General features: G+C 67.6%; 48 protein-coding genes, 1 tRNA gene and 2 pseudogenes (1 of these 51 running past the window's edge). 29 read left to right on the plus strand and 22 right to left on the minus strand.

Annotated elements, in window-relative coordinates:
* Positions 1-106 (minus strand): annotated as a pseudogene (locus tag IU449_RS29590) (ABC transporter ATP-binding protein); the annotation flags it as partial.
* A 455-nt stretch (positions 107-561) separates the two neighbouring features.
* Between IU449_RS29590 and IU449_RS00005 the strand changes: the two are divergent.
* Both IU449_RS00005 and IU449_RS00010 read left to right on the plus strand, forming a co-directional pair.
* Positions 562-1719: a PucR family transcriptional regulator gene (locus tag IU449_RS00005; protein WP_194999920.1), complete on the plus strand. Its 1158-nt coding sequence runs from the start codon at positions 562-564 to the stop codon at positions 1717-1719.
* 193 nt (positions 1720-1912) lie between these two features.
* A complete protein-coding gene (locus tag IU449_RS00010) occupies positions 1913-3061 on the plus strand; it encodes a mechanosensitive ion channel family protein (RefSeq protein ID WP_194999921.1) in 1149 nt (382 codons plus the stop codon).
* Positions 3062-3343: 282 nt separating this feature from the next.
* Here IU449_RS00010 and IU449_RS00015 read toward each other — a convergent pair whose 3' ends face one another.
* Positions 3344-3805: a hypothetical protein gene (locus IU449_RS00015; RefSeq protein WP_194999922.1), complete on the minus strand. Its 462-nt coding sequence runs from the start codon at positions 3803-3805 to the stop codon at positions 3344-3346.
* 319 nt (positions 3806-4124) lie between these two features.
* Here IU449_RS00015 and IU449_RS00020 point away from each other — a divergent pair, with 319 nt between their 5' ends.
* The 14 genes from IU449_RS00020 to IU449_RS00085 all read left to right on the plus strand — a co-directional run bounded on the left by IU449_RS00020 (position 4125) and on the right by IU449_RS00085 (position 17408).
* Positions 4125-5348: an aspartate aminotransferase family protein gene (locus tag IU449_RS00020; RefSeq protein WP_324188020.1), complete on the plus strand. Its 1224-nt coding sequence runs from the start codon at positions 4125-4127 to the stop codon at positions 5346-5348.
* A gap of 68 nt (positions 5349-5416) precedes the next feature.
* Positions 5417-6463: an SDR family oxidoreductase gene (locus tag IU449_RS00025; RefSeq protein ID WP_194999924.1), complete on the plus strand. Its 1047-nt coding sequence runs from the start codon at positions 5417-5419 to the stop codon at positions 6461-6463.
* On the plus strand, positions 6463-6924 hold the full coding sequence (locus tag IU449_RS00030) for an SRPBCC family protein (protein WP_194999925.1): 462 nt from the start codon (positions 6463-6465) through the stop codon (positions 6922-6924). The genes IU449_RS00025 and IU449_RS00030 overlap by 1 nt, the downstream gene beginning before the upstream one ends.
* Positions 6921-8522 (plus strand): class I adenylate-forming enzyme family protein, encoded by a 1602-nt coding sequence (locus IU449_RS00035; RefSeq protein WP_194999926.1) that lies wholly within the window; start codon positions 6921-6923, stop codon positions 8520-8522. Before IU449_RS00030 ends, IU449_RS00035 begins: the two co-directional genes overlap by 4 nt.
* Positions 8522-8791 (plus strand): acyl carrier protein, encoded by a 270-nt coding sequence (locus tag IU449_RS00040; protein ID WP_194999927.1) that lies wholly within the window; start codon positions 8522-8524, stop codon positions 8789-8791. The genes IU449_RS00035 and IU449_RS00040 overlap by 1 nt, the downstream gene beginning before the upstream one ends.
* Entirely contained in the window at positions 8775-9470 is a 696-nt protein-coding gene (locus tag IU449_RS29595; protein WP_194999928.1) for a dihydrodipicolinate reductase C-terminal domain-containing protein, read from the plus strand. The genes IU449_RS00040 and IU449_RS29595 overlap by 17 nt, the downstream gene beginning before the upstream one ends.
* Positions 9467-10567 carry an acyl-CoA dehydrogenase family protein gene (locus tag IU449_RS00050; protein WP_194999929.1) on the plus strand — a complete coding sequence of 367 codons (1101 nt, stop codon included), beginning with the start codon at positions 9467-9469 and terminating at the stop codon, positions 10565-10567. Before IU449_RS29595 ends, IU449_RS00050 begins: the two co-directional genes overlap by 4 nt.
* Before the next feature lie 14 nt (positions 10568-10581).
* Entirely contained in the window at positions 10582-11295 is a 714-nt protein-coding gene (locus IU449_RS00055) for a class II aldolase/adducin family protein (protein WP_194999930.1), read from the plus strand.
* Between the two features lies 1 nt (position 11296).
* Entirely contained in the window at positions 11297-12514 is a 1218-nt protein-coding gene (locus IU449_RS00060) for a hypothetical protein (RefSeq protein ID WP_194999931.1), read from the plus strand.
* A gap of 22 nt (positions 12515-12536) precedes the next feature.
* Positions 12537-13148: a hypothetical protein gene (locus tag IU449_RS00065; RefSeq protein WP_194999932.1), complete on the plus strand. Its 612-nt coding sequence runs from the start codon at positions 12537-12539 to the stop codon at positions 13146-13148.
* The gene (locus tag IU449_RS00070) at positions 13145-15343 is read left to right on the plus strand and encodes an MMPL family transporter (protein ID WP_194999933.1); all 2199 of its coding nucleotides are present in this window, start codon (positions 13145-13147) and stop codon (positions 15341-15343) included. The genes IU449_RS00065 and IU449_RS00070 overlap by 4 nt, the downstream gene beginning before the upstream one ends.
* 107 nt (positions 15344-15450) lie before the next feature.
* The gene (locus IU449_RS00075; protein WP_194999934.1) at positions 15451-16191 is read left to right on the plus strand and encodes an oxygenase MpaB family protein; all 741 of its coding nucleotides are present in this window, start codon (positions 15451-15453) and stop codon (positions 16189-16191) included.
* Positions 16192-16593: 402 nt separating this feature from the next.
* Positions 16594-17256 (plus strand): PAS and ANTAR domain-containing protein, encoded by a 663-nt coding sequence (locus IU449_RS00080; protein WP_324188021.1) that lies wholly within the window; start codon positions 16594-16596, stop codon positions 17254-17256.
* Between the two features lie 78 nt (positions 17257-17334).
* A tRNA-Pro gene (locus IU449_RS00085) sits at positions 17335-17408 on the plus strand.
* Between the two features lie 42 nt (positions 17409-17450).
* Here the strand turns inward: IU449_RS00085 and IU449_RS00090 are convergent.
* The 10 genes from IU449_RS00090 to IU449_RS00135 are packed head-to-tail and all read right to left on the minus strand — an operon-like array spanning position 17451 to position 24404.
* On the minus strand, positions 17451-18656 hold the full coding sequence (locus IU449_RS00090) for a tyrosine-type recombinase/integrase (protein ID WP_194999936.1): 1206 nt from the start codon (positions 18654-18656) through the stop codon (positions 17451-17453).
* Positions 18656-18868 (minus strand): helix-turn-helix transcriptional regulator, encoded by a 213-nt coding sequence (locus IU449_RS00095; protein WP_194999937.1) that lies wholly within the window; start codon positions 18866-18868, stop codon positions 18656-18658. Before IU449_RS00095 ends, IU449_RS00090 begins: the two co-directional genes overlap by 1 nt.
* 11 nt (positions 18869-18879) lie before the next feature.
* Entirely contained in the window at positions 18880-20601 is a 1722-nt protein-coding gene (locus IU449_RS00100; protein WP_228803580.1) for a helitron helicase-like domain-containing protein, read from the minus strand.
* Positions 20598-21239, minus strand: a complete 642-nt coding sequence (locus IU449_RS00105) for a hypothetical protein (RefSeq protein WP_194999938.1) — start codon at positions 21237-21239, stop codon at positions 20598-20600. The genes IU449_RS00100 and IU449_RS00105 overlap by 4 nt, the downstream gene beginning before the upstream one ends.
* Positions 21236-21442, minus strand: coding sequence for a hypothetical protein (locus IU449_RS00110; RefSeq protein ID WP_194999939.1), 207 nt, complete (start codon positions 21440-21442; stop codon positions 21236-21238). The genes IU449_RS00105 and IU449_RS00110 overlap by 4 nt, the downstream gene beginning before the upstream one ends.
* Before the next feature lie 14 nt (positions 21443-21456).
* A complete protein-coding gene (locus tag IU449_RS00115; RefSeq protein ID WP_194999940.1) occupies positions 21457-21687 on the minus strand; it encodes a hypothetical protein in 231 nt (76 codons plus the stop codon).
* Positions 21684-23003, minus strand: a complete 1320-nt coding sequence (locus IU449_RS00120) for an FtsK/SpoIIIE domain-containing protein (protein WP_194999941.1) — start codon at positions 23001-23003, stop codon at positions 21684-21686. The genes IU449_RS00115 and IU449_RS00120 overlap by 4 nt, the downstream gene beginning before the upstream one ends.
* Positions 23003-23275 (minus strand): hypothetical protein, encoded by a 273-nt coding sequence (locus IU449_RS00125; RefSeq protein ID WP_194999942.1) that lies wholly within the window; start codon positions 23273-23275, stop codon positions 23003-23005. The genes IU449_RS00120 and IU449_RS00125 overlap by 1 nt, the downstream gene beginning before the upstream one ends.
* Before the next feature lie 2 nt (positions 23276-23277).
* The gene (locus tag IU449_RS29400) at positions 23278-23964 is read right to left on the minus strand and encodes a DUF2637 domain-containing protein (protein WP_267468252.1); all 687 of its coding nucleotides are present in this window, start codon (positions 23962-23964) and stop codon (positions 23278-23280) included.
* A 2-nt stretch (positions 23965-23966) separates the two neighbouring features.
* On the minus strand, positions 23967-24404 hold the full coding sequence (locus tag IU449_RS00135) for a hypothetical protein (protein WP_194999943.1): 438 nt from the start codon (positions 24402-24404) through the stop codon (positions 23967-23969).
* 123 nt (positions 24405-24527) lie between these two features.
* On the opposite strand from IU449_RS00135, the gene IU449_RS00140 reads away from it, so the two are divergent.
* Together IU449_RS00140 and IU449_RS00145 are read left to right on the plus strand one after the other, a co-directional pair.
* Positions 24528-25313 carry a helix-turn-helix domain-containing protein gene (locus IU449_RS00140; RefSeq protein WP_228803582.1) on the plus strand — a complete coding sequence of 262 codons (786 nt, stop codon included), beginning with the start codon at positions 24528-24530 and terminating at the stop codon, positions 25311-25313.
* Positions 25310-25777, plus strand: coding sequence for an NUDIX hydrolase (locus tag IU449_RS00145; protein ID WP_194999944.1), 468 nt, complete (start codon positions 25310-25312; stop codon positions 25775-25777). Before IU449_RS00140 ends, IU449_RS00145 begins: the two co-directional genes overlap by 4 nt.
* Here the strand turns inward: IU449_RS00145 and IU449_RS00150 are convergent.
* Positions 25765-26304, minus strand: a complete 540-nt coding sequence (locus IU449_RS00150) for an HD domain-containing protein (RefSeq protein WP_194999945.1) — start codon at positions 26302-26304, stop codon at positions 25765-25767. The genes IU449_RS00145 and IU449_RS00150 overlap by 13 nt on opposite strands.
* A gap of 440 nt (positions 26305-26744) precedes the next feature.
* Here IU449_RS00150 and IU449_RS00155 point away from each other — a divergent pair, with 440 nt between their 5' ends.
* Positions 26745-28232, plus strand: a complete 1488-nt coding sequence (locus IU449_RS00155) for a Fic family protein (RefSeq protein WP_194999946.1) — start codon at positions 26745-26747, stop codon at positions 28230-28232.
* Between the two features lie 423 nt (positions 28233-28655).
* On the opposite strand, the gene IU449_RS00160 is transcribed toward IU449_RS00155, so the two are convergent.
* From IU449_RS00160 to IU449_RS00175, 4 genes are all read right to left on the minus strand, one after another.
* The gene (locus IU449_RS00160; protein ID WP_194999947.1) at positions 28656-28898 is read right to left on the minus strand and encodes a hypothetical protein; all 243 of its coding nucleotides are present in this window, start codon (positions 28896-28898) and stop codon (positions 28656-28658) included.
* Between the two features lie 382 nt (positions 28899-29280).
* Positions 29281-30249, minus strand: a complete 969-nt coding sequence (locus IU449_RS00165; protein ID WP_194999948.1) for an HNH endonuclease — start codon at positions 30247-30249, stop codon at positions 29281-29283.
* Between the two features lie 322 nt (positions 30250-30571).
* Positions 30572-30919, minus strand: a complete 348-nt coding sequence (locus IU449_RS00170) for a hypothetical protein (RefSeq protein ID WP_194999949.1) — start codon at positions 30917-30919, stop codon at positions 30572-30574.
* Positions 30920-31003: 84 nt separating this feature from the next.
* Positions 31004-31306 (minus strand): hypothetical protein, encoded by a 303-nt coding sequence (locus IU449_RS00175; RefSeq protein ID WP_194999950.1) that lies wholly within the window; start codon positions 31304-31306, stop codon positions 31004-31006.
* Positions 31307-31366: 60 nt separating this feature from the next.
* Here IU449_RS00175 and IU449_RS28755 point away from each other — a divergent pair.
* Positions 31367-32007, plus strand: a pseudogene (locus tag IU449_RS28755) (IS3 family transposase); the annotation flags it as partial.
* A 196-nt stretch (positions 32008-32203) separates the two neighbouring features.
* On the opposite strand, the gene IU449_RS00185 reads toward IU449_RS28755, so the two are convergent.
* A complete protein-coding gene (locus IU449_RS00185) occupies positions 32204-32794 on the minus strand; it encodes a hypothetical protein (protein ID WP_195002206.1) in 591 nt (196 codons plus the stop codon).
* Between the two features lie 251 nt (positions 32795-33045).
* Here IU449_RS00185 and IU449_RS00190 point away from each other — a divergent pair, with 251 nt between their 5' ends.
* From IU449_RS00190 to IU449_RS00205, 4 genes are all read left to right on the plus strand, one after another.
* Positions 33046-33729, plus strand: coding sequence for a cutinase family protein (locus tag IU449_RS00190; protein WP_194999952.1), 684 nt, complete (start codon positions 33046-33048; stop codon positions 33727-33729).
* A 666-nt stretch (positions 33730-34395) separates the two neighbouring features.
* Positions 34396-36858 carry an FHA domain-containing protein gene (locus IU449_RS00195; protein ID WP_194999953.1) on the plus strand — a complete coding sequence of 821 codons (2463 nt, stop codon included), beginning with the start codon at positions 34396-34398 and terminating at the stop codon, positions 36856-36858.
* A 215-nt stretch (positions 36859-37073) separates the two neighbouring features.
* Complete coding sequence (locus IU449_RS00200) at positions 37074-38486, plus strand: wax ester/triacylglycerol synthase family O-acyltransferase (RefSeq protein ID WP_194999954.1); 1413 nt, start codon at positions 37074-37076, stop codon at positions 38484-38486.
* Between the two features lie 139 nt (positions 38487-38625).
* Entirely contained in the window at positions 38626-40524 is a 1899-nt protein-coding gene (locus tag IU449_RS00205; RefSeq protein ID WP_194999955.1) for an adenosylcobalamin-dependent ribonucleoside-diphosphate reductase, read from the plus strand.
* A gap of 77 nt (positions 40525-40601) precedes the next feature.
* Here the strand turns inward: IU449_RS00205 and IU449_RS00210 are convergent, their stop codons facing one another.
* The gene (locus IU449_RS00210; protein WP_194999956.1) at positions 40602-41930 is read right to left on the minus strand and encodes a phosphoribosyltransferase family protein; all 1329 of its coding nucleotides are present in this window, start codon (positions 41928-41930) and stop codon (positions 40602-40604) included.
* 291 nt (positions 41931-42221) lie between these two features.
* Between IU449_RS00210 and IU449_RS00215 the strand changes: the two genes are divergently transcribed.
* Positions 42222-43082 carry an SPFH domain-containing protein gene (locus IU449_RS00215; protein ID WP_416382144.1) on the plus strand — a complete coding sequence of 287 codons (861 nt, stop codon included), beginning with the start codon at positions 42222-42224 and terminating at the stop codon, positions 43080-43082.
* On the plus strand, positions 43079-44035 hold the full coding sequence (locus IU449_RS00220; protein ID WP_324188022.1) for an alpha/beta hydrolase: 957 nt from the start codon (positions 43079-43081) through the stop codon (positions 44033-44035). The genes IU449_RS00215 and IU449_RS00220 overlap by 4 nt, the downstream gene beginning before the upstream one ends.
* Before the next feature lie 229 nt (positions 44036-44264).
* Here IU449_RS00220 and IU449_RS00225 read toward each other — a convergent pair whose 3' ends face one another.
* The 3 genes from IU449_RS00225 to IU449_RS00235 form a co-directional block, all read right to left on the minus strand.
* Complete coding sequence (locus tag IU449_RS00225; RefSeq protein WP_228803584.1) at positions 44265-45176, minus strand: ribose-phosphate diphosphokinase; 912 nt, start codon at positions 45174-45176, stop codon at positions 44265-44267.
* Positions 45173-46528, minus strand: coding sequence for a phosphoribosyltransferase (locus IU449_RS00230; protein WP_194999958.1), 1356 nt, complete (start codon positions 46526-46528; stop codon positions 45173-45175). The genes IU449_RS00225 and IU449_RS00230 overlap by 4 nt, the downstream gene beginning before the upstream one ends.
* A 113-nt stretch (positions 46529-46641) precedes the next feature.
* Positions 46642-49440 (minus strand): AMP-binding protein, encoded by a 2799-nt coding sequence (locus IU449_RS00235; protein WP_194999959.1) that lies wholly within the window; start codon positions 49438-49440, stop codon positions 46642-46644.
* A gap of 648 nt (positions 49441-50088) precedes the next feature.
* Here IU449_RS00235 and IU449_RS00240 point away from each other — a divergent pair.
* The 3 genes from IU449_RS00240 to IU449_RS00250 form a co-directional block, all read left to right on the plus strand.
* Positions 50089-52431 carry an MMPL family transporter gene (locus tag IU449_RS00240; protein WP_194999960.1) on the plus strand — a complete coding sequence of 781 codons (2343 nt, stop codon included), beginning with the start codon at positions 50089-50091 and terminating at the stop codon, positions 52429-52431.
* A 512-nt stretch (positions 52432-52943) separates the two neighbouring features.
* Positions 52944-53558 (plus strand): LmbU family transcriptional regulator, encoded by a 615-nt coding sequence (locus tag IU449_RS00245; protein WP_194999961.1) that lies wholly within the window; start codon positions 52944-52946, stop codon positions 53556-53558.
* Positions 53559-53890: 332 nt separating this feature from the next.
* Positions 53891-57671, plus strand: the start of a protein-coding gene (locus IU449_RS00250) for a type I polyketide synthase (protein WP_194999962.1). Its footprint extends 6491 nt past the window's final position; only the first 3781 of its 10272 coding nucleotides appear in the window; the start codon lies at positions 53891-53893; its stop codon lies beyond the right edge, outside the window.

The raw sequence follows: 57671 nt of genomic DNA on the forward strand, positions 1-57671 counted from the left end.
GCAGGGCACTCACCTCACCGGCGGGCAGCGTGATCGAGACATCCTGCCAAATACGCTGCGAACCGAAGGACTTCGTCACGCCCTCTGTTCTGACCTCGACGCCCACGCAAACCTCCACAATTCTCGGTGAGCCTCCGCGATGCGATCCGGTGCTGCGCGTCAACGGCCCTCGCAGACAAGTTACTGCAAGTTCTTGGCTGGGGGAATCGGGTGCTACCAACACGCCGCCATTCGACGCGCCGACGGCGTGGCACTCGATTTCGAGTGGAATCCCTGTTCACTTGTGTAGCTCATGTCGTCGGCGGAACGGCCGCGCGCCCGGTGTGGATGCCTGGGCGTCCGGACTGAGCGGTCTCGGCGCGTGATCGGTCGGATCCGGAATCATGGGGCCGTTGTACCGCCTGGAATGCTGGCGTACCGTTGATATTCATTCTCGACGACGATGATGGACGGGGTGGGCGGATGACCACAGCCGCTAGGGGTCGGGGCGCCGATCCGGTGCCCGGCGACGAACGTGTTCGCAGCGTACGTGGAATCGGCACGGCGCCACGATCGGGAAGAATGAATGGTCACTTTTCGACCGGCGGGTCGAGTTCGTCAGCGGAACCCCCGCCGGGCGGGGACACGCCTCTGGCCCGCGCCTGCCGCGATCTGGCCGGCGCCGCACTGGCCGATGCCGACCCCACGGGCCCGACGGCCCGCTTGCTGGAGGCCGCCGCCGCGTGCGCGCGCGAAGGAGTGGCGCTGGGCATGGTGCACCGGGCCGTCTTCGACAATGTCCGGCGCGAATTCGAGCGATTGCGCACCCCGGCCACGCTGCCGGGAGCCGATCGGCGGCTGTGGGAGACGCTCGAGAACATCACTGTCGCGGTCTCGGCGGGCTACCTCGACGAGGCGCGCACCGTCGGCGCCCAGCACAACAGCGCCTTGGACACGGTCACCGCATCGCTACTCGGCGGCATCGCCGACCCCGCCGAGGCCGAGGAGTGCGGAATCGAACTCGCCGCCTCGTATTCGGTACTCGCCGTCGCACTGCCTCTGCCCGCATCTCGCGCCGATGCCGATGCAGTGCAACCACTCCGGCCGGGGCAAGCGCTCACCGCCGCATCCGAGGGCACGCGCGAATCCGGTGCCAGGCAGATGCTGCGCAGGGTGCGCGCGACCCTGGCCGAGCGCGGCGGCCCGAATGCGCTGTCCCTGCTCGGCCGTGACGGCGGAACGATTCTCGTGCCCACCTCGACCTCGGTCCGTCTCGATGTGGCTCGTCTGGTCGACCTGCTCTCCGACGCCGCGGGCGCCCCGATCGCCGCGACCGTGGTGACCGCCGCACCGCGCACCGAACTGCCCGGTGCCGCCGAGTGCGCGCACGAACTGCTCGACATGGTGCGCCGATTGCGCATGGCCCCGGGCCTCTACCGCATGGCCGATCTGGCCCTCGAATACCAGATCACCCGTCCCGGGCCGGGTCTGGACCATCTCGGCACGGTCCTCGATCCCCTCGACGCCCAGCCCAAACTGCTGGAAACTCTGCGCTGTCACATCGCCAACGGACTCAATCGTCAGCGCACCGCGCGCATGCTCGACCTGCACACCAACGGCCTGGACTACCGCCTGCGCCGCATCGGCAGGCTGACCGGTCACGACCCCGGCGACGCGCGCGGAATCTGTTACCTGCGTGCGGCATTGGTCGCCCGCAGCTACCGTGAACAGCAACGATAGGCGCGCGACGCGGCGGGTGTGATTCCCCACAGCCGGGCAGGTGTCATCGGCGTGGTGTCGCGGGTACGCCTCATCGAAGGACAGCTGAACGACACAGCCCGGCTGACGCGACCGGTCCTGGCGCACGCCGACGGTTGCTGTGCATGCCTCGACGTCGCCGCGGCCGGGCGACGACGGACAAGGAGCGCCCCCGTTGGAGCAAGTACTACGTCCATTGATCGTCTTCGCCGCGACCCTCGCGGTCACCGTCTGTATCGGCCTGCTGATGGGCAGGCTGCTGCGTTTCAGTGCGCGCAGACGACCCCGCTCGAGACTGCCGCTGCTGCTGCGCCGGGTGCAGCTGCCGTTGCAGATCTTCCTCGGCGCGGTCGCGTTGCACACCACGTATCCGCTGGCCGAGTTGAATCTGCGCCAGGACGCCGTGATTCGCAATCTGATCGCGACGGCCGCGATCCTGGCCGCCATCTGGCTGGTCGTGCGCAGTGTCGACGTGGCCGCGGAGAACATGCTGCACTCCTATGCCGACCGGACCCACGAAGTGGCGAAGGTGCGCCAGCTACGCACCCAGCTCGGCCTGGTGCGCCGGATCGTCACCGCCGTCCTGGCGGTCAGCACCGCGGCGGTCGCCATCCTGCTGCTCGTTCCGAGTCTGCGCACCCTGGGCACCTCGCTGCTCGCCTCGGCAGGGGTGATCGGCATCATCGCCGGTGTAGCGGCCCAGTCGACCTTGAGCAATCTGATCGCCGGCCTGCAGATCGCCTTCGGTGATTCGGTGAAGATCGGCGACACCGTGGTCGTCGAGGGGGAGTGGGGCACCGTCGAAGAGCTCAGCCTCGCCTTCCTCACCGTGCGCATCTGGGACGACCGCAGGCTGACCATGCCCGTGTCGTACTTCAACAGCCAGCCCTACGAGAACTGGTCCCGCGGCGGTTCGCAGATCACCGGCACGGTCTTCCTGCATCTGGACCACAGTGCGCCGGTGGCGTTGCTGCGCGAACACCTCGGCGAGTTCTTGAAGGAGCGCGCGGACTGGGACGGTCGCAGCTGCGGCTTGGTGGTCACCGACAGCACGCCCACCGCGATCGTGGTCCGGGCGACCATGACCGCAGCCGACGCCGACGACGTGTGGACGCTGCGCTGCGCGGTCCGCGAGGAACTGCTGGGCTGGCTGTGGCGCGAACACCCCTACGCGCTACCGAAGATCCCCACCGCGATCACGGCCGGATCCGGCGTTCCCGGCCAGGTCGCCGACCGGGACGAGCGCACGGAACGCGAGGACTCCGCCCGCACGGACGCTCGGCACGGGCACCTGGTGTCGTCGAACGGTCGCGTGCACGGCTGATGCCGCACGCCCGACCGGCGCGCGAGGCGGGTGCATCGTCGGCGGTCGCACGAATGGCTCCGCCCAGCGGTGCGCCCCGTCGACAGCGGCGCCGTCGGCGTCGAAGCACATGCCGTGACGGCCCAGCGTTCATGACGGCCCAGCGTTCATGACAGCCCAGCACTCATGACAACCCACGTTCACGACAACCCAGCGGATCACGGCGGACCAGACCTCGAGGACGAACGAGTGGGGCCGCCCGTCCATTCGGACGGGCGGCCCCACTCGCGTCTGCGGGGAGGATCAGTTGAAGCCGAGCAGTGCCGAGGACAACTCGGTGACGTCGAGCGCCTCCAGCGCCTGCTGACGCACGTCCGGGCAGGTCTGCGTGGTCACCGTGTCGACGATGGTCTTGTCGCGGATCACATCGTCGTTGAGGCCTTCGTTGCGGGCGGCCCAGTTCTGCACAGTGCCGTTGAAGGTCACTTTCGCCAAGGTCGGGCCCTGGTCACGCCAGTTGTCGAGGTCGGACTGGATCATGTCGCAGAGCTGCTGTGCGGCTTCGGGGGAGATCACCGGTGTTTCGGTCTCGGTGGTGTCGGTCTCGGTCTCGGTCTCGGTCTCCGGCGTGGTGACCTCCACCGAGACCGACGGCGTGGTGGTGGTGGTGTCGGTGCCGTTGTCGTCGGCACAGCCGGTGAGCGCCGCGCCCGTCACCAGCGCGCCCGCGGCCAGCAGCGTGACGTACTTGCGATCGAGTCTCATCAGTATTTCTCCTCCGGGTCGGGTACGGCGGCAATACCCGACGTGCCGGAGTCGAATCCGTGGTGAGCCGGACGAGTGCCGGTGCCCGCGAACGGGACAGGTGAGTGCTGGAAGTTTACTGTGACGCCCGGTTGTGTGCGAAGCCACAGCGGACTACAACGGGGCAGCTCCCGGCCTTTATGGTCGATTGTCCATGACCGTGGGGCCTTCAGTCGGGTTGACGCCCTGAGAAAATCATCCCTAATGTTTCTCATGTTCTCAGGGGAGTATCGAACATTCTGATCTTTGGCGCGGAAAGTGTTGCATGACAACGGAATTCGTGGTTCTTGAACAAACCAGGCAGCATCTCGGCAAGGCCAGGGCGCAGCTGGGAAGCCTGCTCGGCGGGCTGGTGGAGCATCGCTCCGAAGGGGCGCGACTGTGGACTACCGACGGTCGTGAGTTCCTCAACTGTGGCGGCTACGGCGTGTTCCTGCTCGGCGCGCGTCACCCGGCAGTGCTCGAGGCGGTCGCCGCGCAGCTCGGCCGTCATCCGGTCGGCACCCGCGGCCTGCTCGAAGCCTCCGCCGCGAACGCCGCGGCCGCACTGGCCGAGATCGCACCGGCCGGACTCACCAAGGTGTACTTCGCGGGCGCGGGGACCGAAGCCACCGAAGCGGCCCTGAAAATGGCTGCTGTCCAGGGGCGTACCCGGCTGATCGGCGCCGAGGGCGGCTACCACGGCAAGACCCTGGGCGCGCTGTCGCTGACGGCCAACGACACCTATCAGGACCCGTTCCGCGGCGTGCTGCACGGCGCGACCCGCGTCCCCTACGGTGACCCCGACGCCCTCGACGCGGCGCTCGGCGCCGACGGATCCGACGCGTGCGTGGTACTCGAGCCCATCCAGGGCGAAGGTGGTGTGCGCATCCCGCCGGTGGGCTATCTGAGCCGCGTCCAGCAACTGTGCCGCGAACGCGGTGCCATGCTGGTGCTCGACGAGATCATGACCGGCCTCGGCCGCACCGGAACCTGGTGGCGCGGCGAGACCGAGCAGATCACCCCCGACGTTCTGCTGGTGGGCAAGAGCCTCGGCGGCGGCGTCCTCCCGGTCTCGGCGGCCGTCGCGACCGAGCAGGCCTACGCCGCCTTCGACGCCGACCTCTGCCTGCACACCTCCACCTTCTCCGGCGCGCCGCTCGGCATGGCGGCCGCCGCGGCGACGATCGACGTGTTGCGCCAGGAAAATCTGGTCGAGGCGTCCGCCCGCCTCGGTGCGCGCCTGCTCGCCGGGCTCACCGAGATCCGTGATCGCACCTGCCCCCGCCAGATCGTCGAGATTCGTGGCGCCGGAACGCTTTTCGGCCTCGAGTTCGCCGACGGCGGCCTGGCGGGAGAGTTCCTGATCGAGATGATCGACGCGCGCGTGATCATCAACCATTCGCTGAACGCGGGCCCCGTCCTGCGTCTGACCCCACCGGCCAACCTGCGGCCATCCGACGAGGCATGGCTGCTGGAGGCCTTCGAGAAGGCCTGCGTGCGCCTGGCGGCCCACGCGATCTGACCCGTGATCCGACAGCTGTGATCCGACTGCCGTGATCCAGTTGCCGTGTCTGACCTGTAGGAGACAATGTGAAGATCTTCGTCACCGGCGGCGCCGGTGTCGTCGGCGTACCGCTGATCGAGATGCTCGGCGCCCGGCACGAGGTCATCGCCCTCACCCACACCCGTCTCGTCCCCGGCGCCGAGGTGGTGCACGGCGACATCACCGCTCCCGGTCTCGGTCTGGACACCGAGGACACCGCGCGTGTCCTCGACGGACTCGACCTGGTGGTGCACTGCGCGGCCAGCGTCGATTTCGCCGCCGGGCCGGACGCCCTGCACGCGATCAACGTCACCGGCACCCAGCGCGTGCTCGATCTGGCCGCCGCGGCGGGCGCCCGGCTGGTGCACGTGAGCACCGCGTTCGTCGAGTTGGAACCGCCCGAGGACATCACCGGCGGCCATGCCACGCTGCTGCCCGGCCAGTACCTCGCCGCCAAGCGTCTCGGTGAGTCCGAGGTGCGCGCCAGCGGTCTGGCCCACACCATCGTCCGCCCTTCCGCCATCGGCGGCCGTGCCCGCACCGGAGAGATCACCGAATACCAAGGCGTGCACAGCCTCTCGCGTGCGATGGTGCGTGGGTCGGTGCCGCTGTTCCTGTGCGCGGCCTCCGCGCGCTACGACCTCGTGCCCTGTGACGTGGTGGCCGCCGTCATCGCCGCCGTCGCCGAGTATCCCGATGCCCCCGCGACCGCCTGGGCCACCGTGGGCCCGCACTCGGTCACCGCCGACCGGCTGCTCGAGATCCTCGATGAGACCTTCGACGAACACGGCCTGCCCCGGCGCGGCCCGCGTCGCGCCGATCCCGAAGTCTTCGAGCGGCTTCTGAAGCCCGCCTTCTTCGACGAGCTGGGGGCGTCGGACAAGACCAAGATGGCCAACCTGATGACCACGCTGGCCTCGCTGTTCCAGCCCGAGCCGATGCCCAGCTCGCTGGGCGAGATTCCCGGTGCGCCGCAGGCATATTCGGCCACCGACGCGGAAGAGGTCATACGCACCACCTTCCGTACCGTGATCGCCCGTGAGGGCATGGCGCAGGCCCCGGCCGCGCCCGAACGCAACGAGGTGATGGTCTGATGGCCGAACGTTCTGTGGCAATCCGCGCTCAGGTGGGCGACGTCGACCCCGACGTGGCTTTCGCCCGCCTGCGCGACTTCCCCTCCTACGCTGAGCACGTCGACGTGGTGCGTGGCATCAGTCTCGGTGTCGACGCACAGGGCAACCAGGTCAGCAGTTGGTCGGTGTGGTTCCGCAGCGGTCTGCTGGAGTGGACCGAGCGCGATGTGGTCGACGAGGCGAGCCGCATCCTCTCCTTCGAACAGGTCACCGGCGATCTGGCACGCTTCGACGGCGCCTGGCGGGTGGCCCTGAGCGACGCAGGTGTGACCGTCAGCTTCGACGCTGTCGTCGACCTCGGCATCCCGTCGCTGGCCGACATGCTCGACCCGTTGGCCGAACGCGCCCTGCGCACCAACACCGTCGACATCCTGCGCGGATTGTTCGGACCCGACATCGAATTCGGCGGCGTGGCCGTATGAGTCCCCGGCCCACCCGACTCTACGAAGCGGTCACCGCGGCCATGGACGCCGTGCCCGGAGCCACGGTGTCGACCCTGCGCGAGACCCGCACCTTCGCGAACCTGCGCGCCGACACCGCCCGGCGCGCCGACCTTCTCGATGCCGTCGCTCCGCGCGGCGGCAGCCGGATCCTGGTGACCTTGGCCAATCATCCCGACTACGTCGCCACCCTGCTGGCGATCTGGTCACGAGCGGACCTGCCGATCCTCGCCGACCCGAGTCTGGGCGCGGCCGAGATCGCCACCCTGGTACAGGACTGCGGCATCGACGCCATCGTGCGCGCGCCGCTCACCGGCGACACCCGCGCCACAGTCGCAGGCGCTGACACCTTGGCGGGCACCCTGAACGGCGGTGTCGAGGAGAGTGACCGCATCGAAGCCGACAGTGGCCGGTCCGGCGGCATCACCGGTGGCGGAGACGCTGCCTCCCGTGAGGCATCCGTCGCGCTGGACGAACGGCAGGTCGCGATCGCGACCGGGTTCGCCGGCGCACGTCCGGATCTCGCACCCGACACCGAACTCGGCAGGCTGACCTCCGGGTCCACCCGCGCCCCGGCGTGCATCGAGTTCTCCGCGGCCGCGGTCCTCGCTGCCGCCCGCACCTGGGCCGGAGCCTCCGCGTCGACCTCCGCCGACCTGAGCCTGTGCTTCGCCGGCCTCTACAACGGCCTGGCGTTCAACACGACTCTCATGCCGAGTCTGCTGACCGGCGCGAGCCTGGTCCTGCCCGGCGGCATGCCCAGCGGCGGCGCGATCATGCGCTACGTCACCACCTTCCGCCCCAGCATCCTGGTCGCCTTCCCCGCCGCCTACGAACGTCTCACCGACTACACCCGCGCCTCCCTGGCCGAGGCGACGCGGGCCGCGCTGCGGAACATCCGGTTGCGGCTGTCCTCGGCGGCGACACTCGCACCGGAAGTCGCCGAGCGAGTCGCGCAACTGTCCGGTCCCGTCTCGGACTACTACGGCATCGCCGAAACCGGCCCCGTCACCTTCGCCGACGGCAGCCGCCCGGACGGCAAGGGCATGCTCCTGCCCGGCGTCACCGTCGACTCCCGCCCGCGCGCCGACGGCGTCGAGGTGCTGCATGTGCGCACCGCGTCCATGGGCACCCGCTACCTGAACTATCCCGGCGAATTCGAACGCGCCATCGCCGCGGACGGCAGCTACATCACCTCCGACACCGGTGTGGTGCGCGAGGGCGAGCTGTTCCTCACCGGCCGCGCTCAGCCGATCCTGAACATCGGCGGTCGCAAGTTCACCGTCGAATCCGTCGCCGACGTCATCACCGCCCACCCCGGCGTCACCGACTGCCGGGTCCTCGCCCTGACCACACCCAGCGGGCGCGACTGTGTCGGCGCGGCCGTGCAGGCCGGCGCCGACCTCGAGCCGGCGCAACTGCGCGCCTTCCTGCGCGAGCGGCTGGCCGATTACAAGGTCCCCGAGGTCATCGTCGTCGTCGCCGATCTACCGCGCGGCGCCGCGGGCAAGGTCAAGGCCGAAGCCGTACGCGCGCTGTTGACGAACTCGTTCCAGCAACCGGTCACAGGAGGCCGCTGATGTCCGATGTCCTGCAGGATTCGCTGACCAAGGCGGTCGCCCAGATGGTCGCCAAGGCCACCGACGGCACCGTCGACGCCGAGACCGCCCAGCGCTCGGAGCAGACCTTCGCCGACGCGGGCATGACCTCGCTGGCGTTTCTGCGCCTGGTCGACGCGCTCGAGATCCGCTACGGCGTAGAGATCGACCTGGAGAACGATCTCGACCACATGCGCACCGTCACCGCCATCGTGGCCTACCTGAGGAACCAGGGTGTCGTCGACGCCTGACCGCCCCGTCGCCGTCGTCGGCGCCACCGGCCGCCTGGGCCGCGCGGTGACCGAGGCCTGCGCGCGCCACGGCGTCCGGGTCGTCACGGTGGCCGATTCGACAAGCTGGACCATCGGCGAGGAACCCGCGGGCGTCGTCATCGACGCGAGCAGACCCGACGCTCTCGACGCCGTCGCCGAGCATTGCGCCGCCACCGGCGCCGCCCTGCTCTCCTGCGTCTCCGGCCGCCCGCCGCAAGCGGCCGCCACGCTGTCGGCGCTCTCGCGACAGGTTCCGGTGCTGATCGCCGCCAACCTCAGCCCACTGCACTGGTTGCAGGCCCGCGCCGCCGAGCTCGCGGCGCGCCTGGCTGTCGCCCTGGTGCCCGATGCCGAATTCACCGTCATCGACCGCCATCCCACCACCAAACTGGACGCGCCCTCGGCGACCGCGAAGAATCTCGCCGCCCTGCTCCCGGAGCAGACCACGGTCCTCGCCCAGCGCTACGGCCACGCCGTGAGCGACCATCACGTCGTACTCACCGCGGGCGCGGAGAGCTGGGAGTCGATCCACCGCGTGCGTGACCTGCGCGGACCCGCCACCGCCGCCCTCACCCTGGCCGCCTGGCTCGAGCAGGCCCGGCCCGGCCTGTACACGGCCGCCGAGGTATTCGCCGAACTCGCGGGAGCCCAGGCATGACCGTCACCCTCCCCACCGCCGCACGCCTGCGTGCCCTGCTCACCGGCCGCGCCGACGAGGTCACCGCCTACGAACAGGCGGGCCGTTCTCCCGCCGAACTGTTCACCGGTGTCATGGCCACCGGCCTGGCCACACCGGTCATCGAAGGCAGGCCGGGCGCGGTCGCCGAGTTCTGCGCGAACATCTCCGTGATCGCGGAGAACTGGCTGGCATTGGCCGAATCGGTGCATCTGCAAACCCTCGTCGGCCTCACCGTCGCTCGGCACGCACAGCCCGCGCTGCGCGACGAGTTGGTCCCCGCCCTCGCCGAAGGTCGGCTCCTCGGCGCGAACTGCGTCAGCGAACCCGCCGCCGGATCGGACATGTCGGCCATCGCGCTGCGGGCCGACCGCACCGACACCGGGTTCACACTGCACGGCACCAAGACCTGGGCAGGTCACGCACCCCTGGCCGGCGTGCTCGTCGTCTACGCCCGCACCAGCGCGGCCGGTCTCGGCGGTCTCACCTGCCTCGCCGTCGACCCCACCACCCCGGGAGTCACCATCGCTCCCGCCGCCCACAAGCACAGCGCCGCCGCCCTGCCCAGCGCGGACGTGCACTTCGACGGCGCCCACGTGCCCGCCGACCGGGTACTCGGCCGGGTCGACCGCGGCGCCCGCGTCGCCGACGACATGTTCACCCAGGGGCGCGTCGGCCTGGCCGCCTGCGCCGTCGGCCTGAGCGCCGCCGCAGTCCGCCGCGCCACCGACTACGCCAAGTCACGAATCCAGTTCGGCGTGCCCATCATCCGGCACCAGGCGATCGGCCATCTGCTCGCCGACATGACCACCCAGCTCGCCGCCGCCCGCCAACTCCTCGCCCGAGCCTGCGACGAGATCGACGAGGGCGGGTCCGATGCCGACCTGCTGGCCGCCCAGGCCAAGCTCTTCGCCACCGACACCGCGATGCGGGTGACCACCGATGCCGTCCAGATCCTCGGCGCCACCGCGTACCTGCCCGGCGAGTCGGCGGAGCGGTGGATGCGCGAGGCCAAACTCCTGCAGATCATCCAGGGCACCAACCAGATTCAGCGCAACGCCATCGCGGCACGACTGTGAGGGAACCCGAACCCATGACCTCCGCATTGGTGATCCAGGCGGCGATCGGTGCGCGCGCACTGTCGTCCGGTGGACACGACGATTTCAATCAGGGCCAGATCTCGGTCCGCAGGCCCGGCGACGGCCGCTTCGCCATCAAAGGCGCACTCGTCGGCTTCGACGAGGCCACCCCGGCCGATTTCGTCGACGCCGCCGTCGACGCCGCCGAAACCCCGGACCCACAGGCCCCACCGGAACTGCCACTGCACCAGGCCGTATACGCCGCTCGCCCCGACGTCGCGGGGATCGTGCACAGCCACGCACCCGCGAGTCTCGTCTTCGGCGCTCTGGACGCCGATCTGGTCCCGTTGAGTCATGAAGGCGCCCTGCTGACCGGTGAGGTGCACCGCTTCCACGACACCAGTAACACCGTGCTCACACTCGATGTCGGCGAGGGCATCGCGAAGACCCTCGACCGAGGCGTCGGGGTCTTTCTGGTCAACCACGGCAGCGTCGTCGTCGGCCGCAGCGTGCGCCACGCGGTCGTCTTCGCCCTCATGCTCGAACGCGCCTGTCGCCTGCAACTCGACGCGCTGGCTTCCGGTCGCCCGTTCGCCACCTCGAACGCCCTGGACGTCGCCGCCAAGCGCGAGTACATCTTCGCCGACCTCTCGGTGCGCTCCTACTGGGAACACACCCGCCGCCGCGTGCATCGCCTGCACCCGGAGACCACCGAATGGAGCCGCTGACATGCAGGTAACCGGAGACGGCTCGGCCCGAGCCGACACGGCCTGGGCCGAAGACGGCCTGGCATGGGGCGATGTCATCCACCCGCCGCTGCCGCAGACCGTCGGCATCGAACCCCTCACCGGCCCCATCGCGGGCGCCGTCGGTCACGTCGATCGGCTGATCGGCCGCAATCGCGGTGGCGACACCCGCTTCGTTCCGTCCGCGGGCGCCACCTATCCGTACGAAATCCTGCTGATAGCACCGGATTCCGGCGCGACAGCACTGCTCGATCCCGCCCGCAAGCACCTCGTCGTGCGCGCGGACACCGGTTTCACCACCGACGCCGAAGACTACCTCTGCCTGCTCGTCGGCCGCCCCTGGTTGTCCATGCGCAAATACGGCACCCGCGGCTACCTCTACCACCTCATCGACGCCGGTCACGCCCTGTTCTCACTGGCTCTGCTCGACCGCGAGGACAGCGCCGCCGACCGTTTCCCGGATGTCTTGCCCAGCAGCGACGCCGTCGCCGGTGACATCCTCGCCGCCGGGCTCGTGCGCGCCTTCGACCCCCACGACGGCGAAGCCGACGGCTGGCGCCTGGTCACCACCGCCAAATCACGAGTCCAGATGGGCCGTAGCGAATTCGAACAGTGGGCCGACCGCCTCCGCCCACCCGGCCCACCGCGACCGGTGTTCTTCGACCGCGCGGGCGCCCTGCCCGGTAACCTCGCCCGCTTCCTCCCCATCCGCCGCTCCGCGGCCTCCTTCGGTACCACCACCCCGCCCGGCTACGACCTCGACGCCGTCCTGGCCGACGCCCTCGAGATCGCCGCCGAAGCGGTCCGCCGGCTCGGCCTGCCCATGCCCGACATCCATCTCGTCGGCGAGGTCACCGGCGGTCTCGCCCTCCCCCCGGGAGACCTGCTCACCGGCCTCGCAGGCCAGGAACACCTGACCGCCGCCGAGGTCTTCGTCGTGTTCTCCACTCCCGCGGGCGAAGACGACTCCGTCATCGACGCCGACCGGCAGGCCCTGCTGCTGGCCACCGGCGTCGTCGGACAGGTCCTCTATCTCGTCGCCGCCCGCCACGGCGCGGGCGTCACCGGCATCGGCGGCCTGGCCCCCGAGTACTGGAACCAGGCGCTGCCCGCCGGACGCCAGACCCTGTACCTCACCGCGCTCGGCCGTCCGGTCGGCGGAGTGAAGTTCGACGCGCTCTACCAGGGCGCCCACGGGTGAATCCGTGACCAGAAAGGCTGAGATGACAACAGTGACAATGCCGTCCAATGTCGCCGGGGAGCAGCGGGGCGCGGCAGCCCGCGTGCTCGCCGACGCCTTCGCCGAGGACGCGATCTGGCAGGACGTGAAACCGCGCAAGCAGGCCAGGGCCGACCGGGCCCTCTACTGGTTCTTCCGCGGGGAGGTGGAGATCTGCGCCCGCCTCGGCGGCTACCTGCAGGCCACCTACGACGCCGAGCAGCAGCCCAACGGCGTGCTCATCGCCTACGAGCGCACCAGCCCCCGGTTCCCGCTGTGGGTGTGGCTGTTCCGCGTGCCCGCCATCCTGGTGCTCGGCATCTCCCGCACCGTCCTCATGGCGCAGATGCTGGCCAAGGTCGAGGCCGCGCATCCGACCGAACCGCACTTCTACTTCTGGTACGTAGGCGCACGCACCCTGGGCGGGGGAGCGGCTTTGATCAAGCGCGTGATGCGTGTGGCCAGTGCCAAAGGCCTGCCCGGTTACGGCGAAGCCAAGTCCGCCGACGTCGTCGAGATGTGTGAAATTCTGGGCTGGCAATCGCACCCGCCGATCGATATCGGGGCCGGACACAAGGTCACCCCGGTCTGGTGGCTGCCCGCGGAGGGGAAATGACGACGGCATCCAGCGCCACCGAGACCACCCGGGCGAGCGGTTCCGGACTGATCTCCCGTATCGCCGAAACCTGTGCTCGCGCACCGAAACTGACACTGATCATCGCCGGTGTCGCCTTTCTGGTGTTCGGTTCGCTCGGCGGCTTGGTCAACGAACGCCTCAGCGCGGGCGGGTTTCTCAACCCCGACTCCGAATCGTCCCGGGTCGCCGATCTGCTCGCCGCCGAACACGGCGTCGCGAACATGCAACTGATCTTCGCCGTCCAAGACCCCGGCGGCGTTGCCGGAGACCGCGCGCGCGGCGTGGGCGGCCGGATTGCCGAGGCTCTCGACGCCGACGAGCGTGTCAGCACGGTCACCGCGTGGACCGACCCGGTCGGCGCCACGTTGGTCAGCCGGGACGGCACCGTCGGCCTCGTCGTCGCAGGCATCGTCGCCGACGACAACAAAGTCCAGAAGATCGCCCGCGAACTCGCCGACCAGTTCACCGGCGACCGCGACGGCGTCACGGTGCTGGCCGGCGGTCAGGCGATGGCCTTCGAGGAGATCAACTCCACGGCCGCCACCGATCTGGTGCTCGCCGAGGCGATCGCCGTCCCGATCACCTTCCTGCTGCTCGTGCTGTTCCTGCGCAGCGCTATCGCCGCCGCCGTTCCCGTCGTCGTCGGTGTGCTCGCCATCGTCGGCACCACCGGCGTGCTGTTCGTCCTGACCTTCCTCATTGAACTGTCGGTCTTCGCGCTCAACATCACCACCGCGCTCGGCCTGGCACTGGCGATCGACTATTCCCTGCTGCTGATCGGCCGCTATCGCGAGGAGATCAGCCGCGGCGTCGCGCATGAGCAGGCGTTGATCTCGGCCATGCGCCACGGTGGCCGCGCGGTCGTGTTCTCCGGCGTCATCGTGGCCACCGCCCTGATCGGTCTGTGGCTGTTCCCGATGGCCTTCCTGCGCTCCATCGGCTACGCGGGCGTCGCCGTCGTCGTGCTGTCGGTGGTGCTCGCGCTGACCTGCGTGCCCGCGCTACTGGCCCTGCTCGGCCCGCGCATGAACCGCAAACCGCAGCGCGAAGCCGTCCCCGCCGAAAAGACGCGCCTCTACCGCGTCGCCCGCGCCGTGCAGAAACGTCCGCTGGTGGCCGCCGTGCCCGTGCTGGCGGTCCTGCTGCTGGCCGGTTCGCCGGTGCTCGACTTGCGCCTCGGCCTGCCCGACGATCGCGTACTGTCCACCGACGCCCAGTCCCGCCAGGTCGGCGACCTCATCCGGGACGGCTTCGACCAGAACATGACCGGCACGGTGGACATCGTCGTGGCGAACGCCCCGGCCGAGCGGCTCGGCGACTACGCCGCGCGCCTGTCCGCGGTCACCGATGTCAGCGCGGTCGCGGGCCCGGCCGGCATCTTCGTCGACGGATCGCCCGCGGGCCCCCCTGTCGGCACTCCGGGAGCGAGCGGTTCCGCGCATCTGGCCGTCACCACCGACGTCGATCCCTACTCCGACGAGGGCACCGCCCTGTTGGACGCCCTGCGCGCCGTCGATGCCCCCGGCGAGATCCGCGTGGGCGGCCTCGCCCAGCAGAGCGCCGACACCGCCGCGGGCATAGGCGACGGTTTCGTCCTGGCCGTGCTGTGGATCGTCGTCACCAGCGCCCTGCTGTTGTTCCTGCTCACCGGCAGCCTCCTGCTCCCGCTGAAAGCCCTGGTGCTGAACACCCTGTCGCTGGCCGCCACGTTCGGCGCCCTGGTATGGATCTTCCAGGAAGGCCACCTCGGCGGATTGGGCACCACCGCACTCGGTTTCACCATCGCGACGGTCCCCGTCCTGCTGTTCTGCGTGGCGTTCGGCCTGTCGATGGACTACGAGGTCTTCCTGCTCGCCCGCTTCACCGAGGAATGGGAACGCTCCGGTCGCACCCGGGCCGACGTCGACACCGCCGTGGCCGTCGGCCTGGCGCGCTCCGGTCGCGTCGTCACCGCCGCCGCCATGCTCATGGCCGTCGTCTTCCTCGGCATAGCGACCAGCGAGGTGTCCCTCATGCGGGCCCTCGGTGTCGGCCTGGTCATCGCCGTGCTCGTCGACGCCACGCTGGTTCGCACCATCCTCGTCCCCGCCGCCATGCGCATCGCGGGCACGGCCAACTGGTGGACGCCGCGCCTGCTGGCTCCCGTCGTCGATCGCGTCCGGATCCGGGAGTGAAGGCCCCGATCGAGAGGACTTAGGTCAGTTGACGGAATGAGAAGATAAGTCCTAATGTTTCTCATGCCCTCATCGAGGAGGGGCGTCGATCAGAAAAGGACCCGAGAATGAAGACCCCCGGCCTGGATCGCACCACCCTGCTCGGCCGGTATCTCGGCGATCGTCGCTTCGTCCTCACCCTGCCCCGCGCCGTAGGGCTGCAGATCCTGCAGCCCTCGGTCGCGGCCGCCATCGTCGAGCACACTCCCGTCTCCCTGTGGGAGCACAAGAAGCGCGTCGTCTCCCGCATGATCCACCTGGCCTACGCCGAGGTCGATCCGCACCCGGCCATGCTCTACGGCCACGAACTCGTCCGCGGCGTGGACAGCACCGGCAGGCGCTACAACGGCCTGGCGCCCGACCTGTTCTTCTTCCAGCACGCCACCTACGTCGACACCCTGGTCACCTCCATCGAGACCTTCGACCGCCCGCTGTCGCTCGCCGAGAAGAAGACCCTCTATGCCCAGTGCTGCCAGTGGTATCGCCGGTACGGCATCTCCGCCCGTCACATGCCCGAGACCTGGGCCGACTTCAACGACTACCTGGACGAGGTGTGCGCCAAGAGTCTGGTCGTCACGCCCGAGGCGGAGAAGCTCGCACCGGAACTGCTGCGCCCCGATGCCTGGGTGCCGCGGACGCTGCCCGATTTCGCGGTGCGGTCACTGCTGCATCCGCGCACGCGGGAATTGCTGGGAGTCGAGCCGCAGCCGGGCGACCGGGCGGCGATGGCGGCCTATTCGCGAATGGTGAAAGCGGGGGCCAAGATGCTCTCGCCGAGATCGCGATTGGTGCCTTCGGCTCGCGACTGACGGGTCGGCGCCCTGCATCGAATGGCCTCGTTCTTCGGTGTCGGCGGAAGACGCGGAGACGGGAGGGTCTGTAGCAAGGGTCCAACGGCTCTGATCATCGCCTACATCGGTTCTTTCGGAATGGGACGAATGACACCTTTTTCGCTGGTCTCTGTCGGCTGTGCGCGCTTCCGACCTCGATATTCGCCCCCGAACCGGCGTGGATCGTCCGCATTCCATAGAGGTGAGTCTCCCGGCAACCGATGCCGCTAGCTGGACAAACAGGTCATATGGACCATGCGATCCGGTCGCTTGTCAGGTGAACGTGCTGCTGAATGGAAGCATCAACGTAGAGTTCGAAGGATGACCCAAACCCCGGCCGCACGTGATCTCGCCGATCGTGCAGGCAGCATAATCGGCGAAGTGAGCGAGAAGGGGACCCGACCGACCGAATACGCGGGTGCCTGGCGGCCGGCCGGCAGCTACCGATTCTGGTCTCGGGACCAGCGCTGGGAGTGGTCCGACGAGGTCGCCGAACTGCACGGTTACGAACCCGGTTCCGTCGTGCCGACCATGGAACTGGTCCTGTCCCACAAGCACCCCGACGACCGCGCCGCCGTCGTGGACATCCTCTCCGCCGCCGTGACCACCGGCCAGCCCTTCTGCAGCCGCCACAGAATAAGAGATACCCACGGAAGAGTCAGACACGTCCTGGTCGTCGGCGACCAGATGTGCGACGGCAACGGAGATGTCGTCGGTTCGACCGGCTACTACATCGACCTGACCGAGAGCCTGGACGAAACCCGCCAGGCAGTCCTCGACGAAACCCTGCCCGACCTGGTCGCCGCCCGCTCGGTGATCGACCAGGCCAAAGGCGCGCTGATGGTCATCTACGGCATCAGCGCCGACCAGGCGTTCCGCGTCCTGTCCTGGCGCTCCCAGGAAACCAACACCAAGCTGCGCGACCTCGCCTACCGCCTGGTCGACGCCATCCCCGAATTCCGCGGCTGCGGTGTCGGAGACCGCACCCGCTTCGACCACCTCCTGCTCACCCTGCACGAGCGCCCCCAACCCACCACTCCGTAACACCGCCTCTGACCAGGCGATTCGCTCCAGGCGCACCCCTTGTTGTAATCTCTTGAAGCGCCCAAACGGCGGGCGCAACGGGCTGTGGCGCAGCTTGGTAGCGCACTTGACTGGGGGTCAAGTGGTCGCAGGTTCAAATCCTGTCAGCCCGACAGACGAGAAAGCCCCTCTGACCAGTATCAGAGGGGCTTTCTTCATTCTCCGACCACTCGGAGTTGGGGACCATTTGGGGACCGTAGGTGCTTCGAGAGCCGGTTCCCGTCTTCGATCAGAGTCTTCGTATCGGGGTGTAGATAGCGTTGGGTGATCCGCGGATCGGTGTGGCCGGCTATCCGCTGGAGTCGGTGAACCGGGACGCCGGCATCGGCGAACCACGTCAGTCCGGTGTGCCGGAGTCCGTGCCGTCGAAGATGCTCGAAGCCGAGCCGTGCAACCACGTCGTCCCAGTGGGTGGCACGGTGCAGGACACCCGTGGAGATGCGACCGCCGCGGGGGCCGACGAACAGGCGAGCATCGGGACGACCGGCCGTCGCCTCGATCCGCCGCGCCACGATCGGCCGCAAGTCCTCGATGATCGGAATCGCTCGCGACCGCTTGCCCTTCGTGCCCTTGTCCGCCATGCCACCGGGGCCGGGGGTGGTCTGCCGTCGCAGTGTCCACACCCATTCGTTCGTGTCGATGTCCCCGACCCGGCAGCCTGACACTTCGCCGATCCGGGTCGCGGTGCACGCCGCGAAGATCACGACATCGCCCCAGCCTCGATACTCACCCGCTGAGGCGTCGACCAGAGCATCCGCCAACCGAACCAACGTCGCCCAGTCGGGCAGCGCCAGAGCCCGCGGGTTGTCCAGCTCGTCTTGCACTTGGGCGAACATGCGCTGCCATCCCGACACCTGCACCGGGTTGCGTTCGATCAGCTCGTCTCGCACCGCCTGATCCATCACGCGGCCCCACGCGGCAAGGGTGTTCTTCACCGTCGACTTGCTGCACCCGTCAGCGATCCAGTTGCCGACTGCGCGATCGGCCACGCCAGCCGTGATCATGGCGATCGGAAGATGCCCGACCGTGGGAACGACCCTGCGGCGCCATCCCGCCAGATACGGGTCACGGGTCTTCGGCTCGATCCCGCGAAAGGACAACTCCAGACTCGCCGCGCCGTACTCGGCCAGCGTGGCCGTCGCCATCTTCGGATCAACGCCGCGCGCCGCAGCTTGCCGAACACGGCTGATCCACTCGTCGGCCTGGTCCCGAGTCTCGAAGGACTCCGAGATCGAAGCCCGCTTCTTCGTCGCCGGATCGACCCAGCGGAGCCGAGCACGGTACGGCTTGGCGCGGTCCCGGACCTCGATGTCGGAGCGCAGCTGCACGCCGATGGGGGAGATGTCGACTCTTTCGGCCATCACGCAGCCGCCGGGTCGATCCGCCGAGAGTTCATGTACGCCTCCACATCCGCCCTGCTGTACCGGACCACCCGATCCGACACTTGCACAAAAGGTGGTCCCTGCGGAGGGCGAGCGGTCCGCCACCGCCGCAGGCTCGAAGCGTCCACGCTCAGCATGCGCGCGACTTCCTCTGTGGTGAACCACTGTCCACCGAACGGTTCGGTATCCATCGGACTACCTCCTACGCCGCTTCCTGAATTGCCGAATGTTGCTGTGCTGCAATTGGTCCCGCCTCCAACAAGGCACGTGTGTACTCTGCCCGCCAGGCTGTGCGTTGGGCGATCGCGGCGAGGATCACGTGGTCCCGTGGCGGGGCCGAGTGGTCACCGGGCTCCACGGGTTTGATCACCCAATGCGAGGTGTCAGGTTTGACGATCCCGGCCGAGGCAAGCAGTTGCCGAACAAAATCCGCCCGATCGGCCTTGTGATCCGGGAGCGTCTTGCCCGACCAGCGCCGCGAGACCAGCACCCGCCGACCGGGGAGGCCGAGGGTGTCGCGGCGGTGGGCTTTGCCCTTGCAGCGGCCGGGAATGGTCTTGTCGCTGGCGCCCTTCGGGACGATCCCGTAGCGCAGCCACACCGGGCAGCGCGGTGAGCACGGGGTGTGCTGCAACTCCGCGTGCAACCGGTCGTAGTGCGCGGCCGTGCGGGCCGAGTCGGTGTCCAGGACTTCGCTGATGGACTTGGTCAGGTACTTGGTGACGTAGCCGATCGCCCGGTCGGCCTTCTCGCCGGAGATGTAGCCCTTCATGTCGCCGGGGTCCATGCGTTCGCCGAACCGCACCGTGTACGCGGGTTCGAGGTCGTCCACCGAGTCGAGGACATCGAGGGCTTCGTCCCAGGTGGTCAACGGCTTGCCGCTGTCGGGGTCGACGAACGTCAGGGTCTTGTAGTCCCAGACCGGCATCTTCTCGCCGGAGTAGCGTTCGTCTTGGGGATCGAAGTAGGGCCACCACACCTGGTGGTAGGTCGCCGCGGTCACCATCCGCAGGATCTCGCGGGAGATGGCGCCTCGCAGCAGCAGGTGCAGGTGCGGGGCACCGCGTTTCTGGGGTTCGACGGTGGCGAAGTACTGCACGTCATAGCCCACGACCCGGCGCAGGTTTTGAATCCAGCGGTCCACGAGCTTGGAGAAGAACACGATGTCGCGGGCGGCGCTGGTGTAGTCGTAGGACTCCGGATCGCGTGGGGAGCCGTCACCGCAGACCTTGCCGTCCTTGTCGGTGGCGCCGTCGCGGTTCATCGGCCCGTAGGAGGGCATGGTCAGGGTGACCATCATCGAGGACCGGTAGCCGCCGATCACCTTGCCGACCGTGGTCTTGGAGACCTTCTTACGGGGCAGGTTCGGCACGTCCTGGCGGCGCTTGGTCGAACGCACCCGCCGAGCCCTTGGTGTCGGATCGAGAGGCGGGAGCGGGCCACGAAACCCCGACTCACGGATTTCGGTATCGGTCTCGGCGATCAGCTGGGCGAGTTCGGCCGCCAACTCGTCGTCAGAGTCCTCGCGTGCAGCGCGGTAGTCGGCCACCAGATCGGCGCGATACGCCAGCAGCTCGGTCTGCTTGTCGGACGGGTCGCGAGTCTCGTCCACCGGTTCGGTCTCGGCATGCCAACCTTCCCGGCACTGCGTCATGCGCAGCCAGCGAGCTTTGTCCGCACATGGCTTGCACACGCTGGCGACCGTGGACTTGCAGGGCGACCCGACGTAAGAGACCTTGCCGGTGGTCGGGTCGAACGCGCGCATGGTGATCGGGCGGACGCAGACGCCGAACTTCTCGGCGGTGGCCTGGGCGACATCGGTGAAGTCCGGCAGGGCGCGACGCTGGGCAGCGGTCTGCCGGGCCAGGGCGGGTGCCGGTTCGGTCGCGGTCGGTTCCGTGGGTTCGGTGGTGTCGGTGCTCATGCGGCGTCCTTCGTCCAGTCGGCGCCGTCGATGATCTGGGGCAGGTTCATCGGTTCGGCGAGGGCATCGTGGTAGCGGAAGTTCAGTTCGACCAGGCCGGGGCCGAGGACGCGGATGCGGCACTCTTCGGCGCCGAAGGCGTGGGCGAGCTGCTCGGCGCGATCGCTGTAGTCGTCGGGTCGGTGGCCGGCCACCATCCGCACGTGCACCAGGTCGTCACTGTCACCGATCCACACCTCACGCAGGCGCGGCACCCGCACCCGGTCACCGTCGGTGACGACCAGGCCGCAAGCCGTCAGAAGGGGCACCCAGCGGCGGCCGTAGCGGAACCAGGCCAGGAACCGGGCGCGGGCACGGTCGGTGATCCAGCGGTGAAAGCTGGCGGGGTACTTGACCCGCCACACGATCAGTCCGGTGACATGCACGGCGACCACACCGAGCCCGGCGAAGGGATGCACTCGTGAACCGACCGTCACGGCCAGGAGGACCGGCAGGGACAGCATCGGGAACAGGACCAGCCAGCGGGCGGTGACCGCGATGCCGAAGAGGAAGCCGCTGCCGAACTCGAGCAGGGCCAGGCCGAGCAGGTCGAACGGGTCACGCTTGGTGGTCGTGGTGGTTGTTGTCGTGGTGGTCATGCCGCGTACCCGCCGTCACCATCGTTGCCGTTGTCCCACTTGGCGAGGACTCCGGTTTCCGCGCACAGGCGGGCGGCGATCTCGTCGGGGTCCAGGCCGCGGCGTTCCAGCAGTCCGCGGCGGTGGGCGAACAGGTCGACCACGTTGTCCCGGTAGGGCGTGTGGTCCTGACGGTCGGTGCAGAAGGTGTTGTGTCGCTTCATGAGTGGTTCCCCCTTCAGAACAGGTCGGGCGCGGTGGTGGGCTGGTGGGTGTGGCGGCAGTCGGCGCATTCGATCTCCCCGCCGCTCAACTGCCAACCGGCCATGTCGGCGGTGTCGATGAGGTAGCGCAGGGCCTGGCGGAGGTTGTCGAAACAGATCGACTCGCCCTCGCTGTCGGTGCAGCACTCCCCGCACCGGTCGCAGTAGATGAGGACATGGGTTTCGGTGACGAACCCGCGCTTCACGCCGCCACCCCCGAATCCCCGAACGGGTCGTCGTCTCCGAGGTCGTCAGGGTCGAACCCGCTGTAGTCCTCGACTGGGCCGGTGATCTGCGGGGCGGGTGAGTAGGCGTCCACGATCGCGTCAGCGGCGTCGTCGGAGACCCAGAAGGCCCGGACCCGAACGAAGTCGGTGGTGCCGTCCTCACCGACGTAGCCGACGCCGGGGGTGTGTTCGCTGATCCGGTCACAGCGCGCACCCCGGTCACGGGCGCCCTGGCCGTGGACCATCGCCACCTGGGTGGGTTCGTCCAACCGGAGGCCGATGCGGATGGGGAACAGTTGCCGGTTCGGCATCGTCTCCTTGCTCGGGTCCTGCAAGGCCGCGATCACTGACACCCCCGCCGCACGCCCTTGCGACAGCAGCAGCCCGGTCAGCTTCCGGAACTCCTGCTGAGTGTCGCGATCGGCATACGACGACAGCGCTGCGGCTTCATCGATGATGATCAGGATCAGCGGCTGATCCGGGGTCGGGACGTGCTTGCGAATCCCGTTGGCGCGCATGAACGCCAACCGTTCCCGCAACACCTCGACGGCCTCGGCCAGCATCGCCACGATCGTTTCCGCGTCGGTGGCGAACCGGACGAACAACCGGTTCTCCCCGCGCCCGAACTCCACCCCGCCCTTCGGGTCGGCCATCCACACATCCACCAGGCCGTCCCGGATCGCCGGACCGAGCCCGCCCAGGATCGACCACACCACCGAGCCCTTCCCCGAACCGGTCGCACCGGCAAGCAGGATGTGGCCGTGCAGGACCCGCAGCCGCCACAGATCATGGGATTCGGTGACCCCGACCGGCACCGCCTCGAGATCGACCAGGTGACCGCCACCGAACGGAGACGGCGCCGGGACGGCCAACGTGTCGACGGTCCGTACATGCAGCCGCACCCAGCTCGGCTCGGGCGAGGACGCGGTGACCTCGGGGACAGAGAAGTAGGTGGCGAACTGGGCAAGGGTCTCGTCGTTGGACCAGTCCTTGAACGACTGGCCGCCCAGCATCATCACCTCCACGTCCAAGCCGTGATCGGTGAAGTCGTAACGCTCCACGTAAGGGAACCCGCCTTCGAGCGAGCCGAGACCCAGCGCGGCGAACATCAGATTCGTCTGTGCCGGGTCGGCCAGGATGTAAACCGCGGTACGCAACCCGGCCGGGGCCGCATCGGCGAGAGATTCGGCGGTCACCGTACGGGGGCGATCGTCCCCGGCCCACCGCATCCAGGCCATACCACCGGTAGCCAGGACCGCGGACCCGGCGGTGAACAGGCTCACCAGGTTCGACATCAGGCCACCGCCTTGACCAGATCGACCCGGTAGCCGGTCGCCTCGACGTGACCGGCGTCGGCTGCGTCACGGAGGCCGGCGTCGAGCAGATCCCGCAACAACCGTGCCTGCTCCAACGTCAGTTGCAGCGACAGCGGACCCAGGTCCGCGAACAGTCGATCCCTGAACAACGACACCGCCAGCGTGGTGTCCATCGTGAACACCCGCGCCGACAATCCCGGCTCACGCATCATCGCGCTATGGATCGAGTTGCGAACTTCGGACTCAGACATGACTAACCCCCAACAGGAAGAGCGATCGGCAACATGTCCTGCACCGGTCGCGGACGAACAGGCTTGACCGGCGCCACACGCACCGGATGGGAAATGCCAGCGGCCACCGGCGCAGCCACCGGAATCGGCTCGGTCACCGGCTCCGGATCAGGCACGGGCACCACTTCCGGCGATGCCACCTCGGGCACGGACTCAGCCACGGTGGCCAGCACCTCGGGCGCTGATTCCACCGACTCGGCGACCGGAACAGGTTCGGGCACGGGCTCGGCGACCGGGGAGCGGTGAGCGACCCGGAACAGCACCGCCAAGCCGTGCGTATCAGCGAGCAGCGATATCGGGGCGATGGCTGCCACGATGGCCGATGCCCACGCCGGTAGCGGTTGACCGTTGGCGACCGCGTGGAGGCTGTTGCCCGCAACCGAGACCGCCGACCCGATCACCAGGACCGAGAGGAAGAAGCGGCGTTCCCGGCCGGGGCACACCAGCACCCCGAACGTGGCCAGCAGGATCGTGCCGTCCACGATCAGCGGGAACAACCACGCGTCTCGGGCCGGGATGTGGGCGAGGACCGCGAGGTCCTTGAGGGTGGAGTACGACAGCCGGAACGCTGCCGCACCCACGCCGACGATGATGGCTGCGGCGGACCAACGCGCGTAACGCATCGCCGCCGCCTGGCCCGCCGCACCCATGATCAGGCCGCCTTGCTCGCGGCCGGGTTGCCCTTGGCGCCGGAGTTGTCGCCCTTGATACCGGTCGCCCGCACCGTCCAGCCGATCGACTTGAACTCACCGGACCCGGCGATCTTCGGCTTGACCATCAACCCCTCCAGCTCGATCGGGGTCATGCCCGGCACGATCTCCGGGGCCGCGGGGACCGGCTGCACATCGGCCACGAACGTCACATCGAAGCTCGCGTTTTTCGCGTTCGCCGCGGTCGGATCGGTGACCGTGCCCTTCCACAACCGCTTGCCCGTGCCGTTGCCCTCGAAGTCGAAGTCGAGCTTCTGCACCTTCGGCGCGTTGCGGTCCCGGCTGAACTCGGTCACCGGCTCGATGTCTCCCAGCAGGAACAGACCCTTCGGGAACGCCTCGTGGAAGTCCGGGCGGAACCATGCATCCTTCAACGCCATCTCAATCACTCCTTGAAGTAGGCCGAATCACTTGATGGCCAGTACTTTCCGGGAATTCCATCGACACCAGGACTACATAGATGGACATCTTGGGACGTCCTACGTACTCTTAAGACGTCCCTAGTGGTCACCGTGATCGGAGATGAGATGGCGAACGAGCGATTGCGCGAAGCGTTGCTGAGAAACGGGCTCGACCTCAGTCACGTTGCCGAAGTGACCGGCGTCGATCAGAAGACCGTCGAACGCTGGATTACGAAGGGACGTGTCCCGTACCCGCGCCACCGGCACGCGGTCGCCGCACTGGTGAAGGAGACCGAGCGCTACCTGTGGCCCGACGCCGTCGCACCGGAGCGGCGTGAGGCGATTGCCGAATCGGAAGTCGTCAAGGTCTACCCGCACCGGCATTCGGTGCCGAGTGACTTGTGGCTCCGCTTGCTGTCCAACGCTCATGACCGGATCGAGGTCTTGGTTTTGGCCGGCCTCTTCCTCGCGGAAGATCCGTCGTTCGCCAAGCTGATCCGCCAGAAGGCAGCAGCCGGAACCTCCATCCGGTTCCTGTTCGGAAACCCGGCCGCCGCCGAAGTCGCCAAACGCAGCAGCGAAGAGCGCCTGGCCGAGGGCACCGTCTCAGCGCGGATCAGGAACGCCCTGGCACTGGTCGAACCGTTGGCCGGCATCGACGGCGTGGAGCTGCGCTACCACGACACGACCTTGTACAACTCGGTGTTCCGGTTCGATGACGAGATGATCGTGAACATGCACGTCTACGGCCAGCCCGGCGCCTACGCCCCCGCGATGCACCTACGGCGATTGGCAGGCGGGGACCTGTTCGACACCTACCTGACCAGCTTTGAACAGGTCTGGTCACAGGCGGTGCCCAAGTCCGTGGTCGAGGGAAGCGCAGCATGAGAACCGACTACCTCAACGATCCCGCCGCACCGCCCGCGAACAGCCTCAAGGTCGCCGTCAGTGCCTTCGTTCAGGACGAGGCCGGCCGAATCCTGATGATTCACCGCACCGACAACGACCTGTTCTCGCTGCCGGGCGGTGGCATGGAGGTAGGCGAAACGGTGGCCGAAGCCGTCGTCCGCGAAGTTGCCGAAGAAACCGGCATCGACGTACGCCCCATCGAAGTGATCGGCATCTTCTCCGACCCCGGCCACGTCATCGCCTACACCGATGGTGAAGTCCGACAGGAGTTCTCGATCTGCTTCGCAGCCGAGCCGATCGGCGGGACACTGCGGACGAGCTCGGAGTCGAAAGCCGTTCAATGGGTCGCCCCCGACGATCTGGGCGATCTGCATATCCACCCATCGATGCGTCAGAGGATCGACCGCGGCCTCCAAGCGCCTGGCCGAACCTACTTCACCTGACTGCGGAGCCGGTCCTCGGTGCGTTGCACCACCGCGCGGATGATCGGTTCGGCCTCGCGAATCGACCGAGCCACAACGTGTTCGGCGCTGTAGCGGCGATAGATGTCGGCCAGCCGATCGTCCACAGTGGTAGTCACCCCGTCCGCTGTGGTCGTCATATCTGCCCACCACAGCGCATCCCTCAACGGAGTCTGCTCGTCCTCCCAGTCGATCGCCAGTTCGCGGTTACGTGCCTCGATGCAAGCGCACGAATGGTTCGCCACCAGCGCGCACAGCCGCTCAGACGCGCCGATCGACTCGAGGAAGACAGCACCATCGATCGGATGAAATCCGGTTCGCACTAGAGCGGGGGAGTAGCCGATGTCATGCAACCACCCGGCTGCTACCAGTAGCTCCGCGTCATCCACCACCGGCCCCGCTAGTGCCGCACGACCCGCTACGCCCTCCACATGCCGCAGGCGACGCGGCAGCATGGTCAGGTGCGCACGAGCAGTCTCCGCTGCCCAGCTAACGAGGTCCACAGCCATGACACAACCGTATCGACCGCATCTGACGAGTGCTTCAACTGCCGAATTCCGCCATACAGGATCAAGAGCGCGGCGGCGCGAGGCGCCGCCGCCACGCAACCGCAGCCTCCTCGGCAAGCCTCGTCGGCCGCGGCGCGTCGGCGGCACCCCGCACCACCCAGCGCCACAGACACCAATCAGCGCACAGCACCGATCGGAGAGCTGCGACAAGGCGCTGGACACCGGAGTCCGGATTGCGAACGAATCCACTGCACCGATCGGCCCGACGTCTGCCCCTATCGTCAGGCCCCTGCGATCATCAGTTCCGCTACGAATAGGCTGCCGCACGAGCTTCGCTCGCTTGCCTCCAGAGCATCGGGGCAGGGCTCGACAGGTGGTTAGCTGTTACGGGGAGCCCAATGCGGCCCGTGACCCCATGTCTCCGGCTTAGGATGCGTGCCATGGTTTCCGCGTGGTCTTCCTATCAGCCGATTCGGCCATTCAGCGATTGGCTGATTACTCCATTCAATGACGCCCAATTGCAACTTGCCCACGCGCACTTCGTTCATCACTTCGATGCTGCCACGACCGAGATTCAACAAGCGCTGATTCAACAGGTTTTACGGGAATCTGCAGCCGAGTCCGGGGCAATCGAAAATCTGTATTCGCTGCGACCGGGTGAGAGCCGTACTGTAGCCACCCAAGCTGAAGGGTGGGAACAAATATTCGATGAGCAAGCTGATCGTTCGACACGTCAAACATTCGAAGACCTATTGGCCGCACTTGAGTATGTGGAGAAATCTGTTAACGAAGGCAGGCCAATTACTTCCACACTCATTTGCGAGCTCCACGCGATAGCCTGCCGTTCTCAGCGGGATATCGACGCTACCGTTCTGGTCAGAGGGCGGGAGCAGATTGTCAAGAAACCGCTCGCGCTCGGAAAGTTCAAGCAGACCGAAAATTATGTGCTCATGCGGTCAGGGGAAGTGCATAGATATTGCCCGCCAGAACAAGTTCAAGCAGAAATTTCGACGCTATGCGATCAACTCAACAGTCCGGAATTCCTGGCCGCACCGGCAGTGCTTCAGGCCGCTTACGCTCATTTCTGCTTGGCGCAGATACATCCATTTGATGACGGGAACGGAAGAGTTTGCCGAGTACTGGCTTCGCTCTTCCTGCTTCGAGCGTACCGTGTGCCGTTAGTCGTTTATGCCGATAGGCGGCACCTCTACCTACAAGGGCTGGAGTCCGTCCAGAACGGCGACTTCCGACCTCTAGTCCAGGATACCGCCGACAGGGTCGCGGCCACCCTGTCCGAGTTGACTCAGATTGTCCAGGCCCGAAGTCAGCCGAGTCCGGACCAGAAGCTCGATGAATTACTTGGGTTGATAGGTCGCCATGACGCAGTCGAATTTGCAAATGCGAAGGAGATTCAATCTTCGCTGCAGGGAGAATTTTGCAGAATGGTAGACGAAAGACTTTCTCGCATTGCTTCGGAAAGCGGCGGTTCGCTGATATTCAGAAAGAACGGTGGCTCCTATAACTACATCAGTGGCGATACGGCCTCAGTCGTAGATCAAGATGGGCTGCCATACGACTACATACCCCACTTTTTCGGCGAAAACAGTACCGGTAGGGAGCTCGTGCTCAATATCGAGGGTCAGGACATGGACATTTATGCCCGTGCCATGATCGGGGTGGGCCTGCACGATAGTAGTGATGGACAGTTTCCGTTTGCGATAGCAGCGACTCGATCGTTGTATCTCAACAACGGTAACAGAATCGGTGCAGTCATAAAACTTCGGTACGAGGATTGCTTTCCCGCAATTTCGACTTCCGTGATTGCCCGCATGCAGACTCTCGCCGATGCTGTCTGTGCAGATATGGTCAGTCGCCTCAATGAATCAGCCCGCACTAGGCTTCGAGAGACCGGCCGCTACCTCCAGTAGGCACGGTTCGACGGCGCCAGATGCCCGAACTGACTTGGATGTCTAGCAGCCATGTCACCGACTGCCACGCGCCCTCCGGTCGCGTGGCCCTGCTGGATTGCGTCCTGCATTGTATTCCCGCGCCCCTCTAACGTCGAGAGCGCCGAAGGCGTCCCTACGGGATGGACTTCGCCCACTCTTGACCCCGGAGCCTCTACGCGAGAAGGGCAGGCCGTAAGGGTCAGGCGCAGCCAGCCCGCCGTTAGGCGCAGGCCGCCATCCAGCAGGGCCAAACCGTGGTCCAGGCCGTCGCCCCGGTGACACATGAGCGACACAACAGCGGCGGACAGACCCGGACCGAGTCGCCGACTTGCCACAGTTCACCGACCGGCCGGGTACAGCCGAGACAGGGGCTGACCTGCCTCCGGAGCAGAAGCGAGCTCGTCAGTCGGCGTTGCGGTTCAGGTCGCCCTGGCGCCGACGTTCCATGATCGTGGCGTACGTCGGTTCTTCGGCGTCGGGAGGCAATGGAGTCGCGTACGGATCACCGTACGTGTCCAGACGATAAGCGTGCTTCTTGCACACCTTGCCCCAACGGCCTCGCTCGGCCCGGGCGACATACTGGCAGGTTCCATCGGGTAACGGACCGTCCAGTGGGCACTTATCTAGGGCTTCGATCGCAGACATGCCAGCCACGATAGCCCCGCCAGCCATAGCGCATAGCGCATCTTGGGCGCGCCGCCCACGTTGGCCGGCATTGCATTCCGGGGGATGCCGCAGTCAGCCAGACCGACGACAGTTTGACGACAACGGTGACGACAGTGGAACCTCCCGTGCACCCTGTCTACGAAGGCCGAGGTCAGACATGCGCTCTGCCTTCTGCATTCGCGCGCTCCTGGCAGTGTGGAGCCACTGGTACGCAGCCTGTACGCAGAAGTTCCAGCAACAGCCCAACGCACCCCACCGCCCAGCTGAGCCAACCCGTGCTTGCGCCGAGGCGTCGTCTCCCGGAAGTGGATCGGTAAGGATTTGGCCGACACCGTACGATCGGGCCGAGTGCGTACGCCCGCTAGTTGTCCGCCTTCCGGTACATCGCCCAGTGCAGTTTGAACCAGTCGGCTTGCTTGGTGCTGATGTCGATGGCGAGCGGCTTTCCGTGCAGTTCGCCGTAGATCGAGAAGTCTCGGAACGGTTCTGAGACGTCGAGCAGGCCGACGCTGTTCACGGCCAAGTCGCCGCGGTCGAACAAGGTGTGCAGGTCGCGGCGAAGCAGGACCCCGCCGTGTTCGTGGTGTTTGCCGACCTTGGCGTAGCTGTAGAGGTGGCATGCCTCAAGCACGGCTTGGTGAAGGTCCCCGGTGAAGGCGCAGCGAGGTCCGTAGCGAGCGAGGAGCTTCTTGCGGAAGTTGCTTTGGCCCAGACGTACCCGGACCGGTCGTACAGCATGTCCGCCGCGGATCTGTTCAGCCGTGACATCGACCGGCGCGAGGTAGTCAGCGCCGAGCTTCTGGCCGACCGCCGCGCGGAACTTGTCCCAGTTCAGTTCTCGAAAACTGTTCTGTGAGCTGTCCTTCAAGCACAGTGCGCGAAGATCCTTGCCGCCGAGTACGCCGGACAGGTCGACCCACGCTTGCCCGTAGTCCGAGCGGTACAGCTTCGCGGGCACCTCTTCCTGGATCGGGTCGTCGAACTCTGCACCGCAGTCACAACGGAAGGTCGGCTTCTTACGCAGGCGTCGTTTGAAGCCCGTCTCGTTGCAGCCGGGGCAGCGTCCGCGGTGCTTGGTCCCATCCTTTACGTCGATATTCTCGATGACCGAGACTCCCAGCAACTCGGTGTTGTCCCACACCGCAATCACATCGCCGACTTTGACTTGGCGGGAGTTCGGAACAAAGCTGTCCCAGCTGTAGTGATTCGAGGGATCATCGTCGTATTTCCGCCCGCCGCCGAGCCGCAGATACACCGATTTCGACATCACCAGCCATGCACGACGATCCGGGGTCACCGTCTCGGGATCAAGTACATCGCCGCTACCCATGTGCTCTTGCGCCTCCTACGCGCCGACCTGCTGTACCACTGGTTGAAGTATGCCGAGGCGCCCCGACAAACCTGTAGCGCTGGGGACCATTTGGGGACCACACGCCATACGCGGGCATGAACGGCCACGGGTCTGACTGGGGCTGCCCCTGTGGGCATCGTGTGTGTGACGTGCGTGGATGGACTGGCGTCCTTCCTGGGGGTCAAGTGGTCGCAGGTTCAAATCCTGTCAGCCCGACAGTGAAAACCCCTTCCGACCTCGGTCGGAAGGGGTTTCTGTTTCCGCGACACGCCGGGAGGTCCGACCCGAGCCAGTCGAAATCTCACACTTTCGGCCCTTCGCCACGCGCCCACGCCTCCAGAACCGCCCGGTTGTCGGGCACCGTCTCGGGGACATCGATGTGGTGGGTCTTGGCCACCTCGCGGGTGTTGCCGAGCTGGTGGGCGGCGCGCTCGGGATCCCCGGAGGCGTGATCGACGGCGGTGGCCACGCCTTTGCGGAAGGTGCGTGGGGTGATCCCGGCGAAGTTCTCCCCGCGGGCCGCGCGCCAGGTGCGCGCGAAGTTGTTCGGGCTGCGCACCGACCCGTTGCGCGCCGGGAAGAGCAGACCCATGGGGTTGGGCTGGCCGACCACCTCGAGGTCCTTGATCGCCTCCCGCAGCGAGACCACCGTGTAGTCGGGCAGCAGGATGCGCCGCCACCCGTTGTCGGTCTTCGGGGCGGCTTGCGCACCCAGCCGCCGGCCCCGGCCCTTTTACCTGTGCTGCTTGGCCTTGCTCCGCAGCCCCAGCGCCACCAGGCGCTCGAGGTGGCGATCGATCTCCCCGGCGGTGGCCTGCCAGATCTGCAGATTGCCCAGTGGGTTCTCGATCTTGATCGTCGCCTTGCTCGCGCGGCGATCCGTCGAGACGTAGACCTCGCGACGGTAGTCCTCGACATTGCCCTCGGTGTAGGCGTCGTTGTCGGCCATCTCCACCAGCGGTTCCGCAGCGAGGTCGATCAGCTTTGTCGTGCGGGTGATCTGGCCGTAGCCGGGCTGCTCACGGTGATCGCGCATCGCCTCGGCCAACCGGTTGCTCGCGTCGTCGGCGCTGGCTCCGACACGTTCGAGCGGGACTCGGCCGGGTTGGGGATGACCACCGAGACTCTGCGTAAATGGGTGCGTCAAGCCGAGGTCGACAAAGGTGAGGTCGAAGGGGTTTCCACCGAGGCGGCCCGGGTGATCCGGGAGCAGAAACGCAAGATCGCCGAACTGGAACAGATGATCGAGATCCATTCCGCCGGCAACATCTTTCTTCGCGCGGGCTAGCGACCCGCGACATCGGTGATCTGCGAGTTCATCGCAGAACACAAAGCCCGTTTCGGGGTCGCTTGCGATCTGTCGTGCGTTGTCGGCGCATGGATGCCAGATCGCCCCGAGAACCTTCCACGCGTGGGCGTCGCGGCCGCTCTCGGCGCGCGCGTTGTGGGATATCGCGGTCACCGGCATCCTGGCCGGCTATTTACGAGCCCGACGAACACGGCCGCCGTGCCCCGGAATCACTGTATGGGGCGGTGAAGATGTGGGCCCACCTGCAACGACAGGGCCTGGCGGTGGCCCACTGCACGATCGAGCGGTTGATGCGGGCCAACGGCTGGTGTGGGGTGGTGCGAGCGAAGAAGGTCCGCACCACCATCTCGGACCCGGCCGCGGAGCGGGCGCCGGATCTGGTGGAGGGCCAGTTCCGGGTGTCGGCACCGAACCTGCTGTTCGTGGCGGCCAGAGGTGGCACGCCCGAGGCCTGTGCGGAGGTCGCGGCAGCGGTCGGCACCGCCTGCCGCGAGGTGGGATTCATCCAGATCATCGGCCCACCGGATCGCACCGCAAGTGCGCCAGGGACTCATGTCGGCAATCGACGACTTCTTCGCGCTCCCGCTTGCGGGATGCTCAGCGTATCGCCGACTCGCAACAATTTCAGGCCGGCTCCAGCGCGCGCTTCGCCTTCTCCAGCGCGGCGAGCGTGCGCAACACATAATCGCGCTTGGCGGTCAAGTCGGACACCTGGGCCTTGCCGCTCAAACCGGAATCCTGCTGCGCGACCGCGAGACGTTCCTCGATCTCGGTAAGCTGCGCCAGCAGAGCCTCGGCCCGGCTCAAGAGCTCGGCGGAGTCGGGGCGGGAAACGTCCGCGGTCCGGGTTTTCCGGGACCTGACATTCTGAGTCTTCGCGGTCGCCTTTCCACTTGTCTTCGTGGCGGTGGACGCGGTCCGGGCCGCACTACGCTGCCCGGACGGGGACGCGGCACGCGGTGGTGTCTGTACACGGGTCTGATTCAGGACCGCCCAGGCCTCCTTGGCTGCGACCCGATGTTCACGCTCTTCCTTGTCATCGGACGCCAGTGACCCGCCCAACGGTCGCAGACCATAGAAGCCGACGAATTTCCGAGCTGCGGCGATGGTCTTTTCCGCGGCGCGGCAGCGTCCGCACCGCGGTTCACCGCGAAGCTCCGCGATGTCCTCAGTGGACGAGCACCACGCACATGCACCAGAAGAGAGATCGGTCACAACAGCGCCAGCAGCAACGAGATTCACGGGTGATGAGAATACGACACGGAGCTTTTCACAATGAAATCGAATTTCTGTGCATCCATTTTCCAGCACCAAACCCGTGCCTTGCCCGGTTCCAGGCGTGAGGGGGCGGCGTGAAAACATGTCATCGTGCGGGCGCCACCCGGACGACGACAGCGGCGGGACACTGCCCGGCGACAACCGGTCTTCGGCCTGTGGTTCCGGATCCACGACACTGCGGAGGAACCATGACCTCTTCGATGACCAGCGCCGCCGCTGTTCTGGCGACTGTGCTGACCAGCGCCGGGATCGGCCTCACCACGCCGGTGGCGGCAGCCGCGCCCGGCTGTGGTGACGCGGAGCTGATCATGGTGCGCGGCACCGACATCTCCCAGCCGGTCGCGACCCGATGGGAGTCGGTCGACGACCCGACCGTCGGGAAGCCGCTGGACGCCGCCGTGCGCGCCGCGCGCCCGGATGTGAGCTGGACCCTGTACAACGTGTCCTACCCCGCTGACGGCACCGGCCCTCGTTCCCGCGCGATCGGTTCCGTCGACCTCGTCGCCCACCTGGTCGTGCGGGCTGTCGAGTGCCCAGCGGCGAAGTTCGTGCTCGCGGGGTATTCGCAAGGCGGTGAGGTGGTTTCCAATACGCTCGGGATGGCCAGCGACGATGCCGCGCCCGCCGTGGTGATCCCGGCCGTGCTCGCTCCGCGGATCGCCGCCGTCCTGCTCTTCGCCAGCCCGATCCACGCGTACAACGATGTGGTGCCGGAACCCTACACCGGGCGGGCCGCGCAGTACTGTGTGCCGAAGGATCCGGTCTGCAACCCGAAGCCGAACACCCTGCCGCCCGACGTCGATTACGGGGCGCACACCCGCTACGGCGAATCCGTCTCGGCCGCGGCATTGTTCGCCGCGGAGCGGCTGTAGGCGTCCGGCCCGTCCCGAGCCGACGCGGCGTCGAGCGTTGGTACCGGGTGCGGTCGGCTCCGAGCGCACCCGGATACCCGTTGTCACGTCGAGGCTGTTCGGCGGCACGCGAGTGGCCGGGCGCGGTTCGAGCGCGAGTGAGCCCTGCTCACGATCTCCCTGGTGCACCACGTGGTGGTAGCAGAGGTCGGTCATCGAGCTGACGGCGCGCGCTCGGGCCATCGTCCGGAGTCGTTCGCGTCCGCTGTCCGGATGTTCGGCCGAGGGATCGACCGGTTCGCGAACGCCTCGCATGCCCTCGGCGTGGGTGGCGAGGACGATGTCGAACTCCGATCGGAACTGGGTGCGCCACCGCACCGAACCAAAAATCATCCATAACATCGGAGGCAAATCGAAACGCTCGAGAAATATTCCGCCTCGATCTCCCGGAGGAGTCGATCGAAATGTTACCGCGAACGCCGGTACATTTTCGGGGCCGCGTCGACATCAATGGATTCGCTATTGGGTTCGCTACGGAAGGGCCCGGCGGACTCCTGTTCGTGAGGTCGATTCGGCCTGGTCAGCGCGGTGCACGCGCGGATGTGTGGGGGTGTGGACGTCCACGGAGGCGGTGGCGGGGAGTCGAACGTTGCGGACACGAGTGCGGTCCGGTCGTATACTCCCGTTATGGCGGATGAGCATTCCTCCACGGAATTTTCCGACTCGCCCGTTCTGGTGGTACAGACGCGAGAACGCGTCTACCGATTACGCGCCGGGGGCGCATACAATATCGGCCGCGATCCCGACGCCGACATCGTCGTCACCGATCCGCGGGTCTCCTCTCTGCATGCGGTCCTGGAGCGCGGAGCGGATGGTTGGGAAATCGAGGACGCGCACAGCCGCAACGGCACATTCTTCGATGGTCATCGCGTCGAGCGGATGGTGATCGATCACGACGAGACCTTCCAACTCGGACACGCTATGGACGGTGAGCAGTTGGCCTGCTCGCTGGAAACGTCACCGAACCACGAGTCGCAGCCGGATGGCGATCGGGGCGGTGACACGGTGGTCGTCCCTGATCCCGGCTACGACCTCGAGGACGAAGCCACGGCTACCCAGTTCGAGCCGGGTCTGCCCCGGCGGGTGTCGCGGCCGTCGCCTCCTGCTGCCCGTCCGAGTGCGGTGGTCCGGATCGTGTCGGGCACGCTGCGGATGGGGCGCGCCGCCGACAACGACATCGTCGTGCCCGATCTCATGGTCTCGCGCCATCACGCCGAACTGCGAGTGATCAGCGAAGGCCGATACCGGCTGGTCGACCTGGACAGCCACAACGGCACCTACGTCAACGGTTCCCGTGTCGAGGCCGCGGACCTTGCGGAGTCCGACCTGATCGGCATGGGCCACACCACGTACCGGCTGGTCGGCGATGAGCTGCGGGAGTCTGTCGACACGGGTGACATCTCGGTCTGCGTGCAGGATCTCACCGTGCGGACAGCCGAGGGCAAAGTGCTGCTGGATGAGGTGACATTCCCCATTCCACATCGCTCACTCGTGGGCGTCATCGGACCCAGCGGGGCGGGCAAGTCGACGCTGCTGGGCGCGGTCACCGGATTGCGGCCCGCGACCGAGGGCACCGTCCGCTACGACGGACGCGACCTCTACACCGACTACGAAGAACTCCGGCACCGCATCGGACTGGTCCCGCAAGAGGACATCCTGCACCACCAGCTCCCGACCCGGCGTGCCCTGCTCTACGCGGCCGAATTGCGCTTCCCCGGTGACACGCGCCCGGAAGAGCGCGAACAGCGAGTCGACGAAGTCCTCGCCGAACTCGGCCTGACCCGGCACGCCGACACCCGCATCGATCAACTCTCCGGCGGGCAACGAAAACGCGTCAGCGTCGCATTGGAGCTGCTGACCAAACCGTCGCTGCTGTTCCTCGACGAACCGACCTCCGGGCTCGACCCCGGCCTGGACAAGACGGTCATGGAAATGCTGTCCGAACTCGCCCACGACGGACGCACCGTCATCGTCGTCACCCACAGCGTCGCCAATCTCGAGGCTTGCGACCGGCTTCTGGTCCTGGTGCCCGGCGGCCGGCTCGCCTACTACGGGCCGCCCGCGGAGGGATTGCGGCAGTTCGGGCAGCGCAGCTGGGCGGAAGTGTTCCAAGCCTTCGACCGCGAGGAAGGCCGCGACTGGGCCGGTGAATTCCGGGACTCCCCGCGCTTCCAGCAGTACGTGGCGGTCGAACCGACCGAGGAAGTCGGCTCGGTGTCACACCAGCGCCCACCGGTTCCGCCACCCGCGCCGCAATCCGAGCTCAGCCAGCTCAGCACACTGTGCAGGCGATACCTCGCGGTCATCGCGTCGGATCGAAGCTATGTGGCGCTGCTGGGCGTGATGCCGTTGCTGTTGGGTGGGTTGATCGCCGCGGTGCCGTCGGGCGACGGGTTCACCGGCACGCCCGGGACCAACACCGATGCCCCGACCAAACTCATGATCCTGGTTTTCGGCGCCTGCTTCGTCGGCACCGGCAATGCGATTCGCGAGATCGTCAAGGAACAGACGATCTATCGCAGGGAACGCGCGGCAGGCCTGTCCCCGGCGATCTATCTGATGTCGAAGGTCCTGGTCTTGGGGGTGATCACCGTCCTCCAGGCGGCGGTGTTGTTCCTGATCGGCACCATCGGCACGAGCCTTCCGCCGAAAGGGATCTTCACCTCGGTCCAGCTGGAGCTGATCACGGCGATGGCGCTACTCGGCATCGCGTCGCTGGCACTGGGCTTGCTGGTCTCGGTGTCGGTGGACACCTCGGAGAAAACGCTGCCCCTGCTGATCGTGCTGTCCATGGCGCAACTGGTGCTCACCGGCGGGCTGGTGCGGCTGCCCGGCACGCCCGTGCTCGAGCAACTGTCCTACCTGTCGCCGTCCCGGTGGGGCTACGGTGCGGGAGCCGCCACACTCGACCTCGACACTCTCTCACCGCACGATGGTGGACCGGACCCCCTCTGGGAACACACCCTCGGTACCTGGCTGCTCGACATGGGAGTCCTCGCCGGTCTCGCGGCCGTCTTCCTCGCGCTGGCCTGGTACCGCCTCTACCAGTTGCGGCCACGGCGGCGCGGTGCCCGCCCGGCCAGGATCTGACGCGCAACGCGCTGCTGTTCGCCTCGGTGGGTGCGCCGCCGGCCAAAGAGAGCTTCTCGGGGCGAACGTCACCTGTGGTGATTACCTTGGCATCTACGCCTGTTTTCCGGCGTAGGCGAGTATTCCCGGTGACAGTGCCAGTTTTCTCGGAGTGACAGTGGCAGTTTCTCGGAGGTGGGCAGCGGCCGCGGCGGCTGCCGGGACAGGCGTTGACGATGACGAAATTGACCGCGCTGGATGCGGGATTCATGGAGATGGAAGACACCGATCGCCGTGTCGGTCTCGGGATCGGTGTCGTCGCGATCGTCGGGGGAGCGCCACCGACACGGGAGGAATTCCGTGTGGCCGTGGACCGCGGTCTGGAACGTCATCGGCGACTGCGGCAACGGGTCCGTCGGGCACCGTTCGACGTCACTGCGCCCGAATGGGAAGAGGACCCGAATTTCGATCTGGCACACCATATCCGATGGACCGCGTTGGCCGAACCGGGTGACGAGACGGGGCTGCGGGAGTTGGTGGCGTCCGAACTGAGCGAACGACTCGACCGCGACCATCCGCTGTGGAAGGTCGTCGTTGTCGAACATCTGGCCGACGACTGCTGGGCGATGATCGTCAAGGCGCACCACAGCATGATCGACGGGATTTCCGGGGTCACGCTGTTCGAGAGCTTCTGCGACCCTGAGACCGAGCCGGGCGTGGTGCGCGCAGGCGTCGCGGGCCGCGGCCACACGGGCCTGTTCGAATTGGCGGGCCGGGCGGTTCGATTGCCTTACACCATGCCTCGGCTGGCCGTCGGCACTGTGCGGGCCCTGGCTCCGGTGCTGCTGGCGGCAGTTGCGCCGGCGGCCGAGTCTTCGCTGAACGGGCCCATCGGGCAGCAACGCCGCTATGTGGTGGCCCGGGCGTCGTTACCGGAGGTGCGCGAGATCGGTGCGGCATTCGGAGTGACGGTCAATGACGTCGCTGTCGCTGCCATCGCCGCCGCCTACCGGCGATTGCTGCTGGGCCGGGGCGAGCAGCCCACGCCCGGCAAGATGAGGATCGCGGTGCCGGTGTCGATGCGGACGACGACCGAGGCGAAAGATGTGCTGGACAACCGGGTCGCGGCGATGATCGCCGAACTGCCGATCGATATCGACGAACCGGTCGAACGCCTCATCGCTGTCCACGAACGGATCGCACGGCATCGGTCCCGCGGCGAACCCGAGGCCGAGAAGTCGCTGCTGTCGCTGGCCACCCGGGTGCCGTCCGCGTTGCGGAAGACGGTTTTCCGGATCGCGGCGTGGTTCCCCCAGCGGGGGGTCAGCGCCCTGGCGACCAACATTCCCGGGCCGAAGCACCGGCTGACGTTGGGCGGCCGGGAAGTGCTGGAGATCTGGCCGTGCATCCCGATCGCGATGCGAGTGCGCACCACGGTGGCGATCCTCAGCTACGTCGACCAGTTGACGTTCGGCATCACCGGCGATTACGACACCACACCGGATATCGAGGTTCTCGCCTCGGGCGTCGCGACCGAAATCGCGGTGCTGCTGGCCCATGCGCGCGGACAACCGGCGCAACGCCGACTGCAATTGATCCGTGGACGTAACGGCGGCTCCCGACCTCCGAGACCACGATCCGCCCGCTGAATCATGCGTACCGGTGTCGACGGCTATGAGCGTGCCGTGCCGGTTCCGGGTTCGAGAGGACCTGTCGGTACGTGGCGGTCATAGCCACCGGAGCCGGCGGAGAGGCTGGGCAACATACCGAGTGCGGAGGAGGTGTGCCATGGTGGACCGGCGCGACACGGTGGACGACGATCTGAACCTCACGCCGACCGCGATCGCGTTGCTGGCCGAACGGTGCCTGCGCCGCGATGCGACCGGGGCGATCTGCGAATCGCCAGGGCAGATGATGGATCGCGTCGCGGTGCACATCGCGGCAGCCGAAGACCGGTATCTTCGAGGCAGTTCGGCCCGTTGGGCCGCGCGTTACTCGGCGATACTGCGCGCTCGGGAGTTCCTGCCCAATTCGCCCACACTGATGAACGCGGGCACACCCCTCGGCGTGCTGTCCGGGTGCTTCGTGCTGCCGATAGCGGACTCACTCGAATCGATCTTCGATGCCTTGGGCACCACCGCGCTACTGCATCAGGCCGGGGCGGGTACCGGGTTCTCCTTCTCGGAACTGCGCAGACGCGGCGATCTCATCGCCTCCAGCGGCGGACAGGCCAGCGGGCCGGTCTCCTTCATCGAACTGTACGACGCTGCCTCCCGAGTGATCCGCCTGGGCGGGCGGCGCCGCGCGGCGAACATGGCAGTGCTCGACGCCCACCATCCCGACATCGAAGACTTCGTCACGGCCAAGGACACGCCTGGTCTGCTACCCACCTTCAATCTGTCGGTCGGCGTCACCGACGACTTCATGCTCGCCGCATCCGAGGACCGGCCGCACCCGTTGATCGACCCACGGACCGGGAAGGTACTGCGGGTCATCCCGGCGCGCGCCCTGCTGGATCGGATAGCTGCGTCCGCCTGGCGCGGCGGTGAGCCGGGACTGCTGTTCCTCGACGCGGTCAACCGCGCCAATCCGGTGCCCGACCTGGGCAGGCTGGTGGCCACCAACCCTTGCGGCGAGGTGCCGCTGGCGCCCAACGAGTCGTGCAATCTGGGCTCGGTGAACCTCACCGAATTCCTGGCAGGCGACCAGCTCGATGAGCACAGACTGCATGAGACAGTTCGAGTGGCGGTGCGGTTCCTGGACGACGTGATCGACGTCGCCGACTATCCGACCCCTGAGTGCGCCGCCGCGGTCCGGGCGACCCGCAAGATCGGGTTGGGTGTCATGGGCCTGGCCGACACGCTGGCCGCCCTCGGCCTCCCCTACGACAGCGAAGACGCGGTGCACTTCACCGAGCGGCTGATGACCCGATTCACCCGGTGGGCACACGCGGCCTCATCGGAACTGGCTGTCGAACGCGGCCCGTTCCCACTGTTCACGCGCAGCCGATGGGCCACGGGGGTGCCGCTGCGGAACGCGCAGGTGACCTCGATCGCGCCGACCGGAACCATCTCGGTGATCGCGAACGTCTCCGCGGGCATCGAACCGCTGTACGCTCTCGCCTACACCCGACACATCCTGGGCCACGACTTCCGTCATCTCGATTCCCGCTTCCGTGCGCGCGCCACCGACCTCGGTGCCTGGACAGCGGACGTCGAAGCCGAGATGGAGGCCACCGGAACGGTTTCCGCCTGCACCGAGCTTCCTCAGGAGCTACGCCGCACCTTCGTCACCGCTCATGAGATCGCCCCCATCTGGCACATCCGTATGCAGGCCGCCGTGCAGCGGCACATCGACGCCGCCGTCGCGAAGACGATCAACCTACCCGCCGACACCGGCACCGACGAGGTACGAACCATCTTCTGGCAAGCGTGGAAAGCAGGTGTCAAAGGCATCACCGTGTACCGATCCGGCAGCAGGCCCGGCCAGGTCCTGCACTGTGTCGATCCCGCCTGCGCCGCGCATCCGGGAGTCACGGTCGACGGAACTGCCTCATACTCCCTGTCTCGGACGACACACCAATCCACCGTCGACCCTGTCCGGGCCGAACACCTCGCCACAGAATCCGCCGAACATCGATCCACCGATGCCGACACGGGAGCAGCCCACACCGAACGAAAGTCCTGATGAGATCGGCACCTGGACGATCGGCGACGGCCGCAGCGTGGCCGGGTCGTCGCTGACGGGCAGGATACGCAGCGAGGTCACGGCCGTTCTCCCTTCCCCACGAGTGTGAGCTGGTCGACGAACCAGTCGCGGGCGAGTTCGGCCGCTTTCTGCAGCGCGCCCGGTTCCTCGAACAGATGCGTCGCCCCCGGCACTACCGCCAGCGCGGTTTCGCACGACAGCGCCTTGGCGGCCTGGCGGTTGAGTTCCAGGACGAGATGGTCGTGACCGCCGACGATGAGCAGTGTCGGCGCCTGGACATGTGCCAGTGCGTCACCAGCCAGATCGGGTCGGCCGCCGCGTGAGACCACCGCGGCAATCCGTACCCGCGGGTCGGCCGCGGCCTGCAGGGCCGCCGCGGCACCGGTGCTGGCCCCGAAGTATCCGATGCGCAGCCCCGCGACCTGGTCCTGACGGGTCAGCCACCCGGTGACATCGACCAGCCGCTGTGACAACAGGTCGATGTCGAAGACGTTGGCGCGGTGCAGTTCTTCCTCAGGAGTGAGTAGATCGAACAGCAAGGTGCCCAGTCCTTCTCGCTCCAGGACCGTGGCGACGTAACGATTGCGGGGGCTGTGTCGGCTACTCCCGCTGCCGTGGGCGAACACCACCACACCGATCGGATCCTTCGGGATGGTGAGATGCCCCGCGAGTTCGACGCCCGTCGCGACCACCCGCACCTCGTCATCACGTAGCGGCGGATCCCCGGCCGCTGCTTGCTGCGCCGCCGTCCCGGCCGCGGCACGCTCCAGCAGGTCGGCCACCTCGTCGTCGGTGGTCTGCTCGAAATTCTCGTACCACTGGCCGACCGCGAGGAACCACTCCGGCGCGTCCAGGCAGATCACCTCATCGGCGCTCTCCGCCAATGCCGCGAGCGTGTCTCGCGCCCCGACCGGAACGGCCAGCACGACCCGCGCTGCGCCGTGTGCCCGAGCGACCTGGCATGCGGCACGGGCGGTGGCGCCGGTGGCGATGCCGTCGTCGACGATCACCGCGGTGCGGTCGGCGAGCGAAATCCGTGGCCGAATGCCCCGGAACCGGTCGACCCGCCGTGTGAGCTCCTCGCGCTGATGGCGTTGCACCGTGGCCATCTCCTCGTCGGTGAGCCCGGCTCGCTGCACGACGGTACTGTTGATCACCCGTACGTCGTCCTCACCGATCGCGCCGAACGCCAGCTCCGGCTGGTGCGGCACACCGAGTTTGCGCACCACGATCACATCCAGCGGCGCCTCCAGCGCCCGCGCCACCTCGAACGCGACCGGCACACCACCACGGGGTAGGCCGAGCACGACGACGTCCGCACCGTGCAGGGACTGCATCCGCGCCGCCAGCTTCCGACCGGCGTCACGACGATCATGAAACAGCATCGGATTACCTCCTCAGCGGTCCACTCCAGGATGGTGGCGGGTCACCGATGACGACAAGGTCCAGTCGTTCTTCGCCGACGAAGTACCCAGCGGGTGGTGCCGTTCGGCACTGTGGAATCGGTGTACAGGGCCGCAGTCTGGAGGGTGGTGAGCCGCGATCGTCGCGGGTATGCGCGTCGAGCGGCCCTCTGGTGGCCTTTGTGTCGGCATTTGTCGGCAACTCCGTCAACAACCCCGTTGTCAGATGCCGACCCGGATTCGCGTCGATAGGGAGAAGTTGTGGATGCACTCGTGATTGTCGTCGTAGTGCTCATCGTGACACTGATCGTGGGGTGGCTGTCGATTCGGGTGGTGACCCAGTACGAGAAGGGAGTTTTGTTCCGTCTCGGGCGGGTGATCGCGGTCAGGGAGCCTGGGTTGAGGTTCATCATTCCGGTGATCGATCGGCTGCGAAAGGTGTCGATGCGTATTGTCACTATGCCGATTCAATCGCAAGGCATCATCACCCGCGACAATGTCAGCGTAGATATCTCCGCTGTTGCCTACTTTCGTGTCGTCGACGCCGAGAAATCGGTCGTCGCGATCGAAAACGTCTACGCCGCAATCGACCAGATCGCCCAAACCACGCTCCGTAAAGTCGTCGGGCAGCACACTCTCGACCAAGCTCTGGCCGAGACCGACACGATCAATGCCGATATCCGGCAGATCCTCGACACGACCACTCTCGAGTGGGGTGTCGAAGTCACGCTGGTCGAGTTGAAGGACATTCAACTGCCCGACACCATGAAACGGGCGATGGCTCGCCAAGCCGAAGCCGAACGGGAGAAGCGAGCCAAGATCATTGCCGCCGAAGGCGAGTCCATGGCCGCCGCGGCACTCGGTGCTGCCTCCGACACCATGATGGCTCATCCGCTGGCCCTGCAACTACGCAACCTGCAGACCCTCCTCGAACTGGGCGTCGACAAGAACACCACCGTCGTGTTCCCGGCACCGCTGATGAGCGCGATCGGTGACATCGGCGCCTTCTTCGCCCGCGAAACCACCGCCTCCACGACCCTGACCCGCACCACCCAGCCGCCCCCGGTGTCGACACCGATACGCAACGGGACAGCGAGCACCGCGGCCACAGCGCACACGCCGGACCGACCGTGAGGGAAGAAGGTACGAACGCGAAACGGCCACCACAGCATCGTTCTACTCGACTGCGGTGGCGATCGATTCCGGTCGAGGGCCGCACCGCCCGCTACGCGGTCGGCGGGTCCGGCCCCAGCGTGCTCTTCCTGCACGGGTGGGGACTGGGCGGGCCGGCCTATGCCCGCCCGCTCGAACAGCTCACCCGAATGGGACTGCGCGTGTACGTCCCGGCGCTTCCCGGGTTCGGCGGCACCGCCAGCCTCCCGGTCGAGCACCGAACCCTCGCCGGATACGCACAATGGGTGGGCCACTTCGCCGACACGATCGGTCTACCTCGACCGGCGACCGTGGTCGGGCATTCCTTCGGCGGCGGCGTCGCGATCAAAACCGCCCACGACCTACCCGACCTCGCCGAGCGGCTCGTACTCGTGAACTCCATCGGTGGCTCGGCGTGGACCGACGGCCGTGGAGTGGTACGCGCGCTGCGCGAACGCCCGCTGTGGGACTGGGGCCTGCACCTGCAGGCCGACCTGCTGCCCCGGCGCCAACTCACCCGGGTCCTGCCGGTGATCCTGCGCGATGCGGTGCCGAACATACTGCGGAACCCGACCGCGGTGTGGGAAGTCGCCCACCTCGCCCGAACCGCCAACCTGGCCTCCGAACTCGCTGCGCTCGCCGAACGCCGACTCCCCATCTTCATAGTGTGGAGCAAGCGAGACACGGTCATCCCCGAATCCACCTCGATGTCGCTGCAGACCGCCCTCGGTGACCCGCACACCGTCACCGTGCCCGGCGGGCACACCTGGCTCATGCACGACCCCCACTCCTTCGGCGAACTCATCACCAACGTGATCCGCGAACCAGTCACCGGCCCCGACGTCGCCCGCCCCGCGGCAGAACAATCAGGGACATCGGGCTGTCAAGGACAAGATCTTGGGCCCACGGCGTCCGACGACACCGACAGCGTCTGACGACACCGGCAGCGCCCACCACAGAACCGGCGAGGTCCTCCGCCTCCGGAACGATCGACCTGCGGGCGAGCGGCACAGTAGCCTCCCGGCAGTCGTCACCGACTTCCTCTGCTTCGGCACGCCGGAGAACTGGGAGTCGGCGTGCGCCCGGGAACTCGAGGTGCCTCCGCCCTTCGCACCCGACGTCCGGATGTCCGGTCTCGTGCCGCCGTCAGGCGTGGGTGCGCGGCTAGTGCAGCGGCTGATCGTGGTGGAGGCGCGCGATGGTTTCGGCGAGCAGCGGGGCGATCGAGCAGACTTCGATCGGCGCGGCCGCGTCCTGATGGGCGATAGTGTCGGTCACCACGACGCGACGTAGGCCGAGGCCACGGAGGCGTCTCGTCGCGTCGGGCGTCAGGGGCCCGTGCGTGGCGGCCACGACGATGTCGCCGGCATGGTGGTGCAGCAGTCGCACCGCGGCCTCGATGGTGGCGCCGGTGGAGATCATGTCGTCGACCACCACCGCGTGACGACCGCCGATATCACCGAGGACCTGCACAGCGGTGACGGTCGCGCCACTCTCGCGGAACTTGCGCACAAGCGCGACCGAATCCGGCACAGCAGCCGCGTACTGCTCGGCTAGCTTCGCCGCACCCAGGTCGGGTGCGACGACAACAGTGAGCTCGGACCGCCCTGGCGAAATTCTGCTCGACAGCAGCGGAACCGCGGTCAGCGTCTCCACCGGTATCGAACAGATCGCTTCCAGGGTGGGCGTGTGCGGGTCGACGACCACGAGCCGATCAGCACCCGCGTTCGCGATCGCGTCGGCGGCGACCCGTACTCCCAGGGCCTGCCCGGAGCGGGTGCGGCGATCTTGGCGCGCGTACCCGAAATACGGGACGACCGCGGTCACCCGGGCGGCGCGGGATCGTCGGCACGCATCGAGCAACAGCAGCAGCTCAACGAGGTGATCACCGACCGGCGGCGATGTCGGCTGCACGACGAATACGTCGTTTCCGCAGACACGGTCGACGATCGGCCGCACTTCACCGTCGGGAAAGCGGTCGATCACGCAGTCGGCAGGCCCGGCGTCGAGCAGGTCGGCGACAGCGGCGGCGAGCGGCGGGTTGGCGCCGCCGGACAGAACCCGCATCGTTGTCATGGCCGTGTGCTCGTCGAGCCGGTTCGGTCGTCGCCCGCGGCCGCGAGTGTCAACTGGTCGATCAGCCAGTCGCCGGCGAGTTCGGCGACCTTCTCCAACGCGCCCGGCTCGGCGAACAGGTGCGTGGCGCCGGGCACCACCGCCAGTTCGGTCACACACGACATCTCCTGCGCCGCAAGACGGTTCAGCTCCAGCGCGACATGGTCGTGGCCGCCGACGATCAGCAGAGTCGGAGCCCGAACCGCCGCGAGAGCCGCACCGGCGAGATCCGGCCTGCCGCCACGCGACACCACCGCGGCGATCTTCATCTTCGGGTCGGCCGCCGCCCGAAGCGCCGCGGCGGCACCCGTGCCGGCCCCGAGGTACCCGATCCGCAGTCCGGTGACCTCTTCCCGGTGGGTCAACCAGCTGGTGACGTCGACCAGCCGCCGCGCCAGCAGTTCTATATCGAAAACCCGCGCCTGATGGATCTCCTCGTCCGCGGTGAGCAGATCGACAAGCAGCGTGCCCAACCCGACTCGGTTCAGCAGCTCAGCCACATAGCGGTTGCGGGGGCTGTGGCGTCCGCTGCCACTTCCATGTGCGAACACCACCATCCCGATCGGATTCTCCGGGACGGTGAGATACCCGGCCAGTTCGACCCCTCCCGTCCGCACCAGCACTTCGTCGTCCCGCAACGGCGGATCGACCGCCGGCTCCGCCTGAGACTCCCACTCTGCTCCAGCGGCCCGGCGCAGCAGCTCGACGACCTCGGAGTCGGAGACCTGGCCGAACCGGCGATACCAGCTGCCGACAGCGCCGAACCACACCGGCACCTCCAGGCAGACCACCTCGTCGGATTCGTCCGCCAGCACCGCCAGCGTGTCGCGGGGCGCGACCGGAACGGCCAGCACAACCCGCTGCGCGCCCTGTGCCCACGCCACCTGGCAGGCGGCACGCGCGGTCGCGCCTGTGGCGATGCCATCATCGACGATCAGCACAGTGCGGCCCGACAGCGGGACACGCGGGTGCGCGCGCCGCAACCGCTCAGCCCGCCGCGCCAGCTCGTCGCGTTCGCGCCGCTCGACGGTCGACATTTCCTCGCGCGTGAGTTTCGCGTAGGCGACGACGACATCGTTGATCACCAGGACGTCGTCCTCGCCGATCGCGCCGAAAGCGAGCTCCGGCTGGTAAGGGACACCGAGTTTGCGCACCACGATCACATCCAGCGGTGCATCCAGCGCCCGCGCGACCTCGTAGGCCACCGGAACACCGCCCCGTGGCAGGCCGACCACGACGACATCCTCTTCTCGGAGATACTCCAGCCGCTCCGCCAGCCGACGTCCGGCGTCACGGCGATCGTCGAACAACATCGCAGACCTCCTCTTGAACCCACGGTGGCCTTCTGTGCTTCGTGTCGGCAGGTCCGATCGTCGCCGAGTCGAGAGCCGTTGGTCCTGCCGAGTCCAGGAACCCTCGACTCGCCTCACCGGCCGTTGTCGGGTTCCCCACAATGTTCGACAATCGCGGCGCGGGCTCCGCGTTCGAGCCGGACGGCGGCATCCCACCCGTCTCCGGCGGGGAGGATGGCTTCGCCGACGACGAGGTGGATGGCTCCGCGGCGGATGATCGTGCCGTGGTCGGGCCACATCATCGCGCGGGTGCCCGAGATCGCGACCGGCACGACCGGGAGGCCCGCCTTCGCGGCGATCACGAACGCACCCATGTGGAACGGCCGCACACCCGGCACCGGCGAGAGGCTGCCCTCCGGGAACACCACCAGGCATTCGCCACGCAGTGCCACTTCCATCAGGTGATGGGTGTCGGCGACGCTGTGTTCGCGTTCGGTCCGCTCGACGAATCGAGTACCGACCCGCCGCAACACGAAGCCGATCAACGGCTTGCGCTCGAATACTTCACCGGCCACGAAGGTGTAGCGGCCGGGAAGGATGGTGCACAACGCGATGCCGTCGAGGAGGCTGGCGTGGTTGGCGACCACGACGCACGCCGTCAGCCGCGCGAGGCGCTCGGCTCGGTCCACGGTGACGGGGGTGCCGGTGAGCCGGGCGAGGTTGCGGGCGGCCGCACGCACGACAGCCCGCCGTACGCCGAGACCGGGCATCACCGCCACGACGATCAGCGTCGGCAGACCCACCGCGACGAGAACCGACCAGCACCACAGGGCGAATACCCCGGTTGCGGTGAGCCGCCTCGCGCGTCGCAGGCCGGGGATCGCGCCCCTCGCTGCGAACCGGGCCAGCTGCCACCACACCGGCCGTGCACGAGCCCGCATATCGCCCTTCTCGTAGCGTTCCCGGGTGGCTGCGCGCCGGAGCTTGCCGCTGGAGGTCTTCGGCACCGTCCCCGGTGGCGCGAGCACGATGTCATCCGGTGGTGTTCCGAGCAGGTCGACACTGACCCCGATGATGTGTTCCCGCAATCGGGCGAGCGTGGCAGCCGCGGTCTGGCGCGTCTCAGCGAACACCACCAGTCGCTCGGTGCCGCCTGCCTGCTCGGATGTCGCGAAGACGGCGACACATCCCTTCCGTATTTCTGGGATATCGCCCACGGCCCGTTCGAGCTCCTCCGGGTGGAGATTGCGGCCTGCCCGGATGATGAGGTCCTTGATCCGGCCGGTCACGTAGAGCTCTCCACCGTCGAGATAACCGAGATCGCCGGTGTCGAGCCAGCCGTGCCGCAACAGCGCCTTGGTTGCCCGCGGATTGCGGAAGTATCCTGCGGTGGCCGAGGGCCCGCGGAACTCGATCCGGCCCTCGCGCCGGTCGCCGAGCACGTTTCCCGCCGCGTCGACCAGGCGGATCTGGTGATCGGGGATCGGCCGGCCACAGCCGACGAAGCGCAGCGGATCCGGGTCGTCGTCAGCGGCCCGGGTCGCCCTGCCGGTGCGCAGGAAACGGTTGCGGTCGACTCGGTCCACGATCGGCCCGCGGCCGACAGGCGGGAGAGTGAGGCCCACGCACGCCTCGGCCAGTCCGTAGACCGGGGCCTGGGCCTCGCGCCGCAGCCCATAGGCGGCGAATCGCTCGGCGAACCTGGTCACGGTGTCCGCGCTCACCGGTTCGGCGCCATTGAAGACCATCCGCAGCGACCCGAGGTCGAGCCCGTCGAGTTCCGTGTCGGCGATCTTGCGCAGACACAGCTCGTAGGCGAAGTTCGGGGCCGCGGACAGCGTGCCGTGGTGGGCGTGGATGGCCCACAGCCACTGCGCCGGCCGTGCAAGGAAGTCCAACGGCGACATCACGGCCAGCGGCACCCCGAAGTACAGGCTGGACAACCAGGCGCCGATCAGACCCATGTCATGGTAGAGGGGAAGCCAGCTGACGAACACGTCCGAGGTAGAGACCTCGGCGGCCTTGCCCATTGCCCGAATATTGGACAGCAGGTTCGCGTGGGTCAGGGTCACACCCTTCGGATCGCCGGTGCTACCGGAGGTGTACTGCAACAGAGCGATGTCGCCTGCCTGACGGACCGAGCCTTCCGCTTCCCCGTAACCGGCCAGTTCCTCCGGGGTCAGGACGTGGCGTACCGACTCCACCTGGCCGCGTACCAGCCGGGCCAGGCGCGCGGCCTCCGGGTCGGTGACCAGCACGCGGGCCTGCGCGTTGCCGAGGATGTGCACCTGACGTCGCAGGTGCTCGGCGAGCTGCGACGGTCGTGATGGTGGGTAGACCGGTACCGGGACGCCGCCGGCCAGGAGCACACCGAGGAAGGTGGTGAAATAGGCCCGGCCCGTGGGCAGCATGATGGCTACCCTGTCGTCAGGGCGAAGCTCGCGAGCGAGCAGGGCGGCAGACACCGTCGCGGCGGCGGACCGCACCTCGCCGTAGCTGATCTCGTCCTGCACCCCGTCCTTCGTCTCCCCGGAAAGTATCCGCAGGTGCGTGCGATGCGGGTGGGTGCGGGCATGCCAGGACAGCGCCTCGGCGAGCGTAGCGGTTGCGTCCGGGGTCCGGTCGATCCGCGGTGGCGCGGCGCGCCGTACGGGCATCGACTGCTGACGGGTCCGCGGTGGCGCGCCGCGTACGGCGGTCAGAATGTCTCGTGGCGTCGTCACGGTGCCGAGAACGCCGCGCTCCAGGCTCACCCCGAACGCGTCCTCGGTACGGGCGAGCAACTCGGTGATGCCGAGGCTGTCCAGCCCGAGATCGTGATCCAACTCGCTGTCGAGCATCGCGCGCGCGGCGCGGTCCACAGTGTGCCGCTCGGCCACGAGATCCCGGACAACAGCCAGCAGCAGGGCCTCATCCTGCCCTGAGATCGTCACAGCTCATCCATCGATCGGACCGCCGTTCCACGTGCTAAATGAGCAGGTCGTCCAGCGGTTCGTCGCCGCTCAGTCGGACGATCCCACCGGCCTGCAGAGGCGCGAGTGACATACCTACATCGGCACCTCTACATCACGTTACGCTCTCTCCTCTCAGTGGTAGTCGACGATTCCCGTCGTAAGCCGAGTCCACATCCTCGACCAACCGGGTCTGCTCGGCGTCTTCGGGAAAGAAGGGCGACTACGAGGGCCGCACCGCCGCGGGTCCGTGCGAGCGTGCCGGATCGGCTGGTCTGGACTCGCGGCCCGCCCCGGCGGGAAACCGTGGCCGACGGCGGCTCACGCGCCGATCACGCCGGCCGCCTCTGCCGGCGCCGTGCGGGTGGCGGCCTCCTTGTGATCACCTGGACCGCGTGGGAACGAGTCGCATCGGAGTGCGAAGTGGTCGGGGGTCACGCGTCATGGCGGCCGGATCGATGTCATCCCGGTATGACCTGGACCGGGGGGATCCGACGGGGATGTCATCGCCTTCGCATTCGGAAAACTGTTGGTACAGTTCAGGATGTGCATGCGGCTTGATCCGCCCGGCCGGGCGGATCGCGGCAGGTTCGGACAATTCGCTCGACCACTCACGTGAGGGGAGTCACGATGTGTTCGAAGGCAGGGGAGGATTCGCGCGCCGCGGGTTCCCGGCCGTGGGCCGAGGCCATCGCCAGGGTGACAGGCCGCCGCAGGTGGGTCGTCATGGCCGTATGGCTGCTGCTGCTCGTCGTCTCGGCACTGGGCGCCGGATCGCTTGCCGATCGGTTGAGCAACGGGTCGGGCCCGCCGCCCGACGCGGGCAGTGTCCACGCGGATGCACTGTTGGCCGAGGGATTTCAGGGCCGTAGCGCGACCACGATGGTGCTTGTCGTGCGGGACGAGCGAAACGTCGCCGGCAGCCCCGCTTTCGACGACCGCGTCGGCGGCGCCGTCGACGCCGTCTTGACCGATTCCCGACTCGGCGGGACGAGCAGCTTCGGTTGGGATACCGCCGCCCCCGAGCGGCGCGCCGAGTTCGTGGGCGTGGACAACCGGACGGTGGTCACCTCCGTCGGCCTCGCGCGCGATGACGCGGCGGCGACCACGGTGCTGCCCTCCATGCAGGAGGAGTTCGACGCCAGGTTCCGACCGCAGGGCCTGCAGGTGGCGCTGGTCAACATCCAGGCGTTCCAAGGAGAGCTGACGGAAGCCAGTGCCGCCTCGCTGGCCGAGGCGGAGGCTCTCGCGTTGCCCCTGATCGTGGTCGTGCTGCTGCTGTTGTTCCGCAGTGTGACAGCGACGGTGGTAGCGCTGGCGACGACCATGACCGGGATCGTGTACACCCTCGGGGTGCTCGACCTGATCGCGCGGCACGTGCAGATGAACATCTTCGCCCAGAACATCGTCGTGATGCTCGGGCTGGGCGTGGGTGTGGACTACGCGCTGGTCATGCTCAAACGTTTCAAACAGGAGCTGGCCGACGGGGTGCCGGTGCCGTCCGCCGTCGCGCGCACGATCGCCACCGCGGGGCACACCGTGATCGCCTCGGCGCTGACGATCGTCGTCGCGGTGGCGGCGCTGTTCGTCACGCCGCTGAACACCGTGGTGTCGCTGGCGATCGGCGCCGCGCTCGTGGTCGCGATCGCCATGCTCGTGGCGGTGCTGCTGCTGCCCGCGCTGCTGCATCTGCTCGGTGAGCGGATCAACGCGGGCCGGGTGTGGGTGCCCGCCGTGATGCGTCGCGACGAATCCGATCCGGAGTCCGCCCGCTGGTATCGGGTGACCCTGTGGGTGATGGCGCGGCCGGTGCTGTGCTCGGTCGCGGTCGTCGGGGCGCTGTTGCTGCTGTCGGTACCCGTTCTCGGGATGAAGCTCTTCACCCCCGATGCGCGCATCCTGCCCACGGCCTCGGCTGTCGGCGCCGGCGCCGATCTCGTCGCGGAGCAATTCGGTCCCGGCGCCGCGAGCCCGATCGTTGTGGTGCTCGAGCCCCGGGAGGGTGCGCCGGCGAGTGCTGCTGCTCTCGCGGAGATGGCGCAGTTCATCGAAGATCTGCGGGCGATGCCCGACGTCGCCTCGGTCGACTCGGCGTTGCCCTTCTTGCAACGCATCTCGCCGTCGGATCCGGCGGCGGCGTTGGCTCCGTCCGCGCTCGACCGGATTCCGGCCGATCTGGCGGCGGGCGTGCGCCATTTCGCTTCCGCCGACGGCGGCAAACTCGTCGTGCAGGTGGTGTCCACTCAGCGTAGTTCCGAGGACGCGACCGTGCGACTGCTCGACGGCGTGCGTGACCGGGCCGCCGAGTTGCGGATGCTGACCCCCGTGATCGGCGGCGAGACCGCGCGTGGTGACGATTCGAATGCCGAGATCGCCCGGGCGCTTCCGCTGGTGCTGGTGCTGATGCTCGTCGCGGTGTACCTCGTCCTGCTCGCGACGTTCCGCTCGGTGTTGCTGCCGCTCAAGGCGATCGCGGCGAACCTGCTCACAGTCGGCGCCACCTTCGGGGTGATGGTGATGGTCTTCCAGCTCGGCTGGGCACCCGGCTGGCTCGGACTCGGCGACGCGGGGGCCCTGTTCTTCATCGATCCACTGGTGGTGCTGGCGCTGATCGTCGGCCTCGGTACCGACTACGAGGTCTTCCTGCTCAGCAGGGTCCGCGAGGAGTATCTGGCCTCAGGGGACAATCGGTCGGCCGTGGCCCGTGGCATGGCACGTACGGCTCCGATGATCACGGGAGCCGCCGTGTTGATGATCGTCGTCTTCGGCGCTTTCGGATTCGCCGGCTTGATGCCGATCCAGCAGCTCGGGATCGGGCTGGCGGTGGCGGTGGCGATCGATGCGACCGTGGTCCGCGTCGTGCTGGTCCCGGCGGCCATGCAGCTTATGGGGCGCTGGAACTGGTGGAACCCGTGGGAGCGCAAGCCTGACCGGGAGACGAAGGTCCTCGAGCCCTCCTCGGTCTCGGGCTGACACTTCGCGGATGGACCGGTGGACGACCGGTGCCGATGTCGTGGCCCTGGCACGCGGTGACGCGGTCAGGTGGACAGGTGTCGCTCGCCCCGGCTACCCGGTGGCCGTGCGCCGTCTTCGCCGTCTTCGCGGCGTGGAGGTATCCCGCCCGGCGTGCGGCGCGTCGTGCGGACCACGCGCCCCGGACCACAGGAAGCGGATGTTAAAGGTCTGTTATCTCGCTGATTGGGTAGTCAGATCGCGCCGGATCGAGTAGCGTGATTGAGGGCATCAGCACGAACGAAAAATGCTGTGCCGCAATAGTATTCGTCGATCCATTGCAACCCGTGGCAGCTCGCGCGGTGCGGGCGCAGTCCTCACCTGTCGGCAGCGTCCGATTCCCGTCGTCATACAGCGGTTTCGGTTGCCGGCCGAATAATGTGAGGCTGATGCGCGCTCGTTTCCGGCGGCAACAATCGTGGGCTGTCGACATCGGATCGGCGGGTAATCTCCAGAGATCCCTAGGGGGCCCAGTGGTGAACAATCCTTCACAGCAGGCGATACGAGGAGAGCTCGTCCGGAACAATCACACCCGGGTTTCGGTGAGTGCGGTGGCATGGGAACCGATCGCCGCAATCAAATGTGAAGAGTGGCTTCGCCACGGCGATCGACTGGGAACCATCGGCCGGGCGGCGGCATGGTGGATCGGTGATTGGGTGAACTACGGAAATATCAAGTTCGGTGAAAAGTATTCCCGGGCGGCGCGCATCACGGGCTATGACGTGCAGAGTCTGATGAATATGGCGTACGTGGCGTCACGCTTCTCGATAGAGCGCCGCCATGAGCGCCTGTCGTGGAGCCATCACGCGGAGGTGGCGGCGCTGGACCCGGACGACCAGGACCGGTGGCTGCTGCACGCCGAGGAATCGAAGCTGTCCGTGCGTGGTCTGCGGGAGGAACTCCGTGCGGCCCGGCGCAAGGCGGCCGCGGCCTCGGGAGAGTGTGTCCCGCAGGATACGCAGCCGATGGAACCGGTCGAGCCCCTTCCCACGGAAGCGCCGGTGTGTCCCCAGTGCGGATTCCACCTGGAGGACAGCGTGGCGACCGCCGTGGAGGCTGCCAGGAAGACCGAGTTGAGGTCGGCGTAGCGCGCTCTGCCCGCCGGTCGTCACGCAGGGGACGCCGCGGAGACATCTACCGACGTCGGTAGATCCGTTGCGCCCCGGCGTCGCGGGTGCAACGGATCCCGGGCACATCAGCAGGGATCCGATGGCGTTGTTACGTGAAGAATTTCGCACTTTGTAGCGGAGGAGCGCCTTCCGCTAAATTGGGAATTCGATGCCGAATGGCGCGACTCGGGTGCGGAGGCGATCGATGTGGGCCGCGCGTCCGCCGGATATCGGCGTCTCGAAATGTGTGGAGTTGGGTGAATGCGCCGGAACTCGTATTCCATCGACAGTGATTCGGGGTGTGTTGGCCCATGACGGACGACCAGAAATTGCTCGACTACCTCAAGCGAGTCACCGTCGAGTTGCAGGCGGCGCGGCGCATGCTCCAGGAAAACGAGGAGAAGGCGTACGAACCCATTGCGGTGATCGGAATGTCGTGCCGTTATCCCGGTGGCGCCGATTCTCCCGAGCGATTGTGGGAACTCGTCGCCGACGGAACGGATGCCATCTCGGACTTCCCGCGCGACCGCGGCTGGGATGTGGACGGGCTCTACGACCCTGATCCCGATCATCCCGGCACGACCTACACTCGGCAGGGCGGATTCCTCTCGGGTGCAACGGAATTCGATGCCGAGTTCTTCGGTGTGGCGCCGCGTGAGGCGCTGGCGACCGATCCGCAGCAGCGGCTGTTGCTGGAGGGCACCTGGGCGGCGTTCGAGCACGCGGGTATCGACCCGCTGTCGTTGCGCGGCAGCGATACCGGTGTGTTCATCGGCGGCTCCACCTCGGACTACGCGCATCTCGCGCGCTCCAGCGATGTGGACCTCGGCGGGTACTGGGGCATCGGCACGGCGAGCAGCGTGCTGTCCGGGCGGCTCGCGTACTCCTTCGGCCTGGTCGGCCCCGCGGTGACCGTTGATACCGCCTGTTCCTCCTCGCTCGTCGCCGCGCATCTGGCGACGCAATCGCTGCGGCGTGGCGAGTGTGATCTCGCGATCGCCGCGGGGGTCGCGGTGAACGCGACCCCGGGTGTCTTCGTGGAGTTCTCGCGGCAGCGCGGGCTGGCTCCGGACGGCCGGTGCAAGTCGTTCGCCGCCGGCGCGGATGGGACCGGCTGGTCGGAGGGACTGGGTGTGCTGGTGCTGCAGCGGCTGTCGGATGCGCGGCGTGCCGGTCATCCTGTGCTGGCGGTGTTGCGTGGATCGGCGGTGAACCAGGACGGCGCCTCCAACGGTCTGACCGCGCCGAACGGCCCGTCCCAGGAACGTGTGATCCGGGCGGCCCTCGCCGACGCCCGGCTGGGGCCCGGCGACGTCGACGTCGTGGAGGCACACGGCACCGGTACGGTCCTCGGCGATCCGATCGAAGCGCACGCGCTGGCCGAGACCTACGGGCGCATGCGCAGCGGCGAGCCCTTGTGGCTCGGGTCCGTCAAATCCAACATCGGGCACACGCAGGCCGCCGCGGGCGTCGCCGGGGTGATCAAGATGATCATGGCGATGCGCCATGGCGTGCTTCCCCGCACCTTGCACGTGGACGCCCCGACACCGAAGGTGGAGTGGAGCACCGCGGGTGTGCGGCTGCTCACGCAGCGGCGGGAATGGCCGGAGTCCGGACGGCCCCGGCGCGCCGGAGTGTCCTCGTTCGGCGTCTCCGGGACCAACGCCCACATCATCCTGGAACAGGCACCGCCGGAGCCCGTCGCCGGGTCCGCTGTGGTGCACCCGCTACGGCCCGCCGAGCGCCCGCCCCGGGTGTTCGAGGACGGACCCGTGGTCTGGGTGCTCTCGGCCCGCTCGGCCGGCGCACTGGCCGAACAGGCGCGCCGGTTGGGTGACCGGGTCCGCGCCGACCCGGATCCGGACGTGATCGACATCGCCTACTCGCTGGCCGTCGGACGTGCTCGGCTGCCCCACCGCGCGGTGGTGGTGGGCACGGATCGGGAGGATCTGCTCGCGGGCCTGGGCGCCCTCGCCGACGGCCGCACCGAGGTCACCGAACGTCCCGGCGTCCGGGTGGTGACCGGCCGCGCCGATCGCGCGGGCAGAGTGGGATTCGTGTTCCCCGGGCAGGGCACGCAGTGGGAGCACATGGCCGTCGAATTGCTGGACAGTTCACCGGTTTTCGCCGCGCGCATGGCGGAATGCGCGGACGCGTTGGCGCCGCACATCCAGTGGTCGCTGCTCGACGTGCTGCGCGGCGCGCCCGGCGCGCCGACGCTGGACCGCGTGGATGTCGTCCAGCCCGTGCTGTTCTCGATGATGGTCTCGCTGGCCGCGGTGTGGGAGTCCTTCGGCGTGCGACCCGAGGGAGTGGTCGGGCATTCCCAGGGGGAGATCGCCGCCGCCTGTGTGGCCGGGGTGCTGTCGCTGACGGATGCGGCCAGGATCGTCGCCGTGCGCAGCCAGCTCATCCAGCAGGAGGTGGACGGCGCGGGCGCGATGCTGTCCATCGTGGAATCCGAGGCCACCGTGCGTGCGCTGCTGAACGGGGCCGCCGACCGGATCTCGATCACCGCGATCAACGGTCCGCAATCGGTGGTGGTGGCCGGAGATCCGGAGTCCCTGGCGCGGTTCGAACGTGTCCTCGCCCGCGCCGGGATCATGCGCTGGCTGGTGCCCGGGGTGGATTTCGCCGCTCACTCGCCCGCGGTGGCCGCGCTGGAGAACCGGCTGATCCGTGAGCTCGCCTCGATATGGCCCCGGGAAGTGGAGGTGGTCTTCCACTCCACCGTGGTCGGGTCCGCGGTGCAGGCCGAGATGCTCGACGGCGCCTACTGGTACCGGAACCTGCGCGAGCCGGTGCGCTACGAGGCCGCGACCCGGGCGATGCTGGCAGGCGGGCACGATGTGCTCATCGAGGTGAGCGCGCATCCGATTCTCACCCTCGGCACCGAGGAGACCATCGCGGACGCGGGCGCGCGCGCCGCGGTGATCGGCTCACTGCACCGCCACGACGGCGGCGCGCACCGCATGCTGACGGCGTTGGCCGAGGCTTTCGCGGCAGGCGCGGAGGTGCGCTGGCCGGTGCTGTTCGAGGGGCGCGCGGTCCGGCGGGTCGACCTGCCGACCTACGCCTTCGAGCGCGAGCGCTTCTGGGTATCGCCCGGCGCCACCGGGGATGTGCGCGCGCTCGGCTTGCGCCGGGCGGAGCACCCGCTGCTGGCGGGCTCTGTGCGGCTGGCGAACGGCTCAGGATGGCTGTGGACGGGATGTTGGTCGGTGGACCGGTTTCCGTGGCTGGCCGATCATTCGGTCTTCGGTGAGGTCGTGGTCTCGGGAACCACGCTCGTGGAGCTCGCGGTCGCGGCGGGGGATCACCTCGGATGTCCGGTGCTGGCCGAACTCGTGCTGGAGGTGCCGCTGATCGTTCCGGTCGGCGCGACGATCACGGTGCAGGTGTCGGTCGGCGAACCCGGGGCGGACGGCCGCGCGGACTTCAGCGTTCACTCGGCCGCCGACAACGACCTGGGGGATATCGGTCCTGGCCAGACCGCTTGGGTCCGGCATGCCACCGGCACCCTGACCGCTGCGGTGCCCTCCGTCGATCCGGTTGTCGGCGACGGCTCGGGCTGGGGCGTGTGGCCGCCCGTCGGTGCGCGCGGCGTCGAGTTCGACGGCTGGTACGACGCGCTCGCCGGACGAGGAATCGGGTACGGGCCGGCATTCCGTGGATTGCGGGCAGTCTGGCGGGCGGGCGAGGAGGTCTGTGCCGAGATCGAAACCGCCGCGGATACGGAGGGTTTTCTGGTTCACCCGACGGCCTTGGACAGCGCGTTGCACGCGGCGCTGCTCGATGCCGAGGACGCCGATCCGGTCGGCGCGCGCGAGGTCGCGCTACCCTTCGCGTGGTCGGGCGTGCGACTGCATCAGAGCCATGAAGCCGGGCCGCTGCGGGTGCGGTTGGTCCGTGCGGGGCGGGATGCCGTGAGCATGGTGGCCACGGATGTGCGAGGCCAGGTGGTGGTCTCGGTGGAATCGGTGTCCTCGCGCCGGGTCTCGGCGGCACAGTTGTCGGCGTCTCGTCCGCGTCGCGCCGAATCGCTGTATGTCCTGGATTGGGTCCCCGGTGCCGCACCGCGGCCGTCGATCG

Source organism: Nocardia higoensis, from assembly GCF_015477835.1.
Lineage (GTDB): Bacteria > Actinomycetota > Actinomycetes > Mycobacteriales > Mycobacteriaceae > Nocardia > Nocardia higoensis_A.

Coding starts and splice junctions, on each gene's coding strand:
- IU449_RS00005 (WP_194999920.1), top strand. CDS start 562: ATGAATGGTCACTTTTCGACCGGCGGGTCGAGTTCGTCAGCGGAACCC.
- IU449_RS00015 (WP_194999922.1), bottom strand. CDS start 3,805: ATGAGACTCGATCGCAAGTACGTCACGCTGCTGGCCGCGGGCGCGCTG.
- IU449_RS00030 (WP_194999925.1), top strand. CDS start 6,463: ATGGCCGAACGTTCTGTGGCAATCCGCGCTCAGGTGGGCGACGTCGAC.
- IU449_RS00035 (WP_194999926.1), top strand. CDS start 6,921: ATGAGTCCCCGGCCCACCCGACTCTACGAAGCGGTCACCGCGGCCATG.
- IU449_RS00040 (WP_194999927.1), top strand. CDS start 8,522: ATGTCCGATGTCCTGCAGGATTCGCTGACCAAGGCGGTCGCCCAGATG.
- IU449_RS00050 (WP_194999929.1), top strand. CDS start 9,467: ATGACCGTCACCCTCCCCACCGCCGCACGCCTGCGTGCCCTGCTCACC.
- IU449_RS00055 (WP_194999930.1), top strand. CDS start 10,582: ATGACCTCCGCATTGGTGATCCAGGCGGCGATCGGTGCGCGCGCACTG.
- IU449_RS00060 (WP_194999931.1), top strand. CDS start 11,297: ATGCAGGTAACCGGAGACGGCTCGGCCCGAGCCGACACGGCCTGGGCC.
- IU449_RS00065 (WP_194999932.1), top strand. CDS start 12,537: ATGACAACAGTGACAATGCCGTCCAATGTCGCCGGGGAGCAGCGGGGC.
- IU449_RS00070 (WP_194999933.1), top strand. CDS start 13,145: ATGACGACGGCATCCAGCGCCACCGAGACCACCCGGGCGAGCGGTTCC.
- IU449_RS00075 (WP_194999934.1), top strand. CDS start 15,451: ATGAAGACCCCCGGCCTGGATCGCACCACCCTGCTCGGCCGGTATCTC.
- IU449_RS00090 (WP_194999936.1), bottom strand. CDS start 18,656: ATGGCCGAAAGAGTCGACATCTCCCCCATCGGCGTGCAGCTGCGCTCC.
- IU449_RS00095 (WP_194999937.1), bottom strand. CDS start 18,868: ATGGATACCGAACCGTTCGGTGGACAGTGGTTCACCACAGAGGAAGTC.
- IU449_RS00100 (WP_228803580.1), bottom strand. CDS start 20,601: ATGAGCACCGACACCACCGAACCCACGGAACCGACCGCGACCGAACCG.
- IU449_RS00105 (WP_194999938.1), bottom strand. CDS start 21,239: ATGACCACCACGACAACAACCACCACGACCACCAAGCGTGACCCGTTC.
- IU449_RS00110 (WP_194999939.1), bottom strand. CDS start 21,442: ATGAAGCGACACAACACCTTCTGCACCGACCGTCAGGACCACACGCCC.
- IU449_RS00120 (WP_194999941.1), bottom strand. CDS start 23,003: ATGTCGAACCTGGTGAGCCTGTTCACCGCCGGGTCCGCGGTCCTGGCT.
- IU449_RS00125 (WP_194999942.1), bottom strand. CDS start 23,275: ATGTCTGAGTCCGAAGTTCGCAACTCGATCCATAGCGCGATGATGCGT.
- IU449_RS29400 (WP_267468252.1), bottom strand. CDS start 23,964: ATGGGTGCGGCGGGCCAGGCGGCGGCGATGCGTTACGCGCGTTGGTCC.
- IU449_RS00135 (WP_194999943.1), bottom strand. CDS start 24,404: ATGGCGTTGAAGGATGCATGGTTCCGCCCGGACTTCCACGAGGCGTTC.
- IU449_RS00145 (WP_194999944.1), top strand. CDS start 25,310: ATGAGAACCGACTACCTCAACGATCCCGCCGCACCGCCCGCGAACAGC.
- IU449_RS00150 (WP_194999945.1), bottom strand. CDS start 26,304: ATGGCTGTGGACCTCGTTAGCTGGGCAGCGGAGACTGCTCGTGCGCAC.
- IU449_RS00155 (WP_194999946.1), top strand. CDS start 26,745: ATGGTTTCCGCGTGGTCTTCCTATCAGCCGATTCGGCCATTCAGCGAT.
- IU449_RS00160 (WP_194999947.1), bottom strand. CDS start 28,898: ATGTCTGCGATCGAAGCCCTAGATAAGTGCCCACTGGACGGTCCGTTA.
- IU449_RS00165 (WP_194999948.1), bottom strand. CDS start 30,249: ATGGGTAGCGGCGATGTACTTGATCCCGAGACGGTGACCCCGGATCGT.
- IU449_RS00175 (WP_194999950.1), bottom strand. CDS start 31,306: ATGCGCGATCACCGTGAGCAGCCCGGCTACGGCCAGATCACCCGCACG.
- IU449_RS00190 (WP_194999952.1), top strand. CDS start 33,046: ATGACCTCTTCGATGACCAGCGCCGCCGCTGTTCTGGCGACTGTGCTG.
- IU449_RS00195 (WP_194999953.1), top strand. CDS start 34,396: ATGGCGGATGAGCATTCCTCCACGGAATTTTCCGACTCGCCCGTTCTG.
- IU449_RS00200 (WP_194999954.1), top strand. CDS start 37,074: ATGACGAAATTGACCGCGCTGGATGCGGGATTCATGGAGATGGAAGAC.
- IU449_RS00205 (WP_194999955.1), top strand. CDS start 38,626: ATGGTGGACCGGCGCGACACGGTGGACGACGATCTGAACCTCACGCCG.
- IU449_RS00210 (WP_194999956.1), bottom strand. CDS start 41,930: ATGCTGTTTCATGATCGTCGTGACGCCGGTCGGAAGCTGGCGGCGCGG.
- IU449_RS00225 (WP_228803584.1), bottom strand. CDS start 45,176: ATGACAACGATGCGGGTTCTGTCCGGCGGCGCCAACCCGCCGCTCGCC.
- IU449_RS00230 (WP_194999958.1), bottom strand. CDS start 46,528: ATGTTGTTCGACGATCGCCGTGACGCCGGACGTCGGCTGGCGGAGCGG.
- IU449_RS00240 (WP_194999960.1), top strand. CDS start 50,089: ATGTGTTCGAAGGCAGGGGAGGATTCGCGCGCCGCGGGTTCCCGGCCG.